The following is a 57,671-nucleotide window of genomic DNA, read 5'->3' as shown; positions in this document are numbered from 1 at the left end:
TGCAACTTAACATCTATAATTTCAGCATAAGAAGACGCTACTCTGCCAGCACTCATCGAAAAAAAGTGGGCGCCTTCCGCGTAATTGACACCGGGAGAGACACTTGTTTTCACCGTTTCACGAACACTTCCTGTTTTGATATATCCTCCAGCTTGCAAAAAAGAGTAGGTCTGCTCGGCAATCTCATCCACACCTCCAAGAAGTACATGTTCTTCTTCTCCGGTCTGCAACAGCATCAGCGTATCCAGCAAGGCAGATTCAAAAGAACTTGCTCCATTTACGTGTGTTACGTTATATCCTTTGCAGGACAGTTGGAGTGCGATCTGCGCAGCAACCGTATTGTGCGTAGATTGGATAAAAGAAGTCGGTGTGAGAAATTGCTCATCGTTTTCCCACAGACTACGTAGGAATTTATCAGAGTCTTCGGAACAGCCCAGCCCAGTTCCGGTAATAATGGCATCAGGTATGGTAACGAACGATTCTCCCAATGCTTGCTGCGCAGCATACATGCTCATCTTTATTCCTCTCGACATGCGGCGGATCGCCCCCGGTGAAATAAACCCTTTATATGCAGGTTGTTCGGCAGCATTGATTGCATGATCCAATACCCGTGCTTCGGAAAAAAATTCCGATCGCCAGATGCCTTGTGTCGTCACCGCTCCTATACCATTTATGAACACGCTTTTCTTCATGCTTTTGAAAAGATAAGGGATGAACAATTGCCCCCGAATCCAAAAGAGTTAGAAAGCACGTGTGATAACGACCGGTGCCGTACCGCTGTTTCTGGTATCATATCGAGTTCTTCCATCGGTGTATCGAAATGGAGATTAGGTGGTACCATATCCTGCTGCAAAGCCAATATGCTATACACGGCTTCGATGGCACCAGCCGCAGCCAGTGTATGCCCCGTAAAGGGTTTCGTTGAGCTAAATGGTGGAACATTGCTTTTGAAGATACGTTGCATGGCCCGCCCTTCCGACAAATCATTGTTCGGTGTTGCCGTTCCATGCGCATTCACGTAATCAATGGCTTGCGGCGTTAATTGCGCTACCGCCAATGCCTTTTGCATCGCCAAAAAAGCCCCTTCCCCATTTTCGGAGGATGCCGTTTGGTGAAACGCGTCGTTTGCATTGCCATAACCTGTCAAGTAGGCCAATACCTTTTTTCCTTGCCGTTGTACAATTTCTTCAGATTCTAACACAAGGTATGCCGCACCCTCTCCTAAATTAAGTCCTTTACGGTGCATGTCGAAAGGTTGACAGGGCGCATCAGCTAAAATCATTAGGGTATGAAACCCGTTGATCGTAAACTTGCTCAAGGCATCTGTTCCACCTACAATGACGCGATCCAAACGCCTCGAACGAATCAAACGGGCACCCATCATGATGGCATTCGCTGCCGACGAACATGCGGTGCTCACAGTGGTCACGAGGCCCTTTATGCCCAGATATTCCGCTATTTTATGGGAAGAATCGCCAGCTGGATGCGACGGGATATAACGATGCCATTCGGGTGATGTAAGATAGGTCGGGCCATATCGTTCCGTATAGTCCATACCGCCGACACTGGTCGATGATATAAATCCCGTTCGCAGATCGTGGGCACCCTGCATATTTGCCGATTCGAGCGCCTGGCGAGCTGCGTAAGCCCCTAAAAGAGCAGTTCTCGTGAAAGCATTCCGCTCGGATAATCCAAGGCTAGCTGATAGTTCATCGTTGGTTTTTTTTTGTTCACCTACCCAAATCTGTTCCCGCAAACGCGTGGGAAAGTTTGCTATCCGGGAGAGGCCGTGCTTACCAGCCAACAGCGACCATAGATTTTCTTCTACGGTTTCACCGATAGCAGAAATAATGCCCATTCCGGTAACCGCAACTCCCCTGTCAGTCATTACTTCGTTCTATGCTCCGAAATATAGGCGACCATCGTATCGATAGATTGAAAAATGTCTCTTCCTTTTTTCGGATCAGCCAATTTAATCCCATACGTTTTATCCATCAAAACAATCAGCTCCAATGCATCGATAGAATCCAAACCCAACCCCTCGCCAAACAAAGCTTCTTCATCTTGGATATCAGCCGGCGTAATATCTTCCAGATGGAGTACTTCAATAATCTGTCTTTTTAACTCTTCTTTCAATGCTGTCATGATGTATAAAATAATGACAAACCTAAAAAAAATGCGCTGTTTTCACTAAAAAATATACAAAAGTGCGCGATAATCTTCCTGAAAGTATTCTACCCATCCACATAAAACCCGTTTTGCTTTGTTGGATTGTAACAGGTAATCGGCATAAGCGAAAATAGTTTCTTCGGGAAACTCCTCCGCGACAAAAAAAGCATTTTCGGTTTGCAAGCCGTGTCTTATAGCGATCTCGCCGGTACAGATATTGGCTAGCGTGTAAACAAAAGTAGCGGGCCGAGGGTAATAATTTTCCGTATCCTGAATACTTTCCTGGTGTTTTACATCGGTATCCAGACTACCGGATCTGTTGGCTAAGACAAGCGCTAGTGCATCCTTATCTTCATCCTGCAGTATATATTCCGCAGCCAGAAATGCCAGCTTGCTCAACGCATCCATCTTATGGAATTTCGGATAGTCGATGTCCAGATGATGAAACGCTTCCTTGGCAAAATCTGAAAACGGTACATGGGGCTCACTAGCCCACATCAGCTTACCATCCACAACAATCCGATGTTGTTCGATAATACAGGATTTATGTACGGCGGTTTTTTTTAGCATACTACCGCACGATCAGACTCACCGCATCACTCCAATCGCCAACACCATGACGGTTGATCCCACGAACCTTCGCAAAAACTATAGATCGAGTTGGCAAACCTTTAATTAGGTTATTGCGGGAACGGGTAGTAAAAAGGGATTTCTCCCATTGAAGTTCGGGCGATTCGGGCGGCACTTCCTCTATGGATGTCCATATCGCATAGGTATATTCATAGGTCATATCTCTGCCTAAAGAAGCGAAGTCGAAGCGAACCTCGCCGCTGACCGCTCCGTCTGAAAGCCGGCAACCGATAATTACCGCCGGAGATATTCCCTTCTTTCTTCCGGTAAATATGGGAAATCCTGAGGTGTATAACACGGGCAAATCACCTTTGGCCACATAGTTTACGTAGGCCGCTAAATCGCTCAACAGTCCCGCCAACTTGACTTTGCTTTCGCGTTTTAGCGCTCTATCGACACGTCCGTGTGTCCAGTCTGCTCGGGTTAAGTGCGCTAAATATTCATCATAGGCGTTTTCTACTTCTACTAGCGATGGTATGGGGTCAGGGAAGTTAGGATTTCCGCTCATGGAGGTAAGGATCACCTCCGCTTCCACCATCATCTTACTGTCTTTATGGTTGCCGAATGAACCAAGCGCACGTACATAGCTCATAATAAAACATTTAATAGGCTTCTAATATAGGATTTAGTTTGTCGAATAGCAAACATAACGTTAACATATTTTACTACAACGTTTACTTATTATGTATTAACGCTTATATATGATATAAATACGTTAATCTTCAATGTCATAATGTTAGTTTATAAAATACTAACGTCTTATCCCTAGAATAATACGTTGTTATAATATACAATGACGTTTGATCATAACTATATAACGTTACCAATTTAAATTGATACGTTAATTCAGATTCTATAAACGTAAATTAATAATATAATAACGTTATAAGGACATATAGATACGTTAGCATTTCGTTCAGTAACGTCAATTTGAAATAGGTTAACGTTAAAAATCGGTTACGTCTTCTCGATAATCATCGCCGCATTGCTCCCCCCGAACCCGGAAGCTGTTTTCAGTAAACGGTTTATTTTTCCACACGATATCCGTTGAATAATATTCAGCGGCTGTGACACGCCTAATGTTTCGAATCCCTTCGTCCGTATAAATACGCCAGCCCGCATACATTGCAATGCAATAACGGTCTCCAACAAACCCGACGCCCCCAGCGTATGCCCATAATAACCCTTTAAACTGTGGATGGGTACATCTTGCAGCCCTAATCGATGAAAGGCAATAGCCTCCATCTCATCGTTGTACAGCGTTGCCGTTCCATGCGCCGATATGAAATCGATATCTTTTATATCGATATTCGCCTCTTGTTCGGCACATAGCACACTTTGTACAAGTCCTTCTCCCGTTCGGGATGGCCCCGAAATATGATTTGCATCGTTTATGGATGCTTCTCCTAAAATCTTAAACTCCCCCTTTTCTTTAGAAACATATATACAGGCAGCCGCTTCGCCTAAGGACACCCCTGCACGATCTTTGTCAAACGGTTTACAAGGAAATGGGCTCATGGCTTGGAATGCCTGAAAACCGGATAACACAAATTCAGAGACAACATCCCCAGCTAAAACCACGGCGTCGTCGTACTGACCGATCTGTATCAGACGTTTGGCAACCGATAAAGCCAATAAGCCGGATACGCAAGCCTGTGATACAACAATAGGTTGCGTCTGGAATCCTAGCACCTCTGCCATTTTCTTGGCTAACACAGGAAGTTGCGCATCTGCCGTCCGCCCCCCCTCCAAGAGAGCGATATTGCCCTTGGTGGTGGATAAGATCAGCGCCGTACGTGAGGTAGGCACATGTCTTTCCACAATCGGTTTTGCCGCCGTAAACAACATGCGCTCCAATAAAGCACTATCCTTCAGAGGGGTTCGTAAATTATCCGCTACCTGTTTCGTTATTTTAGCAGTATAGACATTTTGCAGACGACCAACATCGTGCTGAACAATGGCGCAATTTCCCGCCAACGACTGCGTCCAATTTGATGCCAAATCAAGGCCCAACGGACTGACACAATTTATGTCGTGTATATATATTGGATCAAACGCCATTACAGCAAGCCTACCCTTCTTTTCCAATCCAACACAAAATCCGGAATGCTCAATACTAAGTTTTGCGCTTTGTCCAAAAACACCTGTACCGTTTCCCCTTGGCAGACCAGTTGATCCTTACTATTATACACTTTAAATCGAAAAATCATCTTTGCGGCGGGTGTGTCGACGTAGGCCGTCACAATACGTGCTGTATCCCCATAACGTAACGGTAATTTGTGTTCACAGGTGGATTTAACAATAGGGGTCGTAAATCCTGCTTTTTGTACGGTCATGTAGTCAATACCGTAGGTTTTCCCAAATGCTTCCCGGCCCTGCTCGAAATATAATATATAGTGACCGTGCCAAACGATACCCAAGGAATCCACCTCACTAAAGCGCACCGGAATGGTTACCGATTCTGTCAGCCCCGATTCTTCATAAAATTGTTCTCTTCTTTTTATCATATAGCACCGCACGAATACGTACTTCTGTGTAAGCAAACCTACCTAAAATGCTTCGAATTCACGAAATCCGTGAGGCAAAAAAGCGATTTTGAGTAATTGATTTTCATATGCAATATGGTTGGGTATCGATAACAATGGAAGGGTTTATTTTTTAATGTTTACATACTCAACAAAAAAGAGGCGACCTTGATGTTAAAGATGGGATAATACAATTGCATGAACCCTTCCTTAACTTTTGTTGTCGCATCCGGATCTTTGAGGTATGTAGATCTCCATCCCTAGCACTATCCATTCTCCTCGAAGATCCGAAGCGACGCCTTTTTGCGTGACTTTTTTCTAAAAAAAGTCGCAAAAAATAAACCTTCGTTTAAACCGCTAATACAGCAAAAATAACCTCCGTCAATTTTTATCTGACAATTTTCCTTATTTTTACCACAAAAAGACCATGGCATTAGTAAATATCCCGCGACTAGATTTGCTTCAATATACGCAAGGTCGTGCGGAAGAACGAAAAAAATTTGTACAAGATTTAGGCAGGGCATTTAACGAAACGGGGTTTGTGACCATCGCAAACCATGGGTTGAGCCAAGAACTTATCGACGAACTTTATGCTATCGTGAAAGGATTTTTTGATCTCCCCGAGGCGGTTAAAAGGAAGTACGAATTTCCTGAATTAGCCGGACAACGTGGGTATACCGCTAAAGGAAAAGAGAAAGCCAAAGATGCTAATACACCGGACTTAAAAGAGTTCTGGCAGCGTGGACAGACCATTGTAGGTGAAGATTATGCTAAAGCAGATTTTCCAGATAACATTATCGTTGACGAATTGCCTCGGTTTAACGAAGTAACGCAAGAAGTTTATAAAAGATTAGAAGATGCCGGGCGCGAACTCCTGAAAGCCATTGCGTCCTATTTAGATCTGGAAGAGGCCTATTTTGAAAAATTTGTCGTCAACGGCAACTCTATCCTACGAGCCATCCATTATTTCCCTATTGAAAATCCGGCAGCGATCCCAGCGGATGCTGTTCGTGCTGGAGCCCACGAAGACATCAATTTGATCACCCTCCTTATTGGTGCGAGCGCGGATGGTCTAGAAGTATGGACCAAAGACGGTAAATGGTTCCCGATTAAGGCCAAAGGAGAAGACATCGTTGTCAACGTCGGCGATATGTTGCAACGGCTAACGAACAATAAACTCAAGTCTACCACCCATCGCGTGGTAAACCCACCGCGGGAATTGATGAAGACATCGCGCTATTCCGTGCCGTTCTTCTTACATCCTAAGGCTTCCATGAGTCTAGCCTGTTTAGATGCTTGTATTTCCGAAGATTACCCTAAGGCATATCAAGATTATACGGCAGGACAATATTTGGATGAGCGTTTGCGTGAGATTGGGTTGAAAATGTAATAACAAAAAAATGATATTATCAGATAAAAGAATTTTAGAAGAAATCGACAATGGCACCATCGTCATCGAGCCATTCAATAGAAAATGTCTAGGAACAAACTCTTACGATGTTCACTTGGGGAAGTACCTTGCCACCTATAAAGACGATGTGTTAGATGCAAAAAAGCACAACGAAATCACACATTTTGAGATACCGGAAGAAGGATTTATCCTCCAACCGGGCAAACTTTATCTAGGCGTTACGTTAGAATACACGGAGACACACGGGCATGTTCCATTTCTAGAAGGAAAATCCAGCACGGGCCGTTTGGGAATCGATATTCATGCAACGGCTGGTAAAGGAGATGTCGGCTTTTGCAATACCTGGACGCTAGAGATCTCTGTAGCGCAACCCGTCCGGGTCTATGCAGGCATGCCGGTGGGCCAACTTATTTATTTTGTTGTTGAGGGCGATATTGAAACGCTATACAACACGAAAGGAAATGCCAAATACAATAACAAAACCATCCGTCCTGTCGAGAGCATGATGTGGAAAAATGCATTTTAATAAGGAAGTTGCAAGCAACTTCCTTATTAAAATTCCATGAGATATGCTTTCAAAAACGCATCGAGATCGCCATCCAGCACGGCTTGCGTGTTGGATGTTTCCACATTCGTACGCAGGTCTTTAATCAATTTATAGGGGTGCAGCACATAGTTCCGGATTTGCGAACCCCATTCTATTTTTTTCTTAGAACCTTCAATGGCTGCGGTCGCTTCCTGACGTTTCCGCATTTCAATCTCATAAAGCTGGGATTTCAATAAGCGCAGCGCATTGTCTTTGTTCTGAAGCTGCGAGCGCGATTCCTGGTTCTTAATGATAATACCCGTTGGCTTGTGGTGTAAACGGACGGCAGTCTCGACTTTGTTCACGTTTTGTCCGCCGGCACCGCCCGAGCGAAAGGTATCCCACTCGATCTCGGCGTCCTTTATTTCGATCTCAATGTTATCGTCCACCAACGGATAAACATATACCGAAGCAAATGACGTATGGCGTTTCGCGTTGGAATCAAACGGTGAAATGCGAACCAAGCGGTGTACGCCGTTTTCCCCCTTCAAATAGCCGTACGCAAAGTTTCCCGAAAATTGTAGCGTCACCGTTTTGATTCCCGCCACATCACCTTCCTGGTAATCCTGCTCCACTACCTTGCATCCGTGTTTTTCGCCCCACATGATATACATACGCATCAACATGGCAGCCCAATCGCAGGATTCGGTACCGCCCGCTCCTGCTGTAATCTGTAAAATAGCATCAAGCTGATCCTCTTCGGAGCTCAGCATGTTCTTAAATTCCAGTTCGGCTACTTGAGCAAGGGTCGATTCATATTGTTCATTTACATCTTGCTCGCTCGCATCACCCGATTGAAAAAATTCATACATAACGCCCACATCGTCCACCGCCGCAGACACTTCGTCGAAATGATCTGTCCATACTTTCAACGCCTTAATCGCATGCAAAACTTTCTCTGCCGCTTTGGGTTCGTCCCAAAAATCGGGTCGCAACGTAATTTCTGTTTTTTCTACGATCTCTGATTTCCGTGCATCAATGTCAAAGATGCCTCCTTAGGGACGTTACTCTATCCCTCAAGTCTTGAATTTGTTCCTTGGTCATGCTCAAAAATAAAATAAAACCTTCATGAATCCTAATTCAGAAAAAAAGTCAAAAAAAGCTATCTTTGATTTCAACAAAACAAACGAGCACAAATATGTTTCCAAACGTAGATTTCACAACCACACAAGCGTACAAATACCTAGCAGACCATTATATTTCCATTAATGAGAAATCCTTAAAACAGTTATTTGCCGAAGACCCGCAACGTTTCGAGAAGTTTTCGCTACAATTGGAGGATATCCTGGTGGACTTTTCAAAGAACAGGATAGACGACAAAACGCTAGCACTTTTGGTACAGCTGGCAAAAGAGTGTCAACTAGGAGAGGCTATCGAAGCCATGTTCGGCGGAAAAAAAATCAATCAAACGGAGGGAAGGCATGTATTGCATACCGCTTTACGCAATCAATCAACAAGTCCTATATGGGTCGAGGGTGAAGATGTGATGCCCAAAATAAGAGCTGTGCAGGCACAAATGAAAGACTTTACCAACAGGATTCTTTCGGGCGAATGGAAAGGTTATACCGGTAAAGAGATAACGGATGTGGTGAACATCGGTATCGGCGGTTCAGATTTAGGCCCCGTGATGGTAACAGAAGCCTTAAAAGCATACAAAACACGGTTGAACATGCATTTTGTATCCAACGTGGACGGTACGCATATCGCGGAGACATTACAAGGGCTAAATCCGGAAACAACGCTGTTTCTTATTGCTTCTAAAACCTTTACAACGCAGGAAACCATGGCTAACGCCAAATCTGCAAAAGATTGGTTCTTAGCCTTAGGCGCTAAAGAGGCCGATGTTGCAAAGCATTTTGCAGCGTTAAGTACAAATGAACAAGGTGTAGCTGCGTTCGGCATCGATACCAAGAACATGTTTGAATTTTGGGATTGGGTAGGTGGTCGATATTCGTTATGGTCGGCCATCGGACTGTCGATCTCCTTAGGAATTGGTTATGATAACTTTGAACAGCTTCTGGAAGGTGCACACGCGGCGGATATACACTTTAAAGAAACATCATTTGAACAGAATATCCCGGTTATACTTGCTTTGCTGGGCATTTGGTATAATAATTTTTTTGACGCTGAAAGCCATGCTATTTTACCGTATGATCAATATATGCACCGTTTTGCAGCCTATTTCCAACAGGGTGATATGGAAAGCAACGGAAAGTATATTGACAGGAACGGCAACCGGGTAGATTATCAAACAGGTCCCATTATTTGGGGAGAGCCCGGCACCAACGGACAGCACGCTTTTTATCAACTTATCCATCAAGGTACGAAATTAATTCCGTGTGATTTTATTGCGCCTGCGATCTCACATAATCCCATCGGCAACCATCATCAATTACTACTGTCCAATTTTTTCGCGCAGACCGAGGCGCTCATGAACGGAAAGACGGAAGAAGAAGTGGTAGGCGAGCTGCAGAAATCCGGTAAAACAGCAACGGAAATTACCGCACTGAAAAATTTCAAAGTATTCGAAGGTAACCGCCCCACGAACTCGTTCCTTATTAAAAAAATCACACCCTATACACTCGGCTGTTTGACAGCTCTTTATGAGCACAAGATTTTTGTCCAAGGCGTTATCTGGAATATATTCAGTTTCGACCAGTGGGGGGTAGAGCTAGGCAAACAATTAGCAAATAAAATTCTCCCTGAATTAGAAAACGACGAGCCCGTAAATGCACACGACGTGTCTACAAACGGCTTAATCAACCAGTATAAAGCCTGGCGGTAAAATAAGTAGGGGCGCAATGCGTGCGCCCCTACTGTTAGTTTAATATCTCATTCAATTTCTCTTCCAGTGCTGGCCCCCTTAGGTTGGAAGCCACAATTTTTCCTTCTGGATCTAATAAATAATTCTGCGGAATACCCCGAATGGAATATAGTTTCACCACCGGTGAGTCCCAAAATTGCAAATCGGATACATGCGGCCATTGTTCCAAGTTGTCATCGTGAATCGCTTTTATCCAATCTTCCTTTTTTCCCGGGCGATCCAGTGACACTCCTAGGACAGTAAAGTTTTTGTCTTTAAATTTCTCAAAAGCGGCAACTACCGTTGGATTCTCGTGACGGCAGGGACCGCACCAACTCGCCCAAAAGTCTACTAATACATACTTGCCGCGCAAAGAAGAAAGTGCTAATTCATTACCAGCTGTGTCAGGTAAGACAAAATCTGGTGCTAGGGCACCGATCGCCAGCTTCTCCATATTCGCAATTTTTTCCCCTAACCGCTTACCCAAATCTGTAGCCTTTAAGCTGTTGGATAAGCTTTCATAAGCTGGCTTTACGAAACTGGTTAGCTTTTCAGGAGACGCCTCTTCATCTAAGATCGTTAATGAAACATAGCTATTGGGATTAGATTTAACAAACGCTGTGTTGATATCTGCTTGCTTTTCATAGAGTACCTCCGCCTTTGCTTGAAGACCTTGAATAAAGGTTTCGTCTTGTTTTTGCTCGTCTGGAGCCGCTTGATATTCGGCGTCTAGGGCCGCAAACTCCTCATTGACCTCGTTCAACATACCCTGATACTTCGAAAAGTCATCATTGATCGTATTACCCGTTGCTTTTGCACTGATAAAATCATCTCCTTCAAACTTGATAACTCCTTTGGCGAGATATACCGAGTTTATAGGAGGTCGCTCTCCGCTGGCACGCAATTCATCCATCGTCTCCCCATTTGCTGCTAAAACTAGCATGGCCCTGGTAGGGTGTGCGACCGTTCCCTGATACTTAAATGCACCGTTCGCTATAGCTGTGGAGTCCAAAACGGTTTGACCATTATCCCTATATTGAAAAAAGACTTTGGCTCCTTCTTGTGCGCCTCCTACCTTCCCATTTATGGTAAAGTCTTCTTGGGCAAACAGCAATGCTGGGACTGCCATTATCGTTGTTAATATTCCTGTTTTCATTTTAATGTGTTATGTTGTCTATTGTTACTATGTCGTCTACTATCCTGAGACTTCGCTACTCGTTTTCACAAATTACCAACGTCCACTAGCGCCGCCCCCACCGAAGCCACCGCCACCAAAACCTCCAAAGCCGCCACTTCCTCCTCCACCGAAACCGCCGCCGCCGCCGCTACCTCTACCCAAACCGCTAAGCAATGTCCACCAAAAGATATTTGAAGCGCCTCTGCCTGTCATCACACGTCCACCGCCTCCGCCGCCCCCTTTTGAAAATAGGGATATAATGATGACCGCTATAATGACGATCAAGATAACAGGTATACCATCGCCACCTTCTCGCCGTTCCCGAGCGTCAGCTTTGTATTCACCTTTTGTATACGCGATTATCGCGTTTGTTGCTGCATCGAGGCCCTGATAATATTGCTGTTGACTAAAATTGGGTCTTATTTCATTCTGAATAATCCGATGCGCGATGATATCCGGCAAGACGCCTTCCATACCGTAACCTGTTTGGATAGTAACTGTTCTATCTTCCAACGCAGCCAACAAAATAACCCCATTATCGTACTTTTTACCGCCGACACCCCACTTTTGTCCTAATCGAACGGCATAGTCTCCCACGTCATAACCGTCTGTTGTTCTAAGCAATACGACGGCAATTTGCGTTGATGTCGAGTCTTCAAATGCGCGTAACTTTCGCTCTAATGCTTGTACTTCAGTGCGGCTCAACGTCCCGGTATAATCCGTAACCAACTGGTTTGGTGCGTCGGGTAAATTTTGTGCAATAAGCGAAAAAATCGAGCCCAATAACACAAAAAACACACTCCCAATCCATTTGATGGCCGGCTTAAACACTATATATAACTGCATTGGATTTTTAATTTTTTCATTAAAACAACTTGTCTTCATAAGGCAATGAAGCTTGTATGCGCTTTTTTTATTCATGCCCTTTTTTGACTGGTCGCTCATGCAGGTTCCCAAAATAAATATCATTTGGAAGTTCGTTCACGTCATCAACACCACGAGGAAAATAGCGCTGCAACTGGTCCCCTATGTGGTGTATCCCTTCAATGAGTCCTTGGACGATATCATCACGGCGGAAGAAAGAAATCATCAATTCCCGGGTTTCATCCCAGAAATTGGCTTCTAATTTTGTATCTAAACCACGGTCTCCTATCATAGCAAATTCGTGATCATCCATTGCCATATAGATAAGCACCCCGTTGTTTAATCCCGTTTTATGCATTTCCAATTTTTCGAAATAGGCAACCGCCGCTTCCATGGCAGAAGATGCCTTTAATTTTTTATCGATTACGAGTCGAATCTCACCCGACGTTTTTGCCTCTGCTACACTGATAGCGTGAACAATACGATCTTGTTCTTCCGTTGAAAATATATCCATATCAAACCCTCCTACTCAACTTTCCGTTATTAAAATGTGTACTAAAACGCAACCGTCGGTGCCTTATCAGAGCCTTCCGCCGCTTTAAACGTCCCTTTCGGTTTAAAGCCGAAGATTCCGGCCATAATGTTATTTGGGAAGCTCCTCACCGTCGTATTATAATCCTGAACGGCTTCATTGTATGAACGGCGTTCTACGGAAATACGGTTTTCCGTTCCCTCTAGCTGCACCTGCAATTCTTGAAAGTTCGAATTTGCTTTCAAATCTGGATAAGCCTCTACACTCACTAACAATCTGCCTATGGACTGTGACAATGCATCCTGCGTTTGCTGATAGTTAGCAATAGACTCTTCCGTTAGATTAGATGGATCAACTGTAACGGAAGTAGCCTTCGCACGTGCTTCCACAACAGCCGTTAATGTCCCCTCTTCGTGTTCAGCAGCACCTTTTACCGTTGCTACTAAATTAGGAATCAAGTCCGCACGGCGTTGGTAGGCGTTTTCTACCTGCGCCCACTTTCCTTTTACATTCTCATCTTTAGAGACCATGGTGTTATACCCACAAGAGCTGAACGACAGCGCTGTAAACAAACCTACGATTGCAATAAGTAATCTTTTCATCTGTAACGTTTTATTCAAATTTTTATAAAAATAACAATTATTCTTCTTTTTCCCCGTGAAAAAGAAGCAAAAACCTCGTCACTTCAAATGTTTTACATATGGGATAGTGCAGAGATAAGTTTGTACAGTTGTAAAACATTTGGATGTGACCTTTTATGTTAATTGGGGATAGTGCTATGCGTAGATAAAAACGGTCAATAAGACTTCGCGGTGATGCGGGCTGTAACGGCCTAGCATTGTTCCGCGGCCGGCTTTACGCAAACTATTCCGTTAAAAACAGCATGTTGTTTGAGCGCAGCGAGTTTCATGCTGTTTAGGAATAGACAAGTAAAGGTAGCGGAACCTTGCAAGCCTTGACTTTTTTGTTTCTTTTTTCGTCAAGGAAAAAAGAAAAGAAACTACCTTTGTATTGTTTTTGGGATAAAAACCCAACCATCGTCATTATGCAGAAAGAAATTGAAGTTACCGTATCTCCGGATCAAATCCACGACACCGACTACCTTATCGCGGTAGGTTCGGAACAGCTAAATGTAGAACATGCTCGTATAAAGGGACACCATGTCCGTAAACGCTCTATTGATGCTAGGGGTCGCAAAGTGGTATATCGTCTTCGGGTGGTTTTCTATATCGACGAACCCCACTTTCCGGAAGTATTCACTTCCTCTATTAAGCGTGTACATGATGCCGCACCGGTCATCATTATTGGAGCTGGGCCGGCGGGTCTGTTTGCCGCATACCGATGTTTGGAGCGGGGGCTTAAACCTATTGTATTGGAACGCGGAAAACCCGTAAAGGACAGAAGACGAGATTTAGCAAAGATAAATCGGGAGGGTGTAGTAAATCCCGAATCCAATTATTGTTTCGGCGAAGGTGGGGCAGGCACGTATTCGGATGGCAAGTTGTATACACGTTCCAACAAGCGCGGCGATGTTGATAAAGTGCTGCAAATTTTTGTACAGCATGGTGCTCCACATGATATTTTGGTCGACGCCCGTCCGCATATAGGCACTAATAAGCTCCCCCATATCATTGAAGATATGCGTAATACCATTTTGGAACATGGAGGAGAAATAAGATTCAATTGTCGGGTAGATGATATTCTTGTCGATTTCGGAAAGATAAAAGGAGTACGCACGTCGTTAGGAGACACGATACACGCACATCACGTCATAGTGGCTACGGGACATTCTGCCCGTGATATCTTCCATCTTTTTCAGCGGAAAAGTTGGTTGATAGAAGCTAAACCTTTTGCATTAGGCGTTCGGATCGAACACCCACAGGAAATCATTGATCAAGCACAATACCATTGCACTATACGTCCGGAAAATCTGCCACCCGCTTACTATAGCCTGGTAGAACAGGTCAACAAGCGCGGTGTGTTTTCATTTTGTATGTGCCCGGGAGGAATTATTGCCCCCTGTGCTACGGAAGATAGGGAAATCGTCGTAAATGGTTGGTCTCCGTCAAAACGGAATAATCCGCATGCCAATTCGGGTACCGTTACGCAGATTAACTTAGAAGATGTGCCCAATTCGTTATTGGATCCATTCGCGCTCTTGCGATTTCAACAAGAAATAGAACAAAGAGCGTTTCATATAGGGGGAGGCAACCTGGTTGCTCCGGCACAACGTATGGTCGATTTTGTACAACAAAAAGTCTCCACAACACTCCCTGAGAACTCCTATAAGCCAGGGACAAAAAGTGTTAATCTTAACGAAGTGTTACCGTCTTTTGTGCATCAAGCATTGCGTGGAGCGCTCCCGCTGTTTGGTAAAAAGATGAAGGGATATTATACCAATGAAGCTATTTTGGTGGGCGTTGAATCCCGGACATCTTCCCCCATTCGGATTCCGCGTGACAAGGAGACTTTGCAACATCCGGAAGTTTCTGGTCTATACCCCTGCGGGGAGGGTGCAGGTTACGCCGGTGGAATTGTATCAGCAGCCGTCGACGGCATCAATTGTGTGGATGCTATCTGAGATATTAAAATTCAAAAAGCTATTGACAGATATATACCGAATCGCTATCTTTGTACCACAATCAGCGAAAGTAGCTCAGTTGGTAGAGCACAACCTTGCCAAGGTTGGGGTCGCGAGTTCGAATCTCGTCTTTCGCTCAAAACAAAAGCCGTTGGAAATTCCAGCGGCTTTTTTGTTTACATACCACCTCCGGAAAATAAATAAAGGCGTCTGAATTCGATTCTGACGCCTTTATTAAACTATAGTATGAATGGAAAACTACTTCGCTTTTTCCAATCCTTCTTCTATTAAGTGCTCTATATATTGACGAACAATTTCGTTGGAGAAACGTGACGTTACATCAAATGCAAAGGCATGTACCAATAGCACACGGGCCGATTCTTCACCGATACCGCGGGCGCGCAAATAAAACAATGCATCATCGTCAAACTGCCCCATCGTACAACCATGAGAACATTTCACGTCATCCGCAAAGATTTCTAGCTGCGGTTTTGAATACACAGTTGACTTATCACCGATAAGCATATTATTATTTTGCTGAAAGGCATTTGTCTTCTGTGCATCTTCGCGAACAAAAATTTTACCGTTGAACACCGCAATGGATTCGTCCTGCGGGATATTCTTATACCATTCGTAAGATTCACAGTGTGGTTTCATATGATCCACAACAGTATGGTTATCTACAAATTGTTGGCCTGCCGTCAAATTGATACCGTACAGATGCGATTCCACCTGTTCTGCATCTAAACGAACATGAATGTTATTCCGCACGAAAGACGCTCCTGGCAAATTACAATTATAGTTATTATACAGACTGTTTTGTGCTTGGTAAACTTCTGTATGCATCATGTAATGGCTCGCTTTGTCAGCCACCTGCAGGTAGTAATGCTGTACTTTTGCTCCTTCCTCTACAACGATTTCCGTCACTTTATTGTGCACATTTTTTGCAGCGCCATCCATCGTGACAAAAGACTCTATAATTTCCACCTCCGCATGGGGTTCTACCACAACCAGATTACGTGTTTGGGCAAAAAATGCATCCGCTCCCGTAGCTACATGCACGATATGGATCGGCTTGGAAATCACTTTGTTTTTAGCGACCGATAAATATACACCTGTTGTACTTAGCGCGGTGTTCAACTGCACCATTACATTATCCGATTTATCGGCATGCTGCGCATAGTGTTTTTCAAAGTTAGCTTCTGTATAAGCTTCGTTAATGGGCTTTATTACTAGACCTATTTCATCTTCAAACGAAGGTAACGCTAAAATATACTGGCCGTTAACCAACACAATCCGATGGGCATCTAACCCTTGAATATCCGCTTTACGCGTATCCAACGCATCCACATCTACCGGTGCATCTAAAGCATAGGTTGAATTGATTAACGAATGTATGTTGGTATATTTCCATTCCTCATTCTTAACGGTCGGAAAACCTTCCTGTTGAAAACGTTCAAAAGCTTCTCGGCGCAACGTAGTCAAATAGGACGGTCCTTGCGTGTCCGACTCTTGAAATACCGAAACCAACTGTTGATATAATGAATCTGCAACTATTGTACTCATATTCTTTGTTATCAATCCGCTGTCCAAATTATCCATTGATAAATTTATTAAGCGGTTTGCGTGTCGTATTCTTTTAGCCAATCGTAACCCTTTTCCTCCAACTCTAACGCCAATTCTTTTGGCCCTGTCTTCACGATGCGTCCGTTATGTAATACGTGGACAAAATCGGGCACGATGTAATCTAACAAACGCTGATAGTGTGTAATGACCACAAACGCGTTGTTTTCGGAACGCAACTGATTTACACCATTTGCTACAACGCGTAACGCGTCGATATCAAGACCAGAATCCGTTTCATCAAGGATAGCCAGTTTCGGATTTAACATCGCTAGTTGGAATATTTCGTTACGTTTCTTTTCACCGCCTGAAAACCCTTCGTTCAAAGAACGATTGGCAAGGCTCGCCGAGAAATCTACCAGTTTCTGCTTTTCTTTCACCGTTTGTAAAAACTCTTTTGCTTCCATCGGTGGCAGACCTTTGTACTCCCGAATATCGTTTACAGCCGTTTTCAAGAAATTAATATTGGATACGCCGGGGATTTCCACTGGATATTGGAACGCCAAAAAAAGACCTTCCCGAGCACGTTCTTCCGGCGCTAGATCCAACAGATCAACACCATCCAATATCGCTGATCCTTCCGTAACCTCATACGCGTCGCGACCCGCTAGCACATTTCCTAAAGTACTTTTCCCAGCACCGTTAGGCCCCATAATAGCGTGAATTTCTCCTGCTTTGACCTCTAGGTCTAACCCTTTTAATATTTGTTTGCCTTCAACAGAGGCGTGTAAGTTCTTAACTGATAACATCTTTTTGAATTTGGAAATTTGAAAATTACTACCCTACCGATCCTTCCAAAGAAATCGCTAATAATTTTTGTGCTTCTACAGCAAACTCCATGGGCAGCTGATTTAACACTTCTTTGGCATAGCCGTTAACGATCAAACCAACAGCTTTCTCCGGATCTATCCCTCTTTGGTTTAAATAAAAAACCTGATCTTCACCAATCTTCGATGTTGTTGCTTCGTGTTCCAACATCGCTGTGCGATTTTTGTTTTCTATGTAAGGGAATGTATGTGCTCCACAGCGGTCTCCAATTAATAAGGAGTCGCATTGCGTAAAGTTTCTAGCTTTATCTGCATTGGGTCCAATTTTCACTAACCCTCTGTAACTATTATGACTCTGACCGGCAGAGATACCTTTAGACACAATCTTAGAACGGGTATTTTTTCCGAGGTGTACCATTTTCGTCCCCGTATCGGCAATCTGTTTATTGCGCGTCATCGCAACGGAATAAAACTCCCCTACAGAATTATCCCCCTTTAAAATGACACTAGGATATTTCCACGTGATCGCAGAACCTGTCTCTACCTGTGTCCACGAAATCTTAGCGTTGTCACCTTTGCAAATACCACGCTTCGTCACAAAATTATAGATACCGCCCTTGCCATCCTTATCTCCGGGATACCAGTTTTGTACGGTCGAATATTTAATTTCCGCGTCTCGTTCAGCAATCAGCTCAACCACCGCAGCATGCAGTTGGTTTTCATCACGCATTGGCGCTGTACATCCTTCCAGATAGGATACGTATGAGCCTTCTTCCGCAACGATCAATGTACGTTCAAACTGCCCGGTGTTCTGCGCGTTTATACGGAAATACGTAGAAAGCTCCATTGGACATCTTACACCTTTTGGGATGTATACAAAAGAACCATCTGAAAAGACCGCGGAATTCAACGCGGCGTATATATTATCCGTTTGCGGTACCACGGAGCCTAAGTATTTTTTCACCAATTCGGGGTGTTCCTGTACAGCTTCACCAAAAGAACAGAAAATAACACCTTGCTCTTTTAACTTCTCCCGAAATGTAGTCTTCACGGAAACAGAATCAAATACGGCATCAACAGCCACCACGCCAGCCAGAACCTTTTGTTCGTCCAATGGGATTCCTAGCTTCTCGAATGTTGAAAGCAACTCTGGATCTACCTCGTCAAGACTTTCCAGTTGTTTTTTCGGCTTGGGTGCCGCGTAATACGAAATAGCTTGAAAATCCACCTCCGGACTCTCAAAGTTTTGCCATGCTGGCATCTTCATCGTCAAAAAATGACGCAAAGCTTTTAATCGCCATTCGAGCAACCACTCAGGTTCGTTTTTCTTTGCAGAAATAAAACGAACGGTATCTTCGCTTAGCCCGTTGGCGGCTATCTCCATCTCGATATCCGTCGTAAAACCGTATTTATATTCCTCGAGCTCTAGCTCCTTTAGTAATTCATCGTCTTTGGTACTCATTTCTCTACCCCTTTTTTTATTCGGCGATTCCTACCTTAATTTGGACAACAAAGATACGATTAATAGACGACATACCCTAAGCTAACGACCATTCCAACGTACTTTTTAGAAAAAAAAATGACAAAAGTCATTTCTGCGCTTTTAAATGCGTATCGACTTTATCTTTTTGACATTATCATGATTCAAGATAACATTTAACAATAACATAAATAAAGTACAATAAATTTTATCTATAACAAACAAGCGATTATGAAGTTTTTTGTTCGCCAAATAATATTCCGTATATTTACATTCTGTAAAATATAATATTCACGTTAGCTGATTGTAGAAATGCCATATCAACCGGATAAAACAGATTTGAAAATCCTGAAACTTTTACAGGAAAATGGACGAATTACCAACCTGCAGTTGGCTTCAAACATCGGCCTTTCGCCCGCTCCTACATTGGAACGTGTGCGTAAATTAGAAAACTCAGGGTTTATTAAAAGCTATCATGCGTTTGTAGACGAAGAAAAATTAGGGTTGGGCATTAAATCATTTATCCAAATATCGTTAGATTTTCATACGCACAATGCAATCCCGGAGTTTGTAGAAGCAGTTAAAACCATCCCCGAGGTAACGGAATGTCATCATGTTACCGGAAATTGCGACTTTATGTTAAAAGTTTACGTAAAAGATATCAAAGCGTATGAAGCGGTTATTATGGAAAAGATTTCAAAAATCCCCTTCGTCAAAACTTTCCAAACCATGATGATCATGTCGACCAGCAAAAAAGAACCCATCATCCCTTTGGAGTACTAATGTAAACGGAAATTTATGCAGCCGACCATAACGTATAATGACATAGCCCTTATCCTAACATGGCCTGATGCCACCATCCGCGGGGACGAAAAATGGATGATGTTTTTTAGGAAGATCGGCATTGTAAAAAACTTAAATTTCAAAGTAGGTCATACGGGGATCGTTATAATCAAGCGGGAAACAGGCGAGATGCTCTTCTATGATTTTGGACGGTATATCACGCCTCGAGGATATGGCCGTGCACGCTCCAAATTTTCAGACCCCCGTCTGGAGATAAAGTTCAAGGCTAAATTTAAAAAAAATAATATTAGCAACCTCGAAGAAATTGTAGAACAGTTCGAAGCATTGAAACCCGCCATGTACGGAGACGGTGTCCTTTATTTTTCTATCGCTCGTCATATTAACTTTGAACTTGCAAAAGCGTACGGGGATGACTGCGTCCATCAGGGGACTTTTCCATACGGCGCTGTGGCTCGCAACAACAATAATTGTTCACGTTTTATTGCCCGTATGCTCATTCGTTCATCCAAACAGTATACCTGGCGACACAGTATTAACTTCCCGGAGACGATTAAAGCCAGCCCCATCAGCAATGTGGTGAATGTAGTTCCAAATCGCATGATTTATTCATTCTCGCCTGAGCAAGGGCTAAGACACTTTAGAATGAACCGGTGGCAATCTTTTGGCTTTTTGCTAAAGAAACTGGGCGACAATGTGACACAAAAGAAAGCAAATCTTTTGCCCAACGACTTGATCATCGGCTGTATGAACTTCACATCCAGACCTATTGCTGTACCAAAAGACGCCCAATATCTAGGTGGTGTGGGTGATGGTGCATGGTTCAGTATACAACCTACGACAGAAGATCAAGTCATTATTAGGCGGTTTACGACAAAAGGGGAGCTAGAGTATGTCATTCTCGGTGAAGCAATGGAGTCGTTCGATTTATCGCAACCGTTTGAAATCACTTACGACAGTCATCTTCTCTTTACGCATATCAAACAACATGGAAGAAAGATACGTATCCACCATTTACAACGTCTGGCAAATCAGGACTATCAGTTTAGCCTGCTAAAAGAACGTTTCGCTTAAATTTGCCAATCTATAGGCTCTCTGCCTTTGGATTGTAAATAGGCATTCGCGTAGGAGAAATGCTTGCAGCCAAAAAAACCTCTGTGCGCCGACAGCGGCGATGGATGAACAGCTTTCAGTATCAAGTGTTTTTGAGAATCGATCAGCATAGCTTTCTTTTGTGCGTAGCTCCCCCATAACATGAAAACCACATTTTCCGACTTTTGAGATATCAAGTGAATGATTTGATCGGTAAACTCTTCCCAACCTCGTCCCTGGTGGGAGGCTGCTTGATGTGCGCGCACGGTAAGTGTAGCGTTCAGCAGTAAAACTCCCTGTTTAGCCCATTTTGTTAGGTCCCCGGAAGTCGGATACCGGAAACCTGGAATATCGGATGTTAGTTCTTTATAGATGTTTTTTAATGATGGCGGTAATGCGATCCCTTCCGGCACCGAAAAAGATAATCCGTGGGCTTGCCCATCATTATGATAAGGATCTTGACCGAGTATGACAACCTTAATTTCGTTAAAGGGGGTTAGGCTAAAAGCATTTAACACGAGATGTTCAGGCGGAAAGACTACGGCTTGCCTCCGTTCATGCTGTACAAAAGTCGAAAGGGCCCGCATATAGTCTAGCCGAAACAACGGCTTCAAGATGGGCTCCCAGCTGGGGTCGTAACGTTCTGCCATAATACAAACCTAAATAAATTTTACAATTTTATCACGTAAACAAGTTGGATAAGCTCCAAAATAACCGGATATTTGTGCATAATTTTATTTTAGGTAAATTAATATGTCAAATATAATTCGCATTGTCCTTAGCAGCTTTCTCTTAATTGGAACAGTAGCGCTATTTTGGTTCGGCCATTGGGGATGGGGTATTTTAGGAATTTTGATTACGATTCTAGCTTGGGTTACTGTTTTTTTTAATGAAAACATGCTCATCGCACAATGGTATCTCAGAAAAGAGAACATGGGGAAAGCGGAACAATGGTTGAGAAATATCAAGAATTACGAGAAGCAACTTATCAGTGCCCAACACGGATACTACCACATGCTATTGGGCATTCTAGAGTCGCAACGCGCGCCTCTACAATCGGAAAAGTATTTTAAGAAGGCGCTGTCGTTGGGCTTACATATGAGTCACAATATCGCCTTGGCAAAATTAAGCTTGGCAGGTGTAGCAATGGCAAAACGTAATAAACGCGAAGCGGAGAAACTTTTGGCCGAAGCAAAAAAGGCTGACAAAAATAAACTGCTCGCTGATCAGATTAAAATGATGAAGAATCAAATGGGGCTGATGGATAAACAACAATTTAGGTATTCTAGATAACGTTGTCCGATAAAAAATAACACGAGAGGTTGGCTAGCGTAAGTCAACCTCTTGTGTTATAAATCTTCCTTCCTCTTTGCTATCTTCAAACACGAGTATTACTTTAGATACTTTCTTTCCATTCCAATCCCCAACCTGTATAAGTAAAGGTACGGGTACATCTTCTTCCAGTAAATAATGTAAGTAATTTTGCCTGTCTGCTAGTTGCACCAGCACACGCCCCATCTTCATGGTGGAGAATAGGTGCCTATCCCCTTCACTATCTACAATCTGCGTGGCAAACGTATTCAGTTTAAATTCTCGCGGATCCATTTGATAAGAAATGAGAAACAGTTCAATCGAAAGGCTATCGCCGTCAGCATATGTCTTTACCGATTTTACGTCAACCTGAATGTCGTCCTGTATATTTTTTACGGGTTCCTGTTCTTGTGCTAAAAGCGTACAGGGAGAGAGCCAACCTAACGATAAAAACAAAAAATATATTACACTTTTCATCGCAAACGATCGGCTGATTTTATCAATTTTTCATCCTTACGAATGGCCCCTATAGCCATTCCTAAAAAGATTATAGCAATAGGCAAAAGGAAAAAGCCCACACCAATATTTCCTGCTCGCACCTTTTGGTTAATCACATCCAATGTGGTATGTGCGGTACTCCACATCCATATTCCCAACAACACAATTAATGCAATTTCTACCATAATGAAAAGCACCTGTCTCTTTCTGTTTTTGTATTGGAAGACAATCAGTAATGGTACAATGGTCACAATCCCTGCGTAAATTGCCAATGCAATCGATGTAGATTCCCGGACAGATTCATTATTATTTGAAGAATATATTCCCGTAACATAGATTTGTTTACCAAGACCCACCAAGTCAATATAGCTCACAAAGGGAAAAACAAAAAGGCCTAATAAAATAATAGCGGCTGCTAACAGCCATAATGTTTGAATACGTTGAATCATAACTAAACTTTCTTCTTGTTTAACAAAGATAGTTTTATCTTCTTTTTTCCCGTAAAAAAGAAGCAAAAAACTCGTCACTTCAGATATTTGACATATTAGAAAGTGCTAAAAATAAATTTCTACAGTCGTCAAATCTCTGGATGTGACCTTTAGTGCCAAGGGGGGGGGTAGTGCATTGCGTGAATAAAATAATCCATATCACTTTGCGATTACGCGTGTTAAAACCGAGCCAAATATCATTCTGTTTTTAACGGAATATCCTGCGTAAGCTGGTCGCGGAACAGTGCTAGGCCGATTTAACCCCGCGTACCCACAGACGGTATTGTCCGTTGTCATATACGCATTTGTACTATCCCCTAATTAACATAATAGGTCGCATCCGAATGTTTGAGGTATGTAGAAACCCATCCTTAGCAATACCCCTCCTCTCAAATATTCGAAGCGATGATTTTTGCGCACCTTTTTCTAAAAAAGGTGCATAAAAAAATAATTACCTTTGTGAAGTGGAAGACTCATTACAACGTTTTTTTTTGGAGATTGCGTATGACGGCACGGCCTACCACGGCTGGCAGGTGCAGGAGAACGCTATTTCGGTGCAGCAAAGATTAAATGAAGCGCTCCATAAAATTTTGCGGTATCCGATAGAAACCGTCGGTGCGGGTAGGACAGATACCGGTGTGCATGCTAAACAACTATTTGTCCATCTGGATATACCAGTGGGCAGAACAAAAAACGAGGACCGTTTTCTGCATTCGCTAAATGCGCTACTTCCTCACGATATCGCAGTATACCGCATCCTTCCCGTAGAGCAAGATGCACATGCCCGGTTCGATGCAACGGAAAGAGCTTACGAATATCATGTCCATTTTTGCAAAAACCCCTTTTTATTAAACAAATCCTGGCAATTACGGGACGCTCCTGACGTAGCCCTTATGAATCAAGCCGCTGCGTTTCTAGTGGGCACCCAGGATTTCGAATGTTTTTCGAAGAGTCATACGCAAGTATATACAAATATATGTACCGTAACACAGGCGTACTGGCAAGAAACAAATGGTGGGCTTGTTTTTCACATTACCGCTAACCGATTTCTGCGGAATATGGTTCGGGCCATCGTGGGTACCTTATTGGATATCGGCCTGAAGAAGAAAACGCCCGAATTTATACTGGACGTCATCGGTAGCAAAGACCGATCAAAAGCTGGCACCTCAGTGCCGGCACACGGCCTGTATTTAACAAAAATCGTTTATCCTTATATTGATACAACATTTTGAGCGAACAAAAAATAACCGGCAAAACATACGACTCCCAACTCCTCCAACGGATGGCTCGCTATATGAGTCCCTACAAAGGTATATTTTGGGCTTCCGTCATATTAACCATTCTGTTGGCTGCGGTAGCACCTGCGCTGCCCATGCTTGTGGAATATACCTTGGACAAATATATCCTAAAAGCGGATGCTACGGGGCTTACATGGATGCTAATTATCATGATTGCCTTGCTAATCGTACAAACGGTGATCCGCTATTATCATACGCTGGCGACAAACGTATTGGGGCAAAACGTTATTCGTGATATCCGTATACAGGTATTTAATCATATCATTAATTTACGATTAAAATACTTTGATAATACGGCTATCGGCAAATTAATCACGCGGACGATCTCCGATCTGGAGACAATCTCCAATATTTTCTCCCAAGGGCTGATTCAAATTATTGGCGATCTGCTACAGCTTGTCGTTATCGCAGGCGTCATGTTTTATACGGATTGGCAATTGACGCTTATCGTGCTCATTCCTATGCCACTCTTGATATGGGCGACCTATATATTCAAGGAATCGATGAAATCGGCTTTCGTGGACGTGCGTACCTGGGTATCCAACCTGAATACGTTCTTACAGGAACATATCAGCGGTATGGCTATTATTCAGTATTTCTCACGGGAGAAGCAAGAAATGGAAAAGTTTAAGACCGCCAATAGCAAGCATCGAGATGCACATATCCGCGCGAATTGGTATTTCTCTATCTTTTTCCCTGTCTTGGAAATTATCCTCGCTATTGCGATCGGTCTTTTGGTATGGTATGGATCGAAACAGATTCTTGCCAATGCTATTTCGCCGGGAGTCGTGGTTGCTTTCCTAATGTACATCAACATGATTTTCCGACCTATTCGAGAACTAATAGATAAATTTAACACCCTACAAATGGGGATGGTTTCCGCAGAGCGGGTATTTGACGTATTAGATACCAAAGAATTTACGCCGGACACCGGAACCTTTTCGCCAGATAACATAGCGGGCGAAATCGAGTTCGATAATGTTTGGTTTACTTATAACGAAGGAACCATCCGCCGAGAGGCGGATAGCTCCATTACCGATGAAAAAGACGTTTCTACCCAAGAAAAATGGGTGTTGAAAAATGTCAGCTTCCACGTCCAGCCTGGAGAAACGCTGGCTTTAGTTGGGGCCACAGGCGCCGGGAAATCATCCACCATTAATATACTCAGTCGCTTTTATGAAATACAGCAAGGTCGTATTTTATTAGACGGTAAAGATATACGTGCGTACAAACTCGATTCTCTCCGTCAACACATAGCCACTGTTTTACAAGATGTTTTCCTGTTTTCCGACACCGTATTCAATAACATTACCCTTTATAATTCGGATATTACCGAGGAAGAAGTTATCGAAGCGGCTAAAAAGGTTGGAGCATACGACTTTATTATGCGACTGCCCGGAGGTTTCGATTATCAAGTACAGGAACGAGGTGCTACACTATCTTCAGGGCAGGCACAGTTAATCTCTTTTATTCGGGCATTGGTGCATGACCCCGCGATATTGATCCTAGACGAAGCGACATCATCTATCGACACAGAAACCGAATTACTCATTCAGACCGCTATCGAAAAGATGATGGCAGGCAGAACAGCTATCGTTATTGCACACCGTCTGTCTACTATTCAACGAGCGGATAAAATCATCGTTTTTGATAAAGGAGAAATCAAAGAAATTGGCACACACCGAGAGCTTCTCACTATCGAAGATGGTTATTACAAAAAGCTTTACGATCTTCAGTTTAATTCACTAGGTATATAATCATAAAATACGCCACCTTACACCAACCTGGTATTGCTGAATCATTGTTGTCCAACTACGGTGCACGTTAGTTGAGCGTTCAAATCCACGGTAACGAAAATAGAACTTTCCCAATTCTAGTCCGACAGTGTATCCTAGCCGGGTTCCCCCCTTAAAAGCCAGCTCGCCGTTTTGCAAACGGTACCTGTCTTCATTTAAAAGCGAATTGAACTCTGCCCCACCCAACAGCGCAAATCCGGGTGTAACATCTAACCTAAACAACACGGGTAAATCAAAAAAATGAAGGGCTTTGTTTCCTTTATCAATACCATTGGTTTCATGAACGGTTTCTGAATTTGCCCGTACACGGGTTAGGTTGAAGGTCGGTTCTACTTGGATGGCCATATTCGGAAGAAAGTGATAGCTCATCACTACACCAGCCTGAACACCCAAACGTTTCGATGAACGAAAAGAAAGTGCGTCAGCACCAGATAAATTCCCCCCTAATTTCACGCCGAATCCGACTTGTGAAAAAACATTATTTCCTGTAAGTAAGCACAATAATATAAGCAAAATTTGCCGGATGGCTAGACTATTTAGCATATGCAAATATATATAAAGGCGACAAGCCTATTTATTGACTATTGTAAAGAAATAGTCAATAAATAGGCTTGCGACGTTACAACGAAAAAGCAACCATATAAATAACGGTTGCTGTTTTTCTTAATCCAGTCCTCGTTTTTTCATGAGATGAATCGGATCAGGGTCTTGACCTCTAAACTGCCTGTACATTTCGGCCGGATTGCCGGTACCACCTCGTTCTAAGATATTTTCACGGAAAGAAGTCGCTGTAGCTTGATCAAAAAGACCATTTTCTTTAAACGCTGCAAAAGCATCGGAATCCAATACTTCAGCCCAGATATAAGCATAGTAACCTGCAGAATATCCGCCGGAGAAAATATGTTGAAAATAAGTGCTTCTATAGCGCGGAATAATAGCATCAATTAATCCGATTTTTTGCATCCCGGCCGTCTCAAATGCGTTCACATCACCCTCGATAGGTTTCGTTGTGGCATGATAATCCAAATCCAACAATGAGGCAGCAACATACTCTACCGTTGCAAACCCTTGGTCGAACGTTCCTGCCTGTTCCATCTTTTCTATTAAAGCCTCGGGAATAGCTTCTCCCGTTTTATAATGCTTAGCATACGTTTTTAACACTTGTGGATCGGCCGCCCAGTTTTCCATCACCTGCGATGGCAGCTCCACGAAATCGCGCGACACTGCTGTACCGGCTAAACTACGGTATTTCACATTCGACAACAAACCATGCAACGCATGTCCAAATTCGTGGAATAAAGTGGTCGCTTCATCAAATGTCAATAGCGCGGGCTCATCGCCAACAGGCTTTGTGAAGTTACACACAATGGATATGACAGGAGCGACACGTTCCCCATCTTTCGTATGCTGCGAGCGATAAGACGTCATCCAGGCTCCTCCTCTTTTGGATTCCCTAGGGAAGAAATCGGCGTAAAGCAATCCTAAGTGTTTATCATTTTTGTCTTTCACTTGGTATACTTCGACCTCTTCATGGTAAGTCGGCACATTGCTCAAGGCGACAAAATGCAAACCGAACAACTTATTAGCAGTATCAAACGCACCTTGCCGTACTGCTGCTAAACTAAAATAGGGCTTGATCTCTTCTTCATTCAAAGCGTATTTTGCTTTGCGGATTTTTTCTTGGTAATATCTCCAGTCGTACGGCGCTACCTGAAAATCTCCGCCGGCGGCCTCGATCTCCTTTTGAATATCAGCCGCCTCCACTTTTGCTTTAGCTAACGCCGGTGTCCATATTTTATTCAATAACGCATACACATTCGTTGGATTTTCTGCCATGGCTTCTTCCAACACATATGCGGCATGTGAATCGTAACCCAATAATTTTGCTTTCTCTAGACGAAGATTTGCTGTTTTAAGCAGGATTTCTTTGTTATCGTTATCATTGTCATTGTTGCCCCGCATTTGGTAGGCATTCCAAATTTCTTTACGTAATTCCCGGTTATCTGCATACTGTAAAAAAGGCATTACAGAAGGATTCTGAAGGGTAAACACCCATTTTCCTTCTTTACCTTTCGCTTTAGCCGCATCGGCAGCCGCCTGTTTTAAAGCGGCGGGAAGCCCAGCCAAGTCTTCTTCATTATCTACAACCAATTCGTAGGCATTTGTTTCAGCCAACAGATTTTGTCCGAAATCATTCGTCAGCACCGATAATTCGGAATTGATTTTCTTCAGTTTCTCTTGATCACTTTCGGAAAGATTTGCTCCTGCGCGAACAAACCCTTTATATGTTTCTTCCAATAGTTTGGCGTCTTCTGCATCCAACGCTAAAGAAGCACGGTTATCGTATACAGATTTTACACGCGCAAATAGCTTCCCGTTCAACGATATCTCATCCCCATGTGCCGACAATACAGGTGCCATATCTTTGGCTATTGCTTGAATAGAATCGTTTGTATTCGCTGAATTTAGATTAAAAAATACGCGCGAAACATCTCCTAACAAGCTCCCTGCGTGTTCTAAAGCCACGATGGTGTTTTGAAAAGTAGGCTCTTCTGTATTGTCTACAATAACATCAACTTCTTGATTGTGCTGTTCTAAAGCAGCTTTGAACGCTGGTCGAAAATGCTCGTCCCTAATTTTGTCGAACGGTGGCACTTGAAACTGGGTGTCATAAGCCGATAGCAACGGGTTGTTTTCGTTTTGGGTATTATCCGTCTCTTGGCAACCCACGACTACTGTCGCAACGACGATACAAAATGGTAAGAATTTTAATTTATTCATTCGTTGTTGTTTAGTTTTTCGGCAAAGATAAGGATTACGAATTAGATACTTATTTTAATTTCCCATTTTCCTTCTGGAAGGATCCATTGCCCATCTGAATTTCGTACAGCTATTTTTCCTTTTTGTATGGCGTCGTCGACAGGAACTCCGTTGATAAGAATAGATGTATACTCCTTCAAAGGAAGCTCAAAAACCGCCGTTGTACCCTTAGGGACATTGAACGTTACTGTCATTTGATTAGCAGATTGCGTGATAGCACTTTCTATCTCTCCCTTGATAGAAGAAACCTTGGCTTTGGCAAACGACAGATCACCTAGTTGGGGCGTCACCGAGAACGTTTTATATCCCGGCTCTAATGGCTTAATGCCACAAACCTCACTAGACATAATGGTAAGCCCTCCCCCACTCCAAGCATGGTTTATGGTACCCCCTCCGTATCCATCCTTACCGATACCCCAACCTTCGAACAGGGTGGTAAAATTAGGGTTATTGACCATTTCGGCAAAACGCTTTTTATGACGGGCATTAGCCAAACCAGGTTGCCTCATCTTGTACATCGCCTCGAACACATATTTCTCCATATAAGGACTTGCATGCTCCTGTTTCGAAAAGACATCAAGAATAAGATCATATTTGTTCTTATCAGCAATATCGGCGAGAACGGCTAAGGCATGCACCCTATCATCTGTCTTTCCGCTATAGGAGGGGTTTCGGTAAGCTGTCCCATTCCAGAATCGCTGGTTGAAGGTCTGTTTAAATTGTTTCATTTCAGCCCCGATCCGGTGCATGTCCTCTTTATAGCCCATTTCATCAGCCATCAGATAACTTCCTTTCAAAGCTAAATAATACCAGAGGTTATAAAGCAGTAACATATCTTTATGCTCTCCCCAGTCACCCCATTGCCATCCCCCTTCCCGCAATAGAACCAAACCTTCTTTATCCTTCTCCCAGAGCGAAATGTACTTTTGGATAGCTGGATACAGATCCTGGAGGACCTGCTTATCGCCTGTATGCATATAATACATCCAAATCCCATAATATCCGATACTCGCAAGTGCCTGATCGGGCAATTCTTTATCCCAGTTGCCAGCAGGCACTGGAGAAAACAGCACACCGTCTGCTTTTTGCCAACCAATCAGCTCGTACAGCCACTTTCTTGCCAGCGCGTGCGAAGAAGGGTCCAACGTATAGAAAGCTTCCTGCGCTTCAAGCACGACATCTCCCGTCCATTGCGCTCGTTCACGGTCGGGGCAATCCATATAGGTGTCACGCATGGTTATGTAGAGTGTACGGGCCGCCTTTTGCCAAAGCGTATTGAAAAAGGGATCGGAGCATTCAAAAAATCCGGTGAATTCCGTGTCGTAGCCCGTTTCGCGAAACATGAGCTGATTGATCTTGACATGTTCGGGAACGATTACGTACAGCATGTGCCCATTGATCCATCCCAGACTTTCGTATTGCTGGCGACCGTTTTTAGCGATATACGCTGCACGTAAATTTTCGGCTGAACCGTTATAATATAGATAGTTGTCGGTAACGATGTGGATCGAGTCTCCTGCATTGGCCTCGATATCAAAATAGGGGGTAAACTGCATATTGTATGGCAGTTTGCAGATGATCGTATCTCCCTTTCGGACAATGTCTTGGGAACGAAATGCTTTAAGACCAAAATCCTTCCATAGTGGAATCGGTCGTTTAACGAGTTTATTCCAAGGTGCAGATCCGAAAGCACCGTGCTCTATTGCTGGTTCGAAAGAAGTCAACTTTCCTTCGCTGCTATACCAACCCTGATTCCCCAAGCGGGCATCGTAAAGAATATTGGACTCAGGCAACCTGAAATTAGGTTCCTTTCCTGGTGCCGACTGGTATTCCACCAACCGTTTGACAAGCCAGCTGTTGTCACTGTAAAGTTCAAACTTTTCGCTTTGCAGATCAAACAAAAGTCCCAGCTTACCACTACTATGGTGTGAAAAACCATGTTTTCCAAAGTACCACACCTTAATTGCTATGGTATTGCTGCCTTTTTTAAGATGTTTGCTAATATCCACTTCGTCGTAGTAGGTATCGCTCGGATTAGGCCCTCTTTTTAATCCACCTTCGAATACGACGAGTTTATCGTTGACGTAAAGCCAATATTTACTATCCACCGCAATCTTTGCTATAGCTTGTTTGGGCAATCTGTCTATGTTAAAATCTTTCCGAAAACCGGCCCAGATGTTCGTTAAATTGGTATCTTGAGACGCTAATCCAATCCACTTACCTTTCCATTGTTGGGCCGCAATCTGGTTAGAAAATAAGACAATAGAAAAAAATGCTAATAACCACATTCGGCTCGTCTTCATACTACGTTTTCTTTATCAGGTTTATTTTGGACTATTTTAATTGCTTTTGGATCCTCACTTTGATCCTTCGCAAATTAATCAATCGTTGGAACTTCTTGAAGGAATTTCTTAATTTGCTTAGCTATATATGGATTATTATGATCCTGCAACGCGATTACACGCCGCAGAATTTCCGGCTCTTTCTGGAGATAATTTCGTAGACACTGCAGTGCAGCAGTCAATACGGGACCATACATTGTTGGCAAGCGGTCGGTAATGTCCAACATAATTGATCTGTCTAGTTTTTTGTATGTGCCAAGATTCTCCATCACCTTTGGTTTCAATGCCGCGGGAACGCAGTCAAATGCTAACCATAATTTCTGCTGGAAGGAGGAATCTTCACCCCACTCCTTTGGTAAAACAGTTAGAGCATGTAATACAAGGTTGTATGAACTGTCGCATAAAAAACCAACGACCTTATCTTTCACTTGAAGTGGGTGGTCTGACAACATATGCATTCGATCCAGTGCCCAATACCTATCCCAGATATCATCGCTATTCAGCAGATCAAGTAGAAATCCAGGATTCAGCGCAGCTTCAGTTGCGTGTTCAACATCCCGCTGCACCTGCCCATAAACGAGGTTCCACATCTTGTGGGTGGTAAAGACCGCTCCTTTTACGACAAATGGCAGTACATCTTTGGATGTCGGACGGGTTACAGCATCCACGCCTTCAGCCGCGCTGTTCTGCGGAATTAAATTTTGGTAATTGAAATTGCCTATGGGCGAAAGACTATCGGCCAATATAGCGTGCAGTTGCTGGTACTCCTGTTCATTGAAAGGTTCATGCTCCGCTTTGCTTAAAAATTCCTTTGGAGACAATTCAAATCCAAGGTATCGACCCGTCACGTTCCAATAGAGGTCTACCCTAAGCAATCGACAAGACCCGTCAAAGCAGACTTCTGTGCTTATCTTCCGATAATACGATATCGGATCGCCCCCTGCAGTCAATAATTGAAAAAGGGTGTCTTTTGGGGCTGAAACCCCTCCTGTATCGATGAGTATACTATTGACATCAGCAACATTTTGCGGCAACGTGGGTGTGGTGAAATAACAAATGGTGTCTTCCTGACGCTGCTGGCTAAAAGTCGAAGTAACTCCATAGAAAACAAGGAGCATAATAAAAATGGGTTTTAAAAACCTCATGAGCAAATCTTATCTTTCTAACTATCCTGCCGGCACGATAGCGCCGTGTTCCGTCAATAATTTCTTCAGATCCGACATCGCAACCTCCGCAGGTGTTTTACCTTGCGTGTGCGCTAATACGGCGGCAGCAGCAGCCGCTTGCCCCATACCCATACAGGAAGCCTGGACACGTAAAGCTGAATTTGCCAAACGGTCACTCCCGATACAACGACCCGCAACGATCAAGTTCCGGCTACCTTTTGGTATAAGGGCCCTTAACGGCACGGATGCAACCCGCCCCTCTTCTAGATGCTTGGGAATAACCCCCTGTTCGTCGTGAAGGTCTATTGGATAGTAAGAATAGCAAACTGCATCTTCAAAAATTCTTCCCATAACGTAATCTTCATGGGTAACCTGGTAAATACTATCAATGCGATAAGTCTCCCGGACGGCCGTTTCGTTCTGCATATCCAACACCTTTAAACCCGTTAAACCTGGCAGCGTTCGAAGAAACTTCAGTGTTCTAAACAGCGATGCCCGCCCGCTGATGTTTGCAATAGTGTGCGATACAGACGTGGTGGCATCAGCGCCCGCGATGTGTTGCACATTATCACCGGCGTTACGAAGCAAAGATTCAACATTTAGAAACTCGCCTTTAATCAGGTCACCACGATTTACCGCAGCGTTAAATTCATCCTTAATCCGGTTCATATCGAGTTGATCTATGGAATATCCACCAATACGGAACATCAACGTTCCCGGCTGTGTCTCTTTCTCCCGCAGCAAGTTAAATCCTGCCAGCGAGACCGCAAATGCGTTTCCAGTGCAATCAATTAATTGATTGCAGAAAATCTCCGTTTTTGTTCCTTTTCCGATCGTCGTTACTTTCCAGCCTTCCTTATGTTGCACGACCTCTACCGGTGTTTCGTAAAACCTCAGGTTCACACCTGCCTCCACACATTTATCTTCGATCATCATCGCATAAAGCGGACCATTTAGACGCACTTGATGATGCCAATGTTGGCGACCGTGAGGAACGGAAAAGTCAGGTAATTTGTCGTCATTTAATGCAACGGCTTCCTGCACCATTTCCCAACCGATGCCGCCAATAACCTGCTTGCCCCATGCGAAAAAAATACCGGGAAACGCGACTCCACCGGTCGTGGTAGTACCGCCTAACATACTTCCGTTTTCAACCAAAATAGTTTTCTTTCCCGCCCTTCCGGCCTGCACCGCAGCTACGACGCCGGCTGTGCCGCCACCGATCACCAAGATATCGGTAGTGAGCATTTCCTTTTTGATTATACGTGGTCCTTGTAGCACCTCTCCTTTGAGTAACCGAGGTGTAGTCAATCCTAGAGAGATTGCGCCCAATGTGGCTATCGCTGACCTTCTTTTCATTTTGTCCATTCCTTTTAAGGGTTCTAGATTGTTGTCAATATCCGGGATTTTGATCAGTCGCCGGGTCAATAGCATGGTTATAATTTGTCTCAGAAAGAGGTATCGGCCAAAGTAAATGTTTTTGAACGATCGGTTTTCCCTTGCCATATTGAATAAGTTCATCCAATTTTCCGGTTCGCTTCAATTCAAACCAACGCTTTCCTTCATATATGAATTCATATCCCCGTTCCCGTATAACGAGATCCACAAAGGTGTCACTGTCATAATCGGCCGGATCGTAATCGACGGGAGCTGGCGTATTCGGCGCATAGCCATAAGCCCTACGATGCACCTTGTTCAGTGCTTCCATTGCCATGGCGTTGACCGTATTTTCAGCTTTTGCAGATGCTTCCGCGAAGATCAGCAAAGCATCTGATAACCGATAGATGGGTAGGTCATTTCCTGCCGTATTCGCATCAAGCGCATCTGGATCCACATACTTTGAACTAACCAGCGTATTTGGTCCCAAACCAAAGTTAATCTGGTCCCAGAGCTGCTTGCGGATATCATCGTTATTCCACGCGATATAATTCGCGTTGGTCGCATCGCCATGGACGGCATAAGCGCCTGTCCCACCTGCTGTGAGCAGTTTGGTACTTGGATGGTTGGATATCCACAAAATGTAATTGCCCTGAGCAGGAAGACGTGCGTACTTCAGCGCAAAAATCTCCTCGGTGCTTGTGGTGATATCCGGCCCAAAAATTTTATATTGGTAGTCTTCGGGGCTACTCACGCTTACTAAACTAAAACCTGATTGGGCAACTTCGTTGGCTAGTTCAGCGGCTTCGTTATAGCGTTCCAATTGCAAGTACACATCGGCCAGTAGTGTTTTAGCGGCCCATTTAGTAGGACGGCCACTAACCGCTGCAGTTTCTGGCAGCGATATCGTCGCTGCTGCCAAATCATCCAGAATTAACTGATAGACTTCTTCTTCTGTACTGCGTGGAAGATCCTTTACGTCCATTGTTTCTTCGGTACGCAACGGCACACCAGCCCAATTCCTGACCAACTGAAAATAGGAAAAAGCACGCAAAAACTTTGCTTCGGCAACGTATTCCGCAAACGCTTCCCCCTCTACCACATTCAAGATAACCAGATTTGCGTTCCTAATGGCCAGATAGAAACCGTTCCAAAAACCTTGGACGCGCGTTATGTTCGCGTCATCCAGCCCCTGGTAGTTGCTCAGGGGAGTCCAACTGCCACGACCATACATCCAGTCTGAATGACACTCCAGCGCAGCAATATAGTTCGGCATGAGGTCTTTACGCAACGGGCTATAAATCGCATTCACTGCGGCTTCCACTTCTTCCGCCGTATTATAGAAATTCTCCTCCGCAATTTGCTTGGGCGTTTCTTCGAGGGCCCTTTCGCACGCTACAAAAAGTGCAACTATACCCCACATGCATATTAATCTCTTCATCGTATTTAATTTCAATTTCTTCATCCTATGAACTGTAAAAAGTTAGAAACCGGCACGGATACCAAAGGTGACTGATTTCGCAGACGGGTAACTATTATGGTCGAGTCGAAAATTCACTTCCGGATCCCACCAGGAATAATTGGTGAGCGTAAGTAGATTTTGTGCGCTCACATAGACCTGCAGCCGCTGTAATTTGTTCGCATTCCATGCTTGCAGCGGTAGGTTGTAAGCCAAGGATATGTTTTTGAGTCGTAAAAATGAACCGTCCTCTATAAATCGATCCGATACCTTTACGGGCGTCGATCTACTGATCCGCGGGTAGTCAGCATCGGTATTATTGACTGTCCAATGATGCTCATACACTGTTTTGGGCATATTCAGACCAAAGCCATAGTCCATGGTATTCGTAATAGAGCTCGCATTGAAAATATCATTTCCATACGTTCCCTGGAGAAAAAACGAAAATTCGAAATTCTTATAATTCATCACGGAATTAAAGCCATATGTAAAATCAGGGTTAGCATCTCCAATATATGTTTTGTCTGCAGATGTGATGTTACCGTCCTGATTGACATCACGATAAATAATGTCTCCCTTCTCGTCGTAACCATCCTCTATGTAACCCCAAAACTGTCCGACAGGTCGCCCCTCCCTCAATATGCCGGTAGCATCGCTCACGATGACCATACCGATATTATCCCGCAGAACATCTTCGCCGTTGTATAGACTGATTACTTTGTTTTTGTTAAAGGCTATATTGGCATTGATATTCCACGTAAAACTGCCTTCAAAAGGTCTTGCTTCAACACCTAACTCAACGCCTCTATTTTGTACCTTGCCGACATTTCGAATCGTTGTCGTATAGCCCATGGAGGCCGGCAACCGTACATCACTCAGCAAATCACGCGTATTCTTCAGGTAATAGTCCGCGGTTAATAAGACCCTATTATTCAGGACGCCAACATCTACTCCAAGATCAAACTGCTCCGTAGTTTCCCAAGTTAAGTCGTTCGGCAGCCGTGTTAACGGACTGACCGTGTTGAAATATTCATTACCAAATATCGTCTTACCTGGGACCAATAAATTAAGCGTAGTATACGGATCAATGGCCTGGCTACCGGTTAGCCCCCAGCTGGCCCGCAACTTGAGATCTGAAAAGGCCGAAACATTACGCATGAAATTTTCGTTTGAAATACGCCACGCAAGCGCTGCTGAGGGAAAATTCCCCCATTTACTTCCCGGCGAGTAGCGCGAGGATCCGTCACGACGAAAACTTATCGTGGCGAGATAACGGTCGTCGTAGCTATAATTGACGCGCCCTAAGAGCGAAATTAATGCCGACTTTGTATACGCTGACCCGGGAACGCCTGGCGTACCAGCTGCGCCCAAATTGTAAGTCTCATAGATATCAGAAAGAAAATCCGTCCCTCCGGCATTTACAGCCGTCGTCATAAAATTCTGGTAGGTAAGCCCCGCTACCGCAGCGAGATTATGCTTGTCACTAAACGTTTTGTTATAATTTAAAGTGTTTTCGTTCAACAGGCTGGTCTGCTGCGTGGAAGATACATTAGCGATTCCCGGGCTATCAAAAAATTTGGTCGTCGTATAATTATCCGAACGGTCATCGCGGTTCTCCAATCCTCCAGCCACTTTGAAGATAAGTTCGGGGGTAATCCGGTAGGATACAGCCGTATTGATCAATGCTACGTTTGCTTTGGTCTGTGCGGTACTTTCATTAATCCAGTTAATCGGATTGCGCAGATCTGTTGCCAGAAAGGGATAAGCTGTATGCAGTATCCGATAGGAACCATCTTCGTTATAGGGTGTCAGAATCGGTGGAGCAGAAATGGCAGCAGCAATCATGGAGTTGCCTCGATTGCCTCCTCCACTGTCTCGTCTTTCGGTCGTCAGACGCGAGAGGATTGTATTCAATTCTACGGAAATCTTATCGTTGATTTTATGATCAATACTGCTTTGCAACGAATAACGATTGTAATTGCTTCCTTGAATGATACCATCTTGCCCGAAAAAGCTACCGTTGATGGAAAACCGCGTTTTCTCATTTCCGCCAACTATGCCAAGCGCAGCCGTAGTCATCGGGGCCTTCCTAAAGACAAAATCCTGCCAGTCAAAACCTTCCCCAAATCCGCTTATCTCTTCTTCATTAAAATAAGGTGTCACATTATCGTTCGTCGCCTGCTCGTTGTAGAATCGTGCATACTCCTGCGCATTCATGAGATCGAGCTTACGGATGAGTTGCTGCGAACTGTAACTGGTTTCAAACGACACATCTGTACGTCCTTCTTTTCCCTTTTTTGTTGTAATGATCACGACACCATTGGCACCACGTGAACCGTATATCGCCGTAGCCGATGCATCCTTGAGAATCTCGATACTTTCTATATCAGCGGTATTAACGATGGAGGGATTAGAACCGGCTATGGGAAATCCGTCAATAACATACAGCGGTTCATTACTTCCCTGAATAGAATTTCCTCCGCGAACACGAACAGATATACCGGGACCAGGGGCACCCGAACTCTGGCGTATATGTACCCCGGGAGCTCTGCCCGAGAGGGCCTGCAATGCGCTGGCATTAGGAAAGGCATTTACCTCTCGAGCCTTTACCTGCGCTACGGCTCCGGTCAAATCCGCCTTCCGTACTGTCCCATACCCTACCACAACAACTTCATCAAGTTCATCCGTTCGATCTATTAATACCACATCGACCACCGTTCTGTTTCCAAGACTTATTTCCTGATCTTCATATCCGACAAACGAAAACTGCAGCATCGCGGCGGCGCCTTCTATACGGAGGATATAATTGCCCCTTTCATCCGTCATGGTACTGTTGGCCTTTCCTTTCTCCGAAACAGTAACTCCCGCGAGCGGTTCACCTGCGCGGTTCGCCACGCTACCCTTCACCGTTCTTTCCTGAATCCGTATCATGTCGCCTTTGGCTGCTAACGCAGAATTTTCCTCTCGCATCAATATGATGTTCTTGTCCACCAGTTTATATCCGATATGAAACTGCTCCAGCAGTCCGGTGAGAACTTTCTCGACATGGGTGTCGTTCACCTGTAAGTCCACCAACGCATTTGCCGGAACGATAGATTTATCGTAAAAAATATTATATCCGCTTTGCTTCTGGATATCCTTCAAAACAGTAGTTAGTTTCGCATTTTTCCTGCTAAGCGTCACTTTTTGACCAAACGTAAATGCGCTAACCTGCAGCGTGCTTACAAGCATTAAGATCAAGGATAGTTTCATGACTAACAATCTAGGTTTCAAACGCCTGCAAAACGGCGTGAGTATATCATAATTTTTATACATTTGTATTTAAGATTGGTTGTTTACTATTATATGCTAAGACATCAATCGACAAGCCCGTAGGACTTGGCTAATCAGGGGCGGTCGCAACGCTCCTGATTGTTATGCTCTTCAAATTCTGCTGATTTTTATTTCATAACCAAAATCCTCCTTCCATTGATTTTGAACCTTACCGCTCCCGTTAACTCGACCGTTTTCAACAATTTCTCAATATCCTCAAACCTGGAGATCATACCGGAAAACTGCTTATCCTTTAAATCATCTTTAAACACGACATCCACATCATACCATCTGGCAACACTTTCCATAACCTCATTGATCGACGCATCTTCGAATGCAAACGATCCATTTTTCCAAGCAATGACATAAAATGGATCCACATTGGTGATGGCTATATTTTTTGATTCGCGTGTATAAACAGCTTGCTGGTTGGGCTTTAGAACATGACTTAGTCCATTGTCGAAAGAGATCTTTACCGACCCTTCTACCAAAGTTGTTTGAATCGTTTCACCATAGCTATTGACGTTAAAAGCAGTACCCAATACTTCTAGCATTTGCTGATCCGTCTCCACGATAAAGGGAATCCGTTTCCCATCTCTGTCTTGTTTGCTGACGTCGAAATATGCCTCCCCCTTCAGTTCAACACGACGGACATCCTCCTGGAAACTGATCGGATAGCGAAGCGTGGATGAGGCGTTCATCGCTACTTTTGTCCCATCAGATAGTGTTACATTATATTCTCCACCATTTGGGGTAATAATGGTATTAGATAGGCCGCCTTTCACCCTTTGTTCACCAGTTATTGCGTACGTAATGGATCCATCTGCTGTCTTATGTACTGAATAGCCCTCCAGTTGGATTATGGTATCACTTTTCAACTCTTCCAAGTCTAATTGCGTTCCATCGGCCAAAACAATCCGGGCTTTATTTCCTCCCGGCTTAATAGTCGAAATGGTATCCTTAACGCTGTGTTTTGCCTCCGTCGAATCTGGCCCATTTATAAAATCTATTGCAAACTTTAAAAAGACAAGGATACATGCAGCGGCCACCAGCGTGGCTAAACGTTTAGTTGTTTTAATCTTTTTGGTGTCTTTAGAAAAATTCGGCTGAAGCCGCTCATCCAACATAATCCGTTGGAATAAATGTTCGGAATCTGGGGCTTGTCCTTTTGTCTCGGCCGACGACTCCATAAGGATATCCCAGACCCATAGAAGATCTTCATCTGTTTTCTGCTCCAACGCGTTTTTAAGCAAAACAAGATTGTCGTCAGATATGGAATTGTCCATATACTGCTGTATGAGATGAATGAGTTGTCCTTTTTCCAACGTTTATAATTACTGGTTACCTATAATATAAACGAGGTAGCAAGACAAAAGGACTAGATCAAAATAAAATTTTTAATAAAAAAAGTAGAAGATAAATATTTTTCACGATTAGTTTCACCGTTTTGGATGCCGTGATCAATTGATTCTTAACCGTGTATTTGGATACGCCAATCTTATCCGCAATCTCCTCATAGGATAATCCTTTGATTTTATTTAACGTATAGACTTCCCGTTGCCTTTCGGGCAGGCGCTCAATGGCATTAGTCCATACGTTGGTTAATTCGGTCGTATCGAGTGTGTGTTCCGTACTTCTACATGCTTCTTTCCAACTATGCTTCAAATGCTCGTCAAATTTGGATTTCACCACCTTTTTCCTGAAAATGGAAATTGTTATCCGTTTGGTGATGACAAATAGATAAGGATAAAGACTCTCGGGATTTTCTATCTTGTCACGGTTTAGAAATACGGAAACAAACACTTCCTGGACAAGTTCTTCCGCTTCCTCATGATTTTTACTAAACTTATAAGCATAGTTATAGATTGACTTGTGATAAGCATCAAAAACTTTGCGGAAGGCCTTATGGTCTCCTATTTTGAAATCCGCAAATTCAACGTCCGATATCGTATTTACAATTTGGGCCATTACCAAAAGATTGCGTCATATACTGCAGGCTTATACTATAAAATGTACGATGACAATGAATACATTGCCCAACACAACTGGATACTCAAAAATATCAAAATGAACAACAACAACTGTCCTGTACTATCCTGCTCCTACGGATGGTATACGACCATGATTTCTTTATTGCCAGTCCCCAGGTCTGGCAATTTTATCCAATATTGACTGCGTTCATATTTTTGTACCTTCCCGTTCACATACAAAACCGGCTTAACCTTTCTATTTTTACGTGGCAGGTAAATTTCAGCAACGGTATTCGCTGGTATCGACAACTGGGCTTCGAATTTATTAGCCGATTGTCTATATGTTGCATCGATATAACCTTTAATAGTGGGAAAGCGGATCTCAGCGTATTCAAGGTCGGCCAATTGTGGCTGTATTTTAAATGTACTCCACCCAGGCTCCAACGGCTCAATTCCCATCAATTTTCGGGGGATGATATTTGCTGGAACGGCTCCCCAGGCATGATTCCAGTCTTGGTTAGGTTTGTATTTATCATCCCAGGCTTCTAGGGAAATGGTACTTCCTACCCGTATCATATTATACCAACTTCGCTCCGTTTCTGCTGTTAGCAGTTGGAACGCATAATCACCCTCTCCAGCCTCGTAGAGTGCATCCATCAGAAACTGGCTACCATAGACACTACAGGCCATTCCCCGCGAACGTATATAATCAACAACCTCTTTCTTTGATGCTTCGGGCACCAAACCGAAAGCTAATGCGAACATGTTACTATGTAGAGCAGAATGATCCGTACCTATTCCATCGAGGACAACTTTTCTCTTCTTATCAACAAAATATTTTTGGTAGGCCTCATACAATTTATCTGCTTTTGCATTAAAGAAGTCAAAATCATCACTTCTTTCCATTTCTTTGGCTAGTCTGGCTATCAAGCGCAATGCGCGATAATAATATGCGTTGACGACCGCATTATAAGGCCTGAATACAAAGCCATCCGTCTCTCCTTGTTCCTTTTTTCCAAGGCCAAGGATACCGCTATGAGGCCAATCTACGATATCCCGTAAAGTATCTCTGCGGAGCTTGATCGATTTTAACAAGTCCGAACTTTGCTTCCCGGTTTTGGTGCTGATCAGCCCATTGCTATCTTCTAGCTCCGTCAACGTCTTTGCTTTTAACGTTTCGTAATGGGCGCCCACCGATCGTAGATCACCGGTATACAGATAATCGTTCCAAGCCATAATCACGGACTGCATAATCCATTCAGTAGGCCAGGTGGCGTGGTAGAGTAGATATTCGTGGGAAACCCGGGCCATCGAAAATTCATTGTCTACACAGTAATGACACAATTGATTGATAAGGGCATCCGCCTCGTAAGGAATGCGCTCCCGGTCGCCGTCAACATATATTCCGGCAAAGCTGGTAGCCTTAATACTGTATTTACTTAAGTCCCAGATTTGGTTCAGGATTTCATTCGACGAATGGAAATAAGATGCCTTGTCGTCGAAAGGATAGTGCACCATAGACCGCTGTACATCAGCATGGTGTAAAGGATAGTCGTAGCCTTCAATTTCCACGTAACGGAAAGGCAGAACCTCTCCGATATAATCGGGCATCAAGATAGCTGCTTGTCCAGTATTCCTTCTATCTTTTCTAAATTTGATCAGATAGCTGCTCGTCCCCGGAGATAAAGCAAGCTTATACTCTTGATAACGTATCGTGCCGCCTGGATTCCTGTCGATTTGCCCTTCCGGTGTAATTTTTTCACCGAACCGGACCAAAACCGTATCGGCGACCGGACTATTAAGATTTAACCTCAACTGGCCGAAAGCAGCTTTTTCAAAATCAACAAAGTACGCTTGATCCTTTTTTATCAGTTTCTTAGGGACTTGATCCGTCCGCTGCAAAGGGTAAGTGGTTGTTTCGTATCCATCCACAAATTGGCCCGTATAAAAACAGGAAAGAGGACTATATTCGCTTTCATTTCCCTGCTCATCCCAGACTTTTACTTTCCAATAATAAAGGTTTCCCGAACTTAAGTCGTTTCCTCCGTAAACTACTGCTGTCGATTCGGGCGACCGTACTTTCCCCGAATTCCATAAGTTGCCCCTGCCTTCCTTTATATCGTCGAGATTATCTGCCAACAACAATTGATAATATTGTTGCCGGGTGGAGGTATTTCTTGCATTCATTATCCATCCGAATACAGGTATTTTGTTCTTAACGACAACCGATTCTCCCTGCTCGAAGGCTTGAGGAGTCCATTCGGACTGCACTCGATATCCTTGCAGCGATTGATAGTCGGATTGCCAGAGCAAGTCGCAGTGCGTATTAACGACCTGCAGTTTGCTTCCGGCATCTTGTCCGTACGTCTGACAGGTCACGCAGATTAGCAAAAAAACTTTAATAACTTTTATAATAAGATGTTCATTCATTACCTGTTAATAAAATTTAGATTTAAAAACCTAAATATGAGAATAATAACTAATATATCCCCATACAAACGCTCGTTTTTCTAGATGGCAGAGTCAGACAAAATCCTTAACTTTGTGGGTTATGTCAAAAAAATCGGAACAAAACGCTAAATCGTTTATCCAAATTAAGGGTGCACGGGTCAACAACCTGAAAAACATTAATGTCGATATCCCAAAAAACAAACTAGTCGTCATCACCGGAATGTCGGGCTCAGGAAAGTCCTCTCTTGCTTTCGACACCCTGTATGCAGAAGGACAACGACGTTACGTTGAGAGCCTGTCTTCCTACGCCAGACAATTTATGGGACGGATGAATAAACCCGAAGTGGATTACATTAAGGGAATCGCTCCGGCAATTGCTATCGAACAGAAGGTAATCACCTCCAATCCACGGTCTACGGTCGGTACCTCTACTGAAATATACGATTACCTTAAACTCCTTTATGCACGTATTGGCAGAACCTTTTCCCCAATTTCGGGCGAGCAGGTAACAAAAGATACCGTATCTTCTATTATCGATGAGTTGATGGCCTATCCTGCGGATACCACGATTACAATTTTTGCTGAACTGATACCGATTAATAAGCGAAAGCTAAAAGAAGAGTTGTCTTTACTGCTTCAAAAAGGATTCGTACGTGTTCTTTTCGAGGAAAAGATACAGAAGATAGAAAGTATTATCGAAGATACGACGATACATAATAAAGATTTTAAGACGGGAGAAATACAAATTGTCGTAGACCGTATCCGGCTGGATAAACAGGATGAGACAAACAGCCGTATCGCAGACTCACTACAGACCGCTTTTTTTGAGGGTAAAGGCGAATGTTATATCGATATCAATGGTGACAGACAGCATTATTCAGACAAATTCGAGCTCGACGGTATCCTCTTCGAAGAGCCCACACCAAATTTCTTTAGCTTCAACAACCCCTATGGTGCATGCAAACGCTGCGAAGGGTATGGAAAGGTCATCGGCATAGACGCCGATTTAGTAATCCCTGACAAAAGTCGTTCTGTTTATGACGGTGCTATCGCACCGTGGCGGGGAGAAAAAATGGGCGAATGGTTAAATCGCTTGGTAAGCAACGCGCTTAAATTTGATTTCCCAATACACCGCGCTTATGGCGACCTTACCTCAGCCCAGCAGGAACTGTTGTGGTCGGGCAATAAATATTTTGCCGGATTGAACCAATTTTTTGAAGAACTGGAACAACAGACCTACAAAATCCAGTATCGGGTGATGTTATCCCGGTATCGCGGAAAAACAGATTGTCCTGAATGTAAAGGTTCTCGACTGCGCAAAGACGCCTCCTTTGTAAAGGTCGGCGATAAATCGATTACAGACGTCGTTTTAATGCCTTTGGAGGAAGCATTGCAGTTCTTCCAAGAGCTTGAATTAACGGAACACGAACAGTTAATCGCTAAGCGACTGCTTGCCGAGATCATCAACAGGCTTCAGTTCCTTTGTGATGTGGGATTGAGCTACCTCACCCTAAACCGTTTGAGCAACACACTTTCGGGGGGAGAATCGCAGCGCATCAATTTAGCCACATCTTTAGGAAGCTCCTTGGTGGGCTCCATCTACGTATTGGATGAGCCCAGTATCGGTTTGCACCCTCGTGACACAAAGCGCTTGATCGGCGTACTGAAATCGCTTCGTGATATAGGTAATACGGTGATTGTCGTAGAACATGAGCAGGAAATGATGGAAGCGGCGGATTACTTGGTCGACATCGGCCCAGAAGCGGGAATCAATGGGGGGCAGCTCGTTTTTGCCGGAACTTATTCAGAAATTCTTCAGGATAAAGACAGCTTGACAGGGCAATATTTAAACGGCCAATTGACTATTCCCATACCGAAAGCACGTCGCAAATGGCGGGATTCCATCACGATCAAAGGAGCTCGGGAAAACAACTTACAGGGAATCAACGTAACCTTTCCGTTAAATGTATTTACCGTGGTAGCCGGTGTGTCAGGATCCGGCAAAACTTCGCTTGTTAAAAGGATTCTTTATCCCGCTTTACAAAAAGCCATCGGAAATTATAGTGGGGAACAAACCGGTATATTTGATGCGCTCGAAGGCGATACGACAAACATTGAACAAATCGAGATGATTGATCAAAATCCGATAGGCAGGTCCTCTCGTTCCAATCCGGTAACCTATGTAAAAGGCTGGGACGAGGTAAGGTCAGTTTATGCTAACCTGCCCGCGGCGAAGGCATCCGGCTTGAAGCCTTCTGCCTTCTCGTTCAATGTGGAAGGAGGTCGTTGCGATGTATGTCAGGGAGATGGTGAGGTAAAAATCGAAATGCAATTTATGGCGGATATTGTCCTTCCTTGTGAAGCTTGCGGCGGTAAACGGTTCAAACAACATGTGTTGGATGTGGAATACCAGGGTAAATCAGTAGCTGACGTCTTAGATCTCAGCGTGGACGAAGCTATGGAGTTTTTCGGTGACGTTCCTAAAGTTATTGCAAAAATTAAACCACTACAGGATGTTGGCTTGGGTTATGTAAAACTTGGACAGCCTTCAAGCACCCTATCGGGAGGCGAAGCGCAACGGATTAAACTTGCTTCTTTTTTAATCAAAGGGAACAACAGCAAAAAAACGCTCTTCATTTTTGACGAACCAACAACAGGACTGCATTTCCACGATATCCACAAATTACTTAAGGCCTTCGACGCGCTGATTGCACTAGGTAACAGTATTTTGGTTATTGAGCATAATATGGAGATGATAAAAACAGCTGACTGGGTTATCGACATCGGACCAGAAGGTGGAAATAAAGGAGGAGAAGTCGTTTTTGAAGGCACACCGGAGGATTTGATAGCATGTAACGAATCTTATACTGGGAAGTACCTAAAAAATCACCTACCTTTATCGACTCTTTCTCAGTAAACTAAACTATTATGTGGAAATTTTTCTTGACGAGTCTTCTGGCTATAACTACAATTCTTCAAGGATATGCACAGCCCGCCCGCCCCAAGTTGGTAGTAGGGTTAATGATCGACCAAATGCGATGGGATTACCTTTACCGCTTTTCCGACCGTTATGGGGATGATGGCTTCAAGCGCCTTCTGAATGAGGGGTTCTCGTGCGAAAACACCCTTCTTAATTATATCCCAACGGTTACCGCTATAGGACACGCCTCTGTTTATACGGGTTCCGTTCCTGCCATCCACGGCATTGCCGGAAACGATTGGATTATACAGGCAACAGGACAACCGATGTACTGCACGCAGGATGATAACGTTCGGGGAGTAGGTACACAGGAAAGGGAAGGCCAACAATCACCACGTAACCTATTGGCATCCACAGTGACCGATCAACTGAAACTGGCCACCAATTTTCGGTCTAAAGTAATCGGTATCTCGATGAAAGACCGTGGTGGAATCTTGCCAGCGGGCCATTTTGCCGATGCAGCGTATTGGTTTGAGGGAAAATCAGGCAACTGGATTTCAAGCACTTTCTATATGGAGAAGCTCCCGAATTGGGTGGAAACCTTTAACAAACAAAAACTAGCGGACAACTATTTAAAACAAGACTGGAACACACTGTACCCTATTGGCACCTATACACATAGTACTGCGGACGACACACCTTACGAAGGCAAGTGGCCCGGCGAAGAGACTCCCACATTTCCTAGAAAGACCTCCGAACTCATGAGGGATGCGGGCTATGAGCTTATTAAAACAACACCACAGGGAAATACTCTGACCTTAGACTTCGCCAAGACGGCCATCAAACAGGAAAAGTTGGGGAACAATTCAGCGGGCACCACCGACTTTTTATGCGTGAGCTTATCGTCAACGGATTATATCGGACACCGTTACTCACTATCGGCTATAGAGATGGAGGACACCTATCTTCGTCTTGACCGAGATATCGCAGATTTTTTGATATATTTAGATAAACATATCGGTAAAGGTAACTATACTCTTTTCCTAACGGCCGATCACGCGGCTTCCTATAACCCCATGTATTATACGGACCAACAAGGCAATGGGGGTTATTTATTTACGCGCCAAATCCAACGTAATCTGAACAGCGAACTTCAGAAAAAATTTGGCAGCGACAAAATCGTGAGAAGCCTGATGAACTATCAAGTACATCTCAACGATAACCTCATAGACTCCCTTCAGCTAAACCTTAAAGAGGTCAAGAAAACGATTATCAATACGCTTAAGAAGGAAGAAGGTATTGCGTATGCCATCGATATGGAGGGAGCGCAGCACATGTTCATTCCTGCTCCGCTGCGAGAGAAAGTTATTAACGGCTATAACCGTAGACACAGCGGCGCCATCCAGATTATCGCCGACCCACAATGGTATGCCGGCACACCACGCAGTCCAGGAACCACCCATGGTGTTTGGTCGCCTTATGATTCACACATTCCACTGATATTCATGGGTTGGGGCATTAAGCACGGTGTAAGCAATAAAGAAGTACATGTGGTAGATATAGCGCCAACGCTCGCATCGTTATTACATATTATGGAGCCCAACGGCAACATCGGAAAGCCTATCGTAGAGGTATTAGGCCAATAAGTCAAGAGCAAATTATTTTTTCCGTATCTTTGAGCTACTATTGATTGATCCAAAAAAGGGAACGCATGCTTTCTAAGAAAACAAAATACGCCATTAAGGCGCTCATGGTGTTGGGACGTAACTACGGAAAAGAACCTATGCAAATTGTCAAGATTGCGGAAGAGGAACGTATTCCGAAGAAGTTCTTGGAACAGATTCTTTTGGAAATGCGTAATGCTGGTATATTATACTCTAAAAAAGGGGCCGGCGGGGGATACAGTTTAAATAAAGCGCCAGAAGACATCTACCTTTCCCAAGTTATGCGATTAATTGATGGCCCAATTGCCTTATTGCCTTGTGTGAGTCTTAATTTTTATCGTTCCTGTGAGGAATGTGTAGAAGAGCATGCTTGCGGTATTCGGGACACCTTTATTGAGGTGCGAAACGCGATGCTACAGATCCTCAACGATACGAGCGTAGCGCAACTTATTAATAAAGAGAAACATTTGTCCTTAGAGTAACCTGTAGTGCCTCCTACAATACCTCCATCAGTTTCTCAAACGCCATTCCTCGAGAAGCTTTCAGTAGGATAGTGCTGTTAATAACAGGACGTTCTCTGAGCGCTTCTTTTGCACTATCAGTAGATTCGTAAAATTCTGCATTTGCATTCTGGTGGGCATAGAACGCCTCTCCTACAAATATTGTCCTATCGGCATCGATGGCTAGTGCTTTGTTTACCACATATTGGTGCTCCTTTGCAGCATCGTCGCCCAGTTCAAACATATCACCTAATACGATTACTTTGTGATCCGCTTCGATAACTGCCATATTCGCCAACGCAGCTTCCATACTGCTTACATTTGCGTTATAATAATCGGCAATAATAGTATTGTGTATCGTCTTGGTAATTTGAGAACGGTTATTAGAAGGTGCATACGCCTCAATCCCTTGGTTGATATGGTGATCATCTATGCCGAAAAAATGCCCTACCGCAATCGCCGCTAATATATTTTCGGTGTTATAGGAGCCCGTCAATTGCGTTTGTATAAGATGATCCGTAGTGCTCTCCCGTGTTTTCCAAGAAACGGAAAGTAAGGGGTTAGCATATTTAAGTTGCCCCACGATATTGTTTGTTGACGAGAAACCATACCGTACAACCTTTGAAATACCCCGCTGCATTTCCATTTCTCGCAGATGTTCATTATCTCCTTGCAAGAACAACACACCATCATGGGTATGAAGATAATCATATAGTTCTCCTTTCGCCTTCTTCACCCCCTCAAACGAACCAAATCCTTCCAAGTGGGCTTTTCCCACGTTAGTAATCAGCCCGTGTGTCGGCGCGGCAATATTACAAAGAAAAGCAATCTCTTGCTGATGGTTTGCACCCATCTCAATAACCGCTAGCTCCACGCTGTCATCTATGGAAAGCAACGTTAGTGGAACACCAATATGATTATTCAGGTTTCCTTTAGTAGCATAGGTCTTGAAACGCTGGGACAACACGGCGTATAACAACTCTTTGGTCGTTGTTTTTCCGTTTGTTCCGGTGATCCCGATAAATGGTATGTTTAGCTGGCCACGGTGATATCGAGCTAGGTCTTGCAAGGTGGTCAATACGTCTTCCACTAGAATATAGCGTTCATCCGTTGCATATTTTGCTTCATCAACAACTGCCCATTTGGCGCCACTTTCTAACGCTTGCGCTGCAAATTCATTTGCATTAAACCGTTCTCCTTTTAAGGCAAAAAATATACTGTCGGGTGTTATATTACGTGTGTCCGTAGATACCGTTTGATGCACTTTATATAAAGAATATAACTGCTCGATTGTCATGCTGCTTATTTTTAGACAAAGGTAGTTTTATCCCCTTAAACTTACTATATCTTTTTCTTGATCTTATCCCCGTTTACGAAAATACCCACGGTTTCACCCTTTTTGCCGCGTACCTTGAAGTTTGTTACGCGACCATCCTTCCATCGGATGTCCACGATATAATTTCCCCGTGCTTTTAATCCTTTCACTTCACCACTGTACCATGCTTTGGGTAGCGCGGGAAGCAAGTGGATATAACCGTCATGCGACTGTATGAGCATTTCGGCAATTCCCGCGGAACCGCCAAAGTTACCATCGATCTGAAATGGGGGGTGTGCACAGAAAAGATTCGGATATGTTCCGGCTCCCACCCCTTCATAGGTTGTTTCATTTTTAAAAGCAGGCTTGAGCAATTGCCGAAGAATCTCCAACGCGTGATCGCCATCGTGCAGTCTAGCCCAGAACAAAATCTTCCACGCCCTGGACCAGCCAGTACCCTCGTCGCCTCTGGCAAGCAGTGTTTTTTTTGCTGCTTCCGCCCACTCCGGTGTACTAACCGGTGAAATGAAATGTCCCGGATATAATCCGTATAAGTGTGACACATGGCGATGTTGAGGCTCAACTTCTGCGTAATCCTCCAACCACTCCATCACACGCCCTGAGCTACTGACAACCACCGGTGGCGGCACATCACGGAGCTGCTGTTCCAAATCTACCACGAATGGGTCCTGTAATTGGAGTATATCGTTTGCTTCGATTACCGCCTTGTAAAGCTCCCGTACGATCTGATTGTCTATTGTAGGTCCCATCGCTACCGACGCCACCTTACCATTCGGCATCTTGAAAGCGTTTTCCGGTGAAACGGACGGCGCAGTTACCCACCAACCGTTTTTAGGCTCTTTAACCAGTGTCGCATGGTAGAAAACGGCGGCGTCTTTTAGTACAGGATATATTTCAGCGAGGTAATTTTCGTCTTTTGTGAACTGATAATGTTCCCACAAATGGTTACAAAGCCAGCCCGATGCTGTACTTGCACCCCACGATGCTTGCTCTCCCGGCGCCGAATACCCCCAAATGTTGGTCATCATGTAGACCACCCAACCTGGCGCATTGTAATAAGCGTTGGCTGTCTTTTCTCCTTCTTTCGCAATACGCTTAACCAAATTAATAAAAGGTATATGGTACTCAGAAAGGTTATTGACCTCGACACCCCAGTGGTTCATCTGCGCGTTAACATTCAAATGATAGTCTCCGTTCCAAGGTGTTTGAATTTGATGTGCCCACAAACCCTGCAGATTTGGAGGAAGGGCTTTTTCTGCTTTCGGTGCGGTACTGGATAAACTAAGATATCGGCCAAATTGATAGTACAAAGTTGCCATAGCGTTATCCTGCGCGGGATTTTCGAAAAATCGCTGGATGCGTTGGTCGGTAGGAATGTCTTTATTTTTCCCGTTATCTTCCAAACGTAACGAGACACGATCAAAAACGTTTCCGAATTGCTGGCGATGTGCTTTCCACAGACTTTTATATGTCCATTTAGCCGCATTGGTCAACAAATGCTCAACAGCATCTTCAGGACGGTGCCCATAATAATCCGTTGACGCCGCAAAAACGAGCAGTACTTCATTCGCATTTTTAACAATGACTTGATGGTCATGCGTCATATGGCTACCGCCTTTGGTAATGACTTTTACTTTCCCTGCGAACCGTAAGCCATCCCCTCCTTTTCCGTCGGGCAATGTGCCACTCCATGTCATTTCGTTATCAGTCACGTTCATATGACGCACATTTTCATCCCTGTAAAAATGCGTAGCAAACGTAATGGCTCCTTTCTTGTTCGCCGATAAGCGGACAACGCCGATATTCCCGTCAAACGAGGTAAAATATTCGCGCAGGTACCGTATACCATTCGCCTCGAACGACGTTGTTGCTGTGGCATTCGCCAGATTCAACGTGCGTTTATACTGCGAAACCTCGCCTGGTATCGTATGTAAAAAGTTGAGGTAGCCAAAGTTCTGAAAGCAACCGTAGGGTATTTCTGCTCCCTTCCCATGCCCTGAGCCCTTCCCTTTCGTAACGAAGTTCCTGTTGACCAATATTTCCGCTTCATCGTTCTTCCCGGCCATCAACAGCTTTTGAATACGATCGACACTTTTATATGCATTGTCATTATTCGGGTCTTCCGGACTTCCCGACCACATGGATATTTCGTTTAATACGATGGACTCGTCCAGAATTTTCCCGTCAGGCATCATGCCAATCTGACCGTTACCCAGCGGTAGGGTTTCCTCCCAACGGACCGCGGGTTTATCATACCACATCGTCAAATCCTGCGCACACAGATTGCAGACGAGGTGAAAAAAGATGATCAAACTTACGACTTTCAACCTTTTTACTTTTTATCGAACTTAAAAGCTTTGACGCTATTGCTATTAAACGTGGGAATGTAGATTGTATTTGTCTCGGGATGTATACCTAAATCTGCTGTATTCATTTTCCCTCGCACATCCATCAGTTTCTCAAAAGAGCCATCAGCTTTTACATAATATACCAGGCCTCCCCAACATGTAACAAGAAAATCTCCGTTGTTACCGACTGGCTCCAGCCCATCACCTCCCAGCTCAAAGCCTTTTGCGAGAATTGTGCTTTTCTTGTTGGCATCGATTTTCCATAATTCCGGCCCTACCAAAGCATACAGATTTCCTTTCATAAATTTCAACCCGTTGACATTCGATGCATTTTCTAGAAATACCGTTGGCTTGTTATTTCGCATCTGGTAAATAGTCCCGGTACGCGTATCTGATACGTAAACCACGCCATCATTATCTACTGTCACATCGTTCAGGAAAACAGCTCCCGGAAATTCAATTTCATTCACGACATTACCCGTCACCATATCGATAACCGCAACAGCGGTAATATCAGCCACATATAATAAATCCTTGTAACTAGCCATCCCTTTGGGGGCATTCATCCCAGTTACCCAATTTTGATTCTTCACGCTGCCATCCAGATTTAACACAGCAACACCGCCTTGCCCGTCTTTTGTCGCACCCTCGCCGTCAATCAATGACACGTATAAAACATCATTCCCGGCATGATAAAGCACAGACTCGGGAACCGGTAGATTTTTCGTTTCCCACAATTCCGTTAATTGATGCTGGCCAAATGCCGTCGTAGACAATGCCACTCCTAAAGAAAAAAGAAGTAATCGTTTCATTTGTATAATTTTTATTTTAAACCCATACAAGATAACAATTTTTTAGGAGTTTGGTTTATCGACCTACCGGGCGCGGCTTGCTTCTTCAGATTCCTCACCCCTTTTTTTCATTTGCTGTTTCAGATTACCGAATTTATAAGTATACGTTAATCGAACAGTTTGATTGTCGTTGTACTGCCGGATCATGGAGTTGAATTGGCCAAAATCTGTGGATACGTTATTTTGTTGTGTTCGGAAAATATCTGTTGCTGCCAATTTCAATGAGTTCCGCTCGTCTTTGAAATTATAATTAATACCTATATCCGTTCCCCAGCGTGCATGAATTTTATAAATATTATAGAGGAATGGGCTATTGTAATCAACAGCCAACTCCGCAGAAAGTGCCTTGGTCAGCTTAAAATTGTTCGTGCTACGGCCTTGAAAGAAAACAGAACCTAGGTCAGCATACTCTCCAGCTATCGGGCCTCTAAAATGCATATAAATTGTCGTCAGGTTATTGTTCATCGTCCAAATTTTTCCAATTCTAAATGGCGCATTGACATTGAGGTAGGACGTCACTGTTCTGGCAAGGTTTTCGCGCGTCACCCAAGACTCGCCTTTAATATCATCTTGCCCCATGCTTTCAACCATAGCGTCGTTTGTGATATCCGTACCCAGTGTTATATTAAACATTTTGTAGAGCGTATAATTTAAGGTAAATCCATCTGTGTACTGCGGTCGGAGATACGGGTTTCCTAACATAAACGTAAACTTGTCTATATAATAGGGCATTGGATTCAGATACCGATAGTTTGGTCTCGAGATCTTTCGCGCATAACTTAATGAAACAATATTGTTCTCGTTAACCGCGTGAGAGATACTCGCTGAAGGAAAAAAGTCTAAATAATCGCGTTTATTTGTTACGCCGTTGGTGACCGAATGGGCATCCGAAAAAGTATACTCTGCCCGGACACCTAACTTGATATCGGTCGCTCCGAAAGAGCGGTTATAATCCAAATAGCCGGCAGCAATCTCCTCCGTGTAGATAAAATGATTTTGGCGCCCCTCAAAATCCTCCCAGGTATTATCGACAAATCTTTCAAAAGCTAAATTATTATCTGATTTTACGCGACTATATTTTAGTCCCGATTCTAGCTTTCCTTTCCCTAACTTTTTAATAAAATCGATTTTTCCAACATAAATATCAATATCAACTGGCATCCCCGTCCGCCATTTTTCGGGAGCATAAGACAGATTCCCGTCTGGAAGATAGGTTTTATAGTCGTAATCAATATCGGCATCGTTGCGAAATGCTGTCCAATCAAAGTCAAATATCAATTTTCCGCCTAAGGTATCCAGCTGAAGTTCATTGTTAAAGTTCAGGGAGTACCGGTTAAAAGGCGTTCTACTATTCGTTACCGTACGTAAGACCGAGTCAACAAGACCCAACGCTGGACCAATATTGGTTAAACTCGCATTAACAGAGCTTTCCTTATCGTTATCGCCAGAAAATTGCAATAGCATGGTGTTTCTTTCAGATGTCTTCTGCTCTATCCCTATTCTGTAATTGTGGGTTTTATTGGTTTCCACCAAGCTAGCGTCTTGATCAAAAACCCGGTCACCGACCTCTTCAGAAGGAATTTTTCGCTCCAATCCCAAATCAAATTGCCTCTTATTACGAGTGAAACCATATGTTCCAAAAACAGTCGTGTTGTCTTTCTTATAACTGAGATTCAGTGACGAATTTCCCCGGGCATGCTTACCATGTGCCCCACTGGCCAGAAACGACCCGTTGAAACCTTCAAGTCTATTCTTTTTCAAGACGATGTTGATGGAGCCCACCGTTCCTTCCGCATCTTCCTTTGCACTTCTTATCGTACTAACTTCCACGCTTTTAATCTGGTCGCCGTTCATAGATTTAAGGAACGTCGACAGCTGCTCGCCACTCATATAAGTTTGCCTGCCATCAATCGTTACATTTACACCTTGTTGTCCCATTAACTGGAGATTCTCATCCTTGTCAACGCTTACACCGGGTGCACGTCGCACCACTTCTAATGCATTATTGCCTGCCGCGAGCGTCGAGTTTTCTACGTTCAAGATCAGCTTTCCATCCCGTTGTTGAACGAGTGGCACCTGTCCTTCCACCGTTACCGCATCGATTGTTTGCTGATTGGCTTTTAATATGATATCGTCTACAATAACCGATTGCCCTGTTACATTTAATGATGAAGATTTACCTATTTCGTATCCTACAGATGAAGCCTGCACCACAAATTCACCAGAAGGTACATTTTTTATGACATATCGTCCATGCTCGTCGGTTATCTCTGTTTTGATAAGAGCACCCACTTTTGCCGTTAGCAAGTAAACGGACACGTTCGCCAGCGGTTCTAGCTGTTCATTCAAAACACGGCCGCCTACCTCCCCTTGTTGTGCCTGTGCTGTCAATACAGTAACGAGGAGAAAACATATATTTAAAATCGCGCGCATAAATTAGCTTTCTTCTTTTTTGGTATTTATTTTTACGTTTTTGTCTTTTACTTCAATTGTCACGTTAGAGCCGTCAATGCGGATGACTGAATCCTTCTTTATCGTCACATTATCTAGCGAAGCTTCTCTGCGGGATTTTACTTCTTCCTTTTCCTCCTGCTCCTCTTCTTTTTCGGGCTTCGGCGGTTGCGCACATAGCAGTCCGGTACTCGACATCGTCCACTCTGTGTATTTCTGTTGGCTTCCGTTAGGATAGTTATTTTGACACTCCCAGTAAGAAATGTCACGAATTTTGGATTCTATGTTTCGTTGGAGCACTACTTTAGCTCCCTGAGGAAGATATACAACCACTCTTACCCGCTGATCTCTATCTAAAGCATTTTTCTTTAACAAAAAGTGACTTGGAAACAAAATAGTCTTGTCTTCTTGAATACCTTCATAAGCAATATTATCTGCCCGCTCCGAAGCCAATTGATAAGTTCTTCCTTTCGCGGAATAACTATATTGTATATAGGGTTGGCTTAGTGAATCGATACTTTCAAAATAGATACTGATATCACGATGCAGGTAATTTCGCAAATCTTGTCCGTCTAGTTGGATATTGAATTTCGATTTCAAAGAGTCCTGCTCATTAGCATCTAAGACACGTATATCTTTCTCTGTGAAATAATAAATTTCTTGTGGTTGTATGTACTTTTGCACATTAATTGTACTCTCTTCTCGAAAATCTTGGGACGCAGCTATACAATAGTAGACAATCCCAACGATAGATACAATCCATACCGCAAACATGGTCAGTGAGAGGTAGCTATTTAGTTTATCCGTTTTAAACAATACGCGTATAAGCCAGAAAAACAGGGCGAAAAAAGGGATAGCAATTGCTAAGAAGCCAAAGGTCAATGCAATGATGCCGTCATTGGTCGCCAATCCTTTCAATGGCGGGAAAAACATCGGATTTTCGAGCCCAAAGAAGTTCATCATATTAAACATGTAAAAGATAAACAACCCTAGTAGGTTTAGCCCCGCAAAGATGAGCATAATCCACGCAATCATCTTCCCGATCAGCCCTAGACAGCCGCTGACGAGATTACCCGCGGTACGGGCACCGCGGCCAATGCGTTCACCCGTTCCAGATAGTGTCTCTGAAAATCCTTTAGCTTTTTCATCGTACGATTTTTTAAAATTCTGTAAATTGGGCTCCTCCCCTCGCATAGCCATTTTATCAGCACGGGTTTCCGCGATGGGCATAACAATCCATAAGATAATGTATGCCAAAACACCGGAACCACCGATTAGGACAAAAAGCACCAATAAAATACGAATCCAAACGGGTTCTATTCCAAAATAATGTGCCAAACCACTACACACCCCACCGAGCATTTTGTCGTCCGGATCGCGCATCAGTTTTTTACCGACATATTCTACATGAGGTGCTTGTCTCGTCTGTTGTTCATCATGGAAGCCCTCTTCTGCTGGTGCGGCTTCGCTTTCTTCAAAATCGCTTACGCTGCCCATTTGCTCGATGACTTGCTGGACATCGCCTAGGTTGATCACCTCTTTACGTCCTGTCTGGATACGTTCATTAAACATTTCGGCAATCCGATTTTCAATGTCCTCCAGAATTTCCTTGCTTTCAGCAGTATTTCCAAAATGTTTTTTTATGTCAATCATGTACGACCGCAGCGTGTCGTAGGCATCTTCCTCGATATGGAAGACGATACTGTTGATATTTATAATAATTGTCTTGTTCATAACCCCGTTTAATATATGTGTAGATGAGTATTATTAATCGTTTCGTCCCTGTAAGGATGTCTCCACCGCAAAAATAAGTTCTTTCCATGTTACATCTAGCCTAGCCAACACCGCTCGTCCCTCTGCTGTAATCTGATAATATTTACGAGGAGGACCGGAACTAGACTCTTTCCAGGTATAACTCAGCAATTGATTGTTCTTCAAACGTGTGAGCAAAGGGTACAACGTGCCCTCCACGACCAGCAATTGAGCCTTTTTTAGTTCTCCAATAATGTCTGAAGCATAAATCTCCCCTCGGGAAATTATCGAAAGGATACAGTATTCCAATATTCCCTTCCGCATCTGGGTTTGTGTATTTTCTGCTATCATAACATGACAAAGATATAGGTTTTATACTGTACTATGCAATACATAGTACTATAAAAATTAAAAATAAAATCACAAAAACCTGACTGCCAGCTAATTAATTTTTATATAAGCAGAAAGGCGATGTCGTATTTTTATAAAGTCTCCGCATTAACCACGATTTAATATGATT

The 57,671-nt window shown here is 43.6% G+C and carries 46 protein-coding genes and 1 tRNA gene (1 of these 47 cut by a window edge); 13 read left to right on the top strand and 34 right to left on the bottom strand.

Translation table 11 applies throughout. From position 1 onward, the window contains the following. The 7 genes from C5749_RS10415 to C5749_RS10385 all read right to left on the bottom strand — a co-directional run. Nucleotides 1–692, bottom strand: the 5' portion of a protein-coding gene (locus C5749_RS10415) for a beta-ketoacyl synthase chain length factor (protein ID WP_105725790.1). Its footprint begins 373 nt before the window's first position; the window shows 692 of its 1,065 coding nt (coding positions 1–692); it begins with the start codon at nt 690–692; its stop codon lies off the left edge, out of view. Beyond that, nucleotides 689–1,888: a beta-ketoacyl-[acyl-carrier-protein] synthase family protein gene (locus tag C5749_RS10410; protein WP_105725788.1), complete on the bottom strand. Its 1,200-nt coding sequence runs from the start codon at nt 1,886–1,888 to the stop codon at nt 689–691. Before C5749_RS10410 ends, C5749_RS10415 begins: the two co-directional genes overlap by 4 nt. Continuing rightward, on the bottom strand, nt 1,888–2,145 hold the full coding sequence (locus C5749_RS10405; RefSeq protein ID WP_105725786.1) for a phosphopantetheine-binding protein: 258 nt from the start codon (nt 2,143–2,145) through the stop codon (nt 1,888–1,890). Before C5749_RS10405 ends, C5749_RS10410 begins: the two co-directional genes overlap by 1 nt. Before the next feature lie 45 nt (nt 2,146–2,190). Beyond that, the gene (locus tag C5749_RS10400) at nt 2,191–2,739 is read right to left on the bottom strand and encodes a beta-ketoacyl-[acyl-carrier-protein] synthase family protein (RefSeq protein WP_105725784.1); all 549 of its coding nucleotides are present in this window, start codon (nt 2,737–2,739) and stop codon (nt 2,191–2,193) included. A gap of 1 nt (nt 2,740) precedes the next feature. Further along, the gene (locus C5749_RS10395; RefSeq protein ID WP_105725782.1) at nt 2,741–3,391 is read right to left on the bottom strand and encodes a hypothetical protein; all 651 of its coding nucleotides are present in this window, start codon (nt 3,389–3,391) and stop codon (nt 2,741–2,743) included. Nucleotides 3,392–3,756: 365 nt separating this feature from the next. Continuing rightward, nucleotides 3,757–4,860 (bottom strand): beta-ketoacyl synthase N-terminal-like domain-containing protein, encoded by a 1,104-nt coding sequence (locus tag C5749_RS10390; RefSeq protein ID WP_105725780.1) that lies wholly within the window; start codon nt 4,858–4,860, stop codon nt 3,757–3,759. Next, a complete protein-coding gene (locus tag C5749_RS10385; protein WP_105725778.1) occupies nt 4,860–5,306 on the bottom strand; it encodes an acyl-CoA thioesterase in 447 nt (148 codons plus the stop codon). Before C5749_RS10385 ends, C5749_RS10390 begins: the two co-directional genes overlap by 1 nt. Before the next feature lie 445 nt (nt 5,307–5,751). On the opposite strand from C5749_RS10385, the gene C5749_RS10380 reads away from it, so the two are divergent. Both C5749_RS10380 and dcd read left to right on the top strand, forming a co-directional pair. Next, nucleotides 5,752–6,714: an isopenicillin N synthase family dioxygenase gene (locus C5749_RS10380; RefSeq protein ID WP_105725776.1), complete on the top strand. Its 963-nt coding sequence runs from the start codon at nt 5,752–5,754 to the stop codon at nt 6,712–6,714. A 10-nt stretch (nt 6,715–6,724) separates the two neighbouring features. After that, nucleotides 6,725–7,261, top strand: coding sequence for a dCTP deaminase (dcd, locus tag C5749_RS10375; RefSeq protein ID WP_105725774.1), 537 nt, complete (start codon nt 6,725–6,727; stop codon nt 7,259–7,261). Nucleotides 7,262–7,287: 26 nt separating this feature from the next. On the opposite strand, the gene prfB is transcribed toward dcd, so the two are convergent. Then, a protein-coding gene (prfB, locus tag C5749_RS10370; RefSeq protein ID WP_146113734.1) for a peptide chain release factor 2 occupies nt 7,288–8,365 on the bottom strand; the annotation gives its coding sequence in 2 pieces (ribosomal slippage) (nt 7,288–8,304 and nt 8,306–8,365; 1,077 coding nt in all). 94 nt (nt 8,366–8,459) lie between these two features. Between prfB and pgi the strand changes: the two genes are divergently transcribed. After that, nucleotides 8,460–10,106, top strand: coding sequence for a glucose-6-phosphate isomerase (gene pgi, locus C5749_RS10365; RefSeq protein WP_105725770.1), 1,647 nt, complete (start codon nt 8,460–8,462; stop codon nt 10,104–10,106). A gap of 34 nt (nt 10,107–10,140) precedes the next feature. Here the strand turns inward: pgi and C5749_RS10360 are convergent, their stop codons facing one another. The 4 genes from C5749_RS10360 to C5749_RS10345 all read right to left on the bottom strand — a co-directional run bounded on the left by C5749_RS10360 (nt 10,141) and on the right by C5749_RS10345 (nt 13,299). Further along, the gene (locus C5749_RS10360; protein WP_105725768.1) at nt 10,141–11,280 is read right to left on the bottom strand and encodes a TlpA disulfide reductase family protein; all 1,140 of its coding nucleotides are present in this window, start codon (nt 11,278–11,280) and stop codon (nt 10,141–10,143) included. A 72-nt stretch (nt 11,281–11,352) separates the two neighbouring features. Continuing rightward, the gene (locus C5749_RS10355; protein ID WP_105726985.1) at nt 11,353–12,147 is read right to left on the bottom strand and encodes a TPM domain-containing protein; all 795 of its coding nucleotides are present in this window, start codon (nt 12,145–12,147) and stop codon (nt 11,353–11,355) included. Between the two features lie 67 nt (nt 12,148–12,214). Continuing rightward, nucleotides 12,215–12,679, bottom strand: a complete 465-nt coding sequence (locus tag C5749_RS10350; protein WP_105725766.1) for a TPM domain-containing protein — start codon at nt 12,677–12,679, stop codon at nt 12,215–12,217. 41 nt (nt 12,680–12,720) lie between these two features. Then, complete coding sequence (locus C5749_RS10345; RefSeq protein WP_105725764.1) at nt 12,721–13,299, bottom strand: LemA family protein; 579 nt, start codon at nt 13,297–13,299, stop codon at nt 12,721–12,723. A 443-nt stretch (nt 13,300–13,742) separates the two neighbouring features. Here C5749_RS10345 and C5749_RS10340 point away from each other — a divergent pair, with 443 nt between their 5' ends. Further along, nucleotides 13,743–15,278, top strand: coding sequence for an NAD(P)/FAD-dependent oxidoreductase (locus tag C5749_RS10340; RefSeq protein ID WP_105725762.1), 1,536 nt, complete (start codon nt 13,743–13,745; stop codon nt 15,276–15,278). Between the two features lie 64 nt (nt 15,279–15,342). Continuing rightward, a tRNA-Gly gene (locus C5749_RS10335) sits at nt 15,343–15,415 on the top strand. Nucleotides 15,416–15,536: 121 nt separating this feature from the next. Here the strand turns inward: C5749_RS10335 and sufD are convergent. From sufD to sufB, 3 genes are read right to left on the bottom strand one after another with little or no spacing between them, the layout of a single operon-like run. Then, entirely contained in the window at nt 15,537–16,844 is a 1,308-nt protein-coding gene (sufD, locus tag C5749_RS10330) for a Fe-S cluster assembly protein SufD (RefSeq protein ID WP_245893712.1), read from the bottom strand. Between the two features lie 47 nt (nt 16,845–16,891). Further along, on the bottom strand, nt 16,892–17,650 hold the full coding sequence (sufC, locus tag C5749_RS10325) for a Fe-S cluster assembly ATPase SufC (protein WP_105725758.1): 759 nt from the start codon (nt 17,648–17,650) through the stop codon (nt 16,892–16,894). Between the two features lie 28 nt (nt 17,651–17,678). After that, the gene (gene sufB, locus C5749_RS10320) at nt 17,679–19,130 is read right to left on the bottom strand and encodes a Fe-S cluster assembly protein SufB (RefSeq protein WP_105715439.1); all 1,452 of its coding nucleotides are present in this window, start codon (nt 19,128–19,130) and stop codon (nt 17,679–17,681) included. Between the two features lie 330 nt (nt 19,131–19,460). Between sufB and C5749_RS10315 the strand changes: the two genes are divergently transcribed. Both C5749_RS10315 and C5749_RS10310 read left to right on the top strand, forming a co-directional pair. After that, nucleotides 19,461–19,931 (top strand): Lrp/AsnC family transcriptional regulator, encoded by a 471-nt coding sequence (locus C5749_RS10315; protein ID WP_105715438.1) that lies wholly within the window; start codon nt 19,461–19,463, stop codon nt 19,929–19,931. Nucleotides 19,932–19,946: 15 nt separating this feature from the next. Beyond that, nucleotides 19,947–21,023, top strand: a complete 1,077-nt coding sequence (locus C5749_RS10310; RefSeq protein ID WP_105725756.1) for a DUF6695 family protein — start codon at nt 19,947–19,949, stop codon at nt 21,021–21,023. Here the strand turns inward: C5749_RS10310 and ung are convergent. Continuing rightward, the gene (gene ung, locus C5749_RS10305; RefSeq protein WP_105725754.1) at nt 21,020–21,691 is read right to left on the bottom strand and encodes a uracil-DNA glycosylase; all 672 of its coding nucleotides are present in this window, start codon (nt 21,689–21,691) and stop codon (nt 21,020–21,022) included. The two genes, C5749_RS10310 and ung, sit on opposite strands and share 4 nt — an antisense overlap. Nucleotides 21,692–21,794: 103 nt before the next feature. On the opposite strand from ung, the gene C5749_RS10300 reads away from it, so the two are divergent. Further along, the gene (locus C5749_RS10300) at nt 21,795–22,334 is read left to right on the top strand and encodes a hypothetical protein (RefSeq protein WP_105725752.1); all 540 of its coding nucleotides are present in this window, start codon (nt 21,795–21,797) and stop codon (nt 22,332–22,334) included. A gap of 33 nt (nt 22,335–22,367) precedes the next feature. Here C5749_RS10300 and C5749_RS10295 read toward each other — a convergent pair whose 3' ends face one another. Continuing rightward, nucleotides 22,368–22,829 carry a hypothetical protein gene (locus C5749_RS10295; RefSeq protein ID WP_245893710.1) on the bottom strand — a complete coding sequence of 154 codons (462 nt, stop codon included), beginning with the start codon at nt 22,827–22,829 and terminating at the stop codon, nt 22,368–22,370. After that, nucleotides 22,826–23,377, bottom strand: coding sequence for a DUF4293 domain-containing protein (locus tag C5749_RS10290; RefSeq protein WP_105725750.1), 552 nt, complete (start codon nt 23,375–23,377; stop codon nt 22,826–22,828). The genes C5749_RS10295 and C5749_RS10290 overlap by 4 nt, the downstream gene beginning before the upstream one ends. 425 nt (nt 23,378–23,802) lie before the next feature. On the opposite strand from C5749_RS10290, the gene truA reads away from it, so the two are divergent. Together truA and C5749_RS10280 are read left to right on the top strand one after the other, a co-directional pair. Next, nucleotides 23,803–24,570: a tRNA pseudouridine(38-40) synthase TruA gene (gene truA / locus C5749_RS10285; RefSeq protein WP_105725748.1), complete on the top strand. Its 768-nt coding sequence runs from the start codon at nt 23,803–23,805 to the stop codon at nt 24,568–24,570. Beyond that, nucleotides 24,567–26,393 carry an ABC transporter ATP-binding protein gene (locus C5749_RS10280; RefSeq protein WP_105725746.1) on the top strand — a complete coding sequence of 609 codons (1,827 nt, stop codon included), beginning with the start codon at nt 24,567–24,569 and terminating at the stop codon, nt 26,391–26,393. Before truA ends, C5749_RS10280 begins: the two co-directional genes overlap by 4 nt. Here C5749_RS10280 and C5749_RS10275 read toward each other — a convergent pair whose 3' ends face one another. The 10 genes from C5749_RS10275 to C5749_RS10230 form a co-directional block, all read right to left on the bottom strand. Beyond that, nucleotides 26,394–26,975 (bottom strand): outer membrane beta-barrel protein, encoded by a 582-nt coding sequence (locus C5749_RS10275; RefSeq protein ID WP_105725744.1) that lies wholly within the window; start codon nt 26,973–26,975, stop codon nt 26,394–26,396. It abuts the gene before it with no gap. 120 nt (nt 26,976–27,095) lie between these two features. After that, a complete protein-coding gene (locus C5749_RS10270) occupies nt 27,096–29,213 on the bottom strand; it encodes a M3 family metallopeptidase (RefSeq protein ID WP_105725742.1) in 2,118 nt (705 codons plus the stop codon). A gap of 41 nt (nt 29,214–29,254) precedes the next feature. After that, nucleotides 29,255–31,555 carry an alpha-L-rhamnosidase-related protein gene (locus C5749_RS10265; protein ID WP_245893709.1) on the bottom strand — a complete coding sequence of 767 codons (2,301 nt, stop codon included), beginning with the start codon at nt 31,553–31,555 and terminating at the stop codon, nt 29,255–29,257. A 74-nt stretch (nt 31,556–31,629) separates the two neighbouring features. Next, nucleotides 31,630–32,739: a hypothetical protein gene (locus C5749_RS10260; protein ID WP_105725740.1), complete on the bottom strand. Its 1,110-nt coding sequence runs from the start codon at nt 32,737–32,739 to the stop codon at nt 31,630–31,632. Nucleotides 32,740–32,760: 21 nt separating this feature from the next. Next, nucleotides 32,761–34,119, bottom strand: coding sequence for an FAD-dependent oxidoreductase (locus C5749_RS10255; protein WP_181151344.1), 1,359 nt, complete (start codon nt 34,117–34,119; stop codon nt 32,761–32,763). Between the two features lie 34 nt (nt 34,120–34,153). Beyond that, nucleotides 34,154–35,578, bottom strand: a complete 1,425-nt coding sequence (locus C5749_RS10250; protein ID WP_245893707.1) for a RagB/SusD family nutrient uptake outer membrane protein — start codon at nt 35,576–35,578, stop codon at nt 34,154–34,156. Between the two features lie 42 nt (nt 35,579–35,620). After that, nucleotides 35,621–38,848, bottom strand: coding sequence for a SusC/RagA family TonB-linked outer membrane protein (locus C5749_RS10245; RefSeq protein WP_105725737.1), 3,228 nt, complete (start codon nt 38,846–38,848; stop codon nt 35,621–35,623). 188 nt (nt 38,849–39,036) lie between these two features. Continuing rightward, complete coding sequence (locus tag C5749_RS10240) at nt 39,037–40,233, bottom strand: FecR family protein (protein WP_105725735.1); 1,197 nt, start codon at nt 40,231–40,233, stop codon at nt 39,037–39,039. A gap of 58 nt (nt 40,234–40,291) precedes the next feature. Continuing rightward, entirely contained in the window at nt 40,292–40,876 is a 585-nt protein-coding gene (locus C5749_RS10235; RefSeq protein WP_105725733.1) for an RNA polymerase sigma factor, read from the bottom strand. Between the two features lie 134 nt (nt 40,877–41,010). Beyond that, nucleotides 41,011–43,308, bottom strand: coding sequence for a family 78 glycoside hydrolase catalytic domain (locus C5749_RS10230; protein WP_105725732.1), 2,298 nt, complete (start codon nt 43,306–43,308; stop codon nt 41,011–41,013). Nucleotides 43,309–43,429: 121 nt separating this feature from the next. On the opposite strand from C5749_RS10230, the gene uvrA reads away from it, so the two are divergent. From uvrA to C5749_RS10215, 3 genes are all read left to right on the top strand, one after another. Next, entirely contained in the window at nt 43,430–46,246 is a 2,817-nt protein-coding gene (gene uvrA, locus C5749_RS10225; RefSeq protein WP_105725730.1) for an excinuclease ABC subunit UvrA, read from the top strand. Nucleotides 46,247–46,257: 11 nt separating this feature from the next. Continuing rightward, the gene (gene pafA / locus C5749_RS10220; protein WP_105725728.1) at nt 46,258–47,895 is read left to right on the top strand and encodes an alkaline phosphatase PafA; all 1,638 of its coding nucleotides are present in this window, start codon (nt 46,258–46,260) and stop codon (nt 47,893–47,895) included. A gap of 65 nt (nt 47,896–47,960) precedes the next feature. After that, a complete protein-coding gene (locus C5749_RS10215; RefSeq protein WP_105725726.1) occupies nt 47,961–48,395 on the top strand; it encodes an RrF2 family transcriptional regulator in 435 nt (144 codons plus the stop codon). 13 nt (nt 48,396–48,408) lie between these two features. On the opposite strand, the gene C5749_RS10210 is transcribed toward C5749_RS10215, so the two are convergent. From C5749_RS10210 to C5749_RS10185, 6 genes are all read right to left on the bottom strand, one after another. Beyond that, nucleotides 48,409–49,710 (bottom strand): UDP-N-acetylmuramoyl-tripeptide--D-alanyl-D-alanine ligase, encoded by a 1,302-nt coding sequence (locus tag C5749_RS10210; protein WP_105725724.1) that lies wholly within the window; start codon nt 49,708–49,710, stop codon nt 48,409–48,411. A gap of 44 nt (nt 49,711–49,754) precedes the next feature. Next, a complete protein-coding gene (locus tag C5749_RS10205; RefSeq protein WP_245893705.1) occupies nt 49,755–52,076 on the bottom strand; it encodes a glycoside hydrolase family 95 protein in 2,322 nt (773 codons plus the stop codon). 5 nt (nt 52,077–52,081) lie between these two features. Next, nucleotides 52,082–52,909: an SMP-30/gluconolactonase/LRE family protein gene (locus C5749_RS10200; protein ID WP_105725720.1), complete on the bottom strand. Its 828-nt coding sequence runs from the start codon at nt 52,907–52,909 to the stop codon at nt 52,082–52,084. Nucleotides 52,910–52,972: 63 nt separating this feature from the next. Continuing rightward, the gene (locus tag C5749_RS10195) at nt 52,973–55,381 is read right to left on the bottom strand and encodes an outer membrane beta-barrel family protein (protein ID WP_105725718.1); all 2,409 of its coding nucleotides are present in this window, start codon (nt 55,379–55,381) and stop codon (nt 52,973–52,975) included. A gap of 3 nt (nt 55,382–55,384) precedes the next feature. After that, on the bottom strand, nt 55,385–57,133 hold the full coding sequence (locus tag C5749_RS10190; RefSeq protein ID WP_105725716.1) for a PspC domain-containing protein: 1,749 nt from the start codon (nt 57,131–57,133) through the stop codon (nt 55,385–55,387). 33 nt (nt 57,134–57,166) lie between these two features. Further along, the gene (locus tag C5749_RS10185; protein ID WP_105725714.1) at nt 57,167–57,502 is read right to left on the bottom strand and encodes a PadR family transcriptional regulator; all 336 of its coding nucleotides are present in this window, start codon (nt 57,500–57,502) and stop codon (nt 57,167–57,169) included. Nucleotides 57,503–57,671 lie beyond the last annotated feature (169 nt).

The sequence above is a fragment of the Sphingobacterium gobiense genome, assembly GCF_002980575.1.
Lineage (GTDB): Bacteria > Bacteroidota > Bacteroidia > Sphingobacteriales > Sphingobacteriaceae > Sphingobacterium > Sphingobacterium gobiense.
The sequence above is the reverse complement of the archived record's forward strand: the minus strand, read 5'-3'. Positions and strand labels throughout refer to the sequence as shown.

What these genes read in the sequence shown, in the direction of transcription:
- C5749_RS10410 (WP_105725788.1), bottom strand. Translation starts at nt 1,888, where the DNA reads ATGACTGACAGGGGAGTTGCGGTTACCGGAATGGGCATTATTTCTGCT.
- C5749_RS10405 (WP_105725786.1), bottom strand. Translation starts at nt 2,145, where the DNA reads ATGACAGCATTGAAAGAAGAGTTAAAAAGACAGATTATTGAAGTACTC.
- C5749_RS10400 (WP_105725784.1), bottom strand. Translation starts at nt 2,739, where the DNA reads ATGCTAAAAAAAACCGCCGTACATAAATCCTGTATTATCGAACAACAT.
- C5749_RS10395 (WP_105725782.1), bottom strand. Translation starts at nt 3,391, where the DNA reads ATGAGCTATGTACGTGCGCTTGGTTCATTCGGCAACCATAAAGACAGT.
- C5749_RS10390 (WP_105725780.1), bottom strand. Translation starts at nt 4,860, where the DNA reads ATGGCGTTTGATCCAATATATATACACGACATAAATTGTGTCAGTCCG.
- C5749_RS10385 (WP_105725778.1), bottom strand. Translation starts at nt 5,306, where the DNA reads ATGATAAAAAGAAGAGAACAATTTTATGAAGAATCGGGGCTGACAGAA.
- C5749_RS10380 (WP_105725776.1), top strand. Translation starts at nt 5,752, where the DNA reads ATGGCATTAGTAAATATCCCGCGACTAGATTTGCTTCAATATACGCAA.
- dcd (WP_105725774.1), top strand. Translation starts at nt 6,725, where the DNA reads ATGATATTATCAGATAAAAGAATTTTAGAAGAAATCGACAATGGCACC.
- pgi (WP_105725770.1), top strand. Translation starts at nt 8,460, where the DNA reads ATGTTTCCAAACGTAGATTTCACAACCACACAAGCGTACAAATACCTA.
- C5749_RS10360 (WP_105725768.1), bottom strand. Translation starts at nt 11,280, where the DNA reads ATGAAAACAGGAATATTAACAACGATAATGGCAGTCCCAGCATTGCTG.
- C5749_RS10355 (WP_105726985.1), bottom strand. Translation starts at nt 12,147, where the DNA reads ATGCAGTTATATATAGTGTTTAAGCCGGCCATCAAATGGATTGGGAGT.
- C5749_RS10350 (WP_105725766.1), bottom strand. Translation starts at nt 12,679, where the DNA reads ATGGATATATTTTCAACGGAAGAACAAGATCGTATTGTTCACGCTATC.
- C5749_RS10345 (WP_105725764.1), bottom strand. Translation starts at nt 13,299, where the DNA reads ATGAAAAGATTACTTATTGCAATCGTAGGTTTGTTTACAGCGCTGTCG.
- C5749_RS10340 (WP_105725762.1), top strand. Translation starts at nt 13,743, where the DNA reads ATGCAGAAAGAAATTGAAGTTACCGTATCTCCGGATCAAATCCACGAC.
- sufD (WP_245893712.1), bottom strand. Translation starts at nt 16,844, where the DNA reads ATGAGTACAATAGTTGCAGATTCATTATATCAACAGTTGGTTTCGGTA.
- sufC (WP_105725758.1), bottom strand. Translation starts at nt 17,650, where the DNA reads ATGTTATCAGTTAAGAACTTACACGCCTCTGTTGAAGGCAAACAAATA.
- sufB (WP_105715439.1), bottom strand. Translation starts at nt 19,130, where the DNA reads ATGAGTACCAAAGACGATGAATTACTAAAGGAGCTAGAGCTCGAGGAA.
- C5749_RS10315 (WP_105715438.1), top strand. Translation starts at nt 19,461, where the DNA reads ATGCCATATCAACCGGATAAAACAGATTTGAAAATCCTGAAACTTTTA.
- C5749_RS10310 (WP_105725756.1), top strand. Translation starts at nt 19,947, where the DNA reads ATGCAGCCGACCATAACGTATAATGACATAGCCCTTATCCTAACATGG.
- ung (WP_105725754.1), bottom strand. Translation starts at nt 21,691, where the DNA reads ATGGCAGAACGTTACGACCCCAGCTGGGAGCCCATCTTGAAGCCGTTG.
- C5749_RS10300 (WP_105725752.1), top strand. Translation starts at nt 21,795, where the DNA reads ATGTCAAATATAATTCGCATTGTCCTTAGCAGCTTTCTCTTAATTGGA.
- C5749_RS10295 (WP_245893710.1), bottom strand. Translation starts at nt 22,829, where the DNA reads ATGAAAAGTGTAATATATTTTTTGTTTTTATCGTTAGGTTGGCTCTCT.
- C5749_RS10275 (WP_105725744.1), bottom strand. Translation starts at nt 26,975, where the DNA reads ATGCTAAATAGTCTAGCCATCCGGCAAATTTTGCTTATATTATTGTGC.
- C5749_RS10270 (WP_105725742.1), bottom strand. Translation starts at nt 29,213, where the DNA reads ATGAATAAATTAAAATTCTTACCATTTTGTATCGTCGTTGCGACAGTA.
- C5749_RS10265 (WP_245893709.1), bottom strand. Translation starts at nt 31,555, where the DNA reads ATGAAGACGAGCCGAATGTGGTTATTAGCATTTTTTTCTATTGTCTTA.
- C5749_RS10260 (WP_105725740.1), bottom strand. Translation starts at nt 32,739, where the DNA reads ATGAGGTTTTTAAAACCCATTTTTATTATGCTCCTTGTTTTCTATGGA.
- C5749_RS10255 (WP_181151344.1), bottom strand. Translation starts at nt 34,119, where the DNA reads ATGAAAAGAAGGTCAGCGATAGCCACATTGGGCGCAATCTCTCTAGGA.
- C5749_RS10250 (WP_245893707.1), bottom strand. Translation starts at nt 35,578, where the DNA reads ATGAAGAGATTAATATGCATGTGGGGTATAGTTGCACTTTTTGTAGCG.
- C5749_RS10245 (WP_105725737.1), bottom strand. Translation starts at nt 38,848, where the DNA reads ATGAAACTATCCTTGATCTTAATGCTTGTAAGCACGCTGCAGGTTAGC.
- C5749_RS10235 (WP_105725733.1), bottom strand. Translation starts at nt 40,876, where the DNA reads ATGGCCCAAATTGTAAATACGATATCGGACGTTGAATTTGCGGATTTC.
- C5749_RS10230 (WP_105725732.1), bottom strand. Translation starts at nt 43,308, where the DNA reads ATGAATGAACATCTTATTATAAAAGTTATTAAAGTTTTTTTGCTAATC.
- uvrA (WP_105725730.1), top strand. Translation starts at nt 43,430, where the DNA reads ATGTCAAAAAAATCGGAACAAAACGCTAAATCGTTTATCCAAATTAAG.
- pafA (WP_105725728.1), top strand. Translation starts at nt 46,258, where the DNA reads ATGTGGAAATTTTTCTTGACGAGTCTTCTGGCTATAACTACAATTCTT.
- C5749_RS10215 (WP_105725726.1), top strand. Translation starts at nt 47,961, where the DNA reads ATGCTTTCTAAGAAAACAAAATACGCCATTAAGGCGCTCATGGTGTTG.
- C5749_RS10210 (WP_105725724.1), bottom strand. Translation starts at nt 49,710, where the DNA reads ATGACAATCGAGCAGTTATATTCTTTATATAAAGTGCATCAAACGGTA.
- C5749_RS10200 (WP_105725720.1), bottom strand. Translation starts at nt 52,909, where the DNA reads ATGAAACGATTACTTCTTTTTTCTTTAGGAGTGGCATTGTCTACGACG.
- C5749_RS10195 (WP_105725718.1), bottom strand. Translation starts at nt 55,381, where the DNA reads ATGCGCGCGATTTTAAATATATGTTTTCTCCTCGTTACTGTATTGACA.
- C5749_RS10190 (WP_105725716.1), bottom strand. Translation starts at nt 57,133, where the DNA reads ATGAACAAGACAATTATTATAAATATCAACAGTATCGTCTTCCATATC.
- C5749_RS10185 (WP_105725714.1), bottom strand. Translation starts at nt 57,502, where the DNA reads ATGATAGCAGAAAATACACAAACCCAGATGCGGAAGGGAATATTGGAA.